At 52.0% G+C, this 57,671-nt stretch carries 48 protein-coding genes and 1 tRNA gene (2 of these 49 cut by a window edge); 30 read left to right on the top strand and 19 right to left on the bottom strand.

Annotated elements, in window-relative coordinates; translation table 11 throughout:
• The 3 genes from AC27K1_RS11965 to AC27K1_RS11955 form a co-directional block, all read left to right on the top strand.
• Nucleotides 1-812 carry the end of an RICIN domain-containing protein gene (locus tag AC27K1_RS11965; RefSeq protein WP_487150834.1) on the top strand. It extends 1,225 nt beyond the left edge of the window, so the window shows 812 of its 2,037 coding nt (coding positions 1,226-2,037); the start codon falls outside the window, past its left edge; its stop codon occupies nt 810-812.
• 279 nt (nt 813-1,091) lie between these two features.
• On the top strand, nt 1,092-3,341 hold the full coding sequence (locus AC27K1_RS11960; RefSeq protein ID WP_487150832.1) for a leukocidin family pore-forming toxin: 2,250 nt from the start codon (nt 1,092-1,094) through the stop codon (nt 3,339-3,341).
• 266 nt (nt 3,342-3,607) lie between these two features.
• On the top strand, nt 3,608-6,463 hold the full coding sequence (locus AC27K1_RS11955; RefSeq protein ID WP_487150830.1) for a valine--tRNA ligase: 2,856 nt from the start codon (nt 3,608-3,610) through the stop codon (nt 6,461-6,463).
• Nucleotides 6,464-6,688: 225 nt separating this feature from the next.
• On the opposite strand, the gene AC27K1_RS11950 is transcribed toward AC27K1_RS11955, so the two are convergent.
• Nucleotides 6,689-10,351 carry an ankyrin repeat domain-containing protein gene (locus tag AC27K1_RS11950; RefSeq protein ID WP_487150828.1) on the bottom strand — a complete coding sequence of 1,221 codons (3,663 nt, stop codon included), beginning with the start codon at nt 10,349-10,351 and terminating at the stop codon, nt 6,689-6,691.
• Nucleotides 10,352-11,199: 848 nt separating this feature from the next.
• Here AC27K1_RS11950 and AC27K1_RS11945 point away from each other — a divergent pair.
• Nucleotides 11,200-11,901: a GNAT family N-acetyltransferase gene (locus tag AC27K1_RS11945; protein ID WP_487150826.1), complete on the top strand. Its 702-nt coding sequence runs from the start codon at nt 11,200-11,202 to the stop codon at nt 11,899-11,901.
• Nucleotides 11,902-12,134: 233 nt separating this feature from the next.
• On the opposite strand, the gene AC27K1_RS11940 is transcribed toward AC27K1_RS11945, so the two are convergent.
• Nucleotides 12,135-13,655, bottom strand: coding sequence for a fumarate hydratase (locus AC27K1_RS11940; RefSeq protein WP_487150825.1), 1,521 nt, complete (start codon nt 13,653-13,655; stop codon nt 12,135-12,137).
• Between the two features lie 215 nt (nt 13,656-13,870).
• Here AC27K1_RS11940 and AC27K1_RS11935 point away from each other — a divergent pair, with 215 nt between their 5' ends.
• Entirely contained in the window at nt 13,871-14,809 is a 939-nt protein-coding gene (locus AC27K1_RS11935) for a 2Fe-2S iron-sulfur cluster-binding protein (RefSeq protein ID WP_487150824.1), read from the top strand.
• Here the strand turns inward: AC27K1_RS11935 and AC27K1_RS11930 are convergent.
• On the bottom strand, nt 14,779-16,200 hold the full coding sequence (locus AC27K1_RS11930; RefSeq protein WP_487150823.1) for a PhoPQ-activated protein PqaA family protein: 1,422 nt from the start codon (nt 16,198-16,200) through the stop codon (nt 14,779-14,781). The genes AC27K1_RS11935 and AC27K1_RS11930 overlap by 31 nt on opposite strands.
• 233 nt (nt 16,201-16,433) lie before the next feature.
• Here AC27K1_RS11930 and AC27K1_RS11925 point away from each other — a divergent pair, with 233 nt between their 5' ends.
• Entirely contained in the window at nt 16,434-17,201 is a 768-nt protein-coding gene (locus AC27K1_RS11925) for an enoyl-CoA hydratase (protein ID WP_487150821.1), read from the top strand.
• 53 nt (nt 17,202-17,254) lie between these two features.
• Here the strand turns inward: AC27K1_RS11925 and AC27K1_RS11920 are convergent, their stop codons facing one another.
• Nucleotides 17,255-17,887 carry a DUF2846 domain-containing protein gene (locus AC27K1_RS11920; protein ID WP_487150820.1) on the bottom strand — a complete coding sequence of 211 codons (633 nt, stop codon included), beginning with the start codon at nt 17,885-17,887 and terminating at the stop codon, nt 17,255-17,257.
• 63 nt (nt 17,888-17,950) lie between these two features.
• Nucleotides 17,951-18,559: a MarC family protein gene (locus AC27K1_RS11915; protein WP_487150818.1), complete on the bottom strand. Its 609-nt coding sequence runs from the start codon at nt 18,557-18,559 to the stop codon at nt 17,951-17,953.
• Nucleotides 18,560-18,789: 230 nt separating this feature from the next.
• Between AC27K1_RS11915 and AC27K1_RS11910 the strand changes: the two genes are divergently transcribed.
• Entirely contained in the window at nt 18,790-20,160 is a 1,371-nt protein-coding gene (locus AC27K1_RS11910; protein WP_487150816.1) for an MBL fold metallo-hydrolase RNA specificity domain-containing protein, read from the top strand.
• Here the strand turns inward: AC27K1_RS11910 and AC27K1_RS11905 are convergent, their stop codons facing one another.
• A complete protein-coding gene (locus AC27K1_RS11905; RefSeq protein ID WP_487150815.1) occupies nt 20,161-20,580 on the bottom strand; it encodes a desulfoferrodoxin family protein in 420 nt (139 codons plus the stop codon).
• Between the two features lie 133 nt (nt 20,581-20,713).
• Between AC27K1_RS11905 and AC27K1_RS11900 the strand changes: the two genes are divergently transcribed.
• Nucleotides 20,714-21,202 (top strand): hypothetical protein, encoded by a 489-nt coding sequence (locus AC27K1_RS11900; protein ID WP_487150813.1) that lies wholly within the window; start codon nt 20,714-20,716, stop codon nt 21,200-21,202.
• A gap of 96 nt (nt 21,203-21,298) precedes the next feature.
• Here AC27K1_RS11900 and AC27K1_RS11895 read toward each other — a convergent pair whose 3' ends face one another.
• The gene (locus AC27K1_RS11895) at nt 21,299-21,532 is read right to left on the bottom strand and encodes a hypothetical protein (protein ID WP_487150811.1); all 234 of its coding nucleotides are present in this window, start codon (nt 21,530-21,532) and stop codon (nt 21,299-21,301) included.
• A 210-nt stretch (nt 21,533-21,742) separates the two neighbouring features.
• Between AC27K1_RS11895 and AC27K1_RS11890 the strand changes: the two genes are divergently transcribed.
• The 3 genes from AC27K1_RS11890 (at nt 21,743) to AC27K1_RS11880 (ending at nt 24,067) form a co-directional block, all read left to right on the top strand.
• On the top strand, nt 21,743-22,315 hold the full coding sequence (locus AC27K1_RS11890) for a TetR/AcrR family transcriptional regulator (RefSeq protein ID WP_487150810.1): 573 nt from the start codon (nt 21,743-21,745) through the stop codon (nt 22,313-22,315).
• 70 nt (nt 22,316-22,385) lie between these two features.
• Nucleotides 22,386-23,384, top strand: coding sequence for a nucleoid-associated protein YejK (yejK, locus tag AC27K1_RS11885; RefSeq protein WP_487150808.1), 999 nt, complete (start codon nt 22,386-22,388; stop codon nt 23,382-23,384).
• 38 nt (nt 23,385-23,422) lie between these two features.
• Nucleotides 23,423-24,067, top strand: a complete 645-nt coding sequence (locus tag AC27K1_RS11880; RefSeq protein WP_487150806.1) for a cytochrome b/b6 domain-containing protein — start codon at nt 23,423-23,425, stop codon at nt 24,065-24,067.
• 79 nt (nt 24,068-24,146) lie between these two features.
• Here AC27K1_RS11880 and AC27K1_RS11875 read toward each other — a convergent pair whose 3' ends face one another.
• Together AC27K1_RS11875 and ychF are read right to left on the bottom strand one after the other, a co-directional pair.
• Nucleotides 24,147-24,596 carry a c-type cytochrome gene (locus tag AC27K1_RS11875; protein ID WP_487150805.1) on the bottom strand — a complete coding sequence of 150 codons (450 nt, stop codon included), beginning with the start codon at nt 24,594-24,596 and terminating at the stop codon, nt 24,147-24,149.
• A gap of 253 nt (nt 24,597-24,849) precedes the next feature.
• A complete protein-coding gene (gene ychF / locus AC27K1_RS11870) occupies nt 24,850-25,941 on the bottom strand; it encodes a redox-regulated ATPase YchF (protein ID WP_487150804.1) in 1,092 nt (363 codons plus the stop codon).
• A gap of 169 nt (nt 25,942-26,110) precedes the next feature.
• On the opposite strand from ychF, the gene AC27K1_RS11865 reads away from it, so the two are divergent.
• The gene (locus tag AC27K1_RS11865; protein ID WP_487150803.1) at nt 26,111-27,823 is read left to right on the top strand and encodes a DUF3500 domain-containing protein; all 1,713 of its coding nucleotides are present in this window, start codon (nt 26,111-26,113) and stop codon (nt 27,821-27,823) included.
• On the opposite strand, the gene pth is transcribed toward AC27K1_RS11865, so the two are convergent.
• Together pth and AC27K1_RS11855 are read right to left on the bottom strand one after the other, a co-directional pair.
• Nucleotides 27,803-28,405: an aminoacyl-tRNA hydrolase gene (pth, locus tag AC27K1_RS11860; protein ID WP_345198319.1), complete on the bottom strand. Its 603-nt coding sequence runs from the start codon at nt 28,403-28,405 to the stop codon at nt 27,803-27,805. The two genes, AC27K1_RS11865 and pth, sit on opposite strands and share 21 nt — an antisense overlap.
• Nucleotides 28,406-28,431: 26 nt before the next feature.
• Nucleotides 28,432-29,070: a 50S ribosomal protein L25/general stress protein Ctc gene (locus AC27K1_RS11855; protein WP_487150802.1), complete on the bottom strand. Its 639-nt coding sequence runs from the start codon at nt 29,068-29,070 to the stop codon at nt 28,432-28,434.
• 427 nt (nt 29,071-29,497) lie between these two features.
• On the opposite strand from AC27K1_RS11855, the gene AC27K1_RS11850 reads away from it, so the two are divergent.
• Entirely contained in the window at nt 29,498-30,964 is a 1,467-nt protein-coding gene (locus tag AC27K1_RS11850; protein ID WP_487150800.1) for a protein kinase domain-containing protein, read from the top strand.
• Between the two features lie 88 nt (nt 30,965-31,052).
• Here the strand turns inward: AC27K1_RS11850 and AC27K1_RS11845 are convergent, their stop codons facing one another.
• The 4 genes from AC27K1_RS11845 to AC27K1_RS11830 form a co-directional block, all read right to left on the bottom strand.
• Entirely contained in the window at nt 31,053-31,994 is a 942-nt protein-coding gene (locus AC27K1_RS11845) for a ribose-phosphate pyrophosphokinase (RefSeq protein WP_395184381.1), read from the bottom strand.
• 80 nt (nt 31,995-32,074) lie between these two features.
• Nucleotides 32,075-32,149 (bottom strand) — tRNA-Gln (locus AC27K1_RS11840).
• A gap of 192 nt (nt 32,150-32,341) precedes the next feature.
• On the bottom strand, nt 32,342-32,956 hold the full coding sequence (lolB, locus tag AC27K1_RS11835) for a lipoprotein insertase outer membrane protein LolB (RefSeq protein ID WP_487150798.1): 615 nt from the start codon (nt 32,954-32,956) through the stop codon (nt 32,342-32,344).
• An 84-nt stretch (nt 32,957-33,040) separates the two neighbouring features.
• The gene (locus tag AC27K1_RS11830) at nt 33,041-34,771 is read right to left on the bottom strand and encodes a tetratricopeptide repeat protein (RefSeq protein WP_487150797.1); all 1,731 of its coding nucleotides are present in this window, start codon (nt 34,769-34,771) and stop codon (nt 33,041-33,043) included.
• A gap of 368 nt (nt 34,772-35,139) precedes the next feature.
• On the opposite strand from AC27K1_RS11830, the gene hemA reads away from it, so the two are divergent.
• From hemA to hemH, 7 genes are all read left to right on the top strand, one after another.
• Complete coding sequence (gene hemA / locus AC27K1_RS11825; RefSeq protein WP_487150795.1) at nt 35,140-36,516, top strand: glutamyl-tRNA reductase; 1,377 nt, start codon at nt 35,140-35,142, stop codon at nt 36,514-36,516.
• Nucleotides 36,513-37,601: a peptide chain release factor 1 gene (prfA, locus tag AC27K1_RS11820; protein ID WP_487150794.1), complete on the top strand. Its 1,089-nt coding sequence runs from the start codon at nt 36,513-36,515 to the stop codon at nt 37,599-37,601. Before hemA ends, prfA begins: the two co-directional genes overlap by 4 nt.
• Nucleotides 37,601-38,434 (top strand): peptide chain release factor N(5)-glutamine methyltransferase, encoded by an 834-nt coding sequence (gene prmC / locus AC27K1_RS11815; RefSeq protein ID WP_487150792.1) that lies wholly within the window; start codon nt 37,601-37,603, stop codon nt 38,432-38,434. Before prfA ends, prmC begins: the two co-directional genes overlap by 1 nt.
• Nucleotides 38,400-39,182: a HesA/MoeB/ThiF family protein gene (locus tag AC27K1_RS11810; protein WP_487150791.1), complete on the top strand. Its 783-nt coding sequence runs from the start codon at nt 38,400-38,402 to the stop codon at nt 39,180-39,182. The genes prmC and AC27K1_RS11810 overlap by 35 nt, the downstream gene beginning before the upstream one ends.
• An 84-nt stretch (nt 39,183-39,266) precedes the next feature.
• A complete protein-coding gene (locus tag AC27K1_RS11805) occupies nt 39,267-40,241 on the top strand; it encodes a polysaccharide deacetylase family protein (RefSeq protein WP_487150790.1) in 975 nt (324 codons plus the stop codon).
• 255 nt (nt 40,242-40,496) lie between these two features.
• Nucleotides 40,497-41,675: a Na+/H+ antiporter NhaA gene (gene nhaA / locus AC27K1_RS11800; RefSeq protein ID WP_487150789.1), complete on the top strand. Its 1,179-nt coding sequence runs from the start codon at nt 40,497-40,499 to the stop codon at nt 41,673-41,675.
• Between the two features lie 113 nt (nt 41,676-41,788).
• A complete protein-coding gene (hemH, locus tag AC27K1_RS11795) occupies nt 41,789-42,796 on the top strand; it encodes a ferrochelatase (RefSeq protein WP_487150787.1) in 1,008 nt (335 codons plus the stop codon).
• Between the two features lie 27 nt (nt 42,797-42,823).
• Here hemH and AC27K1_RS11790 read toward each other — a convergent pair whose 3' ends face one another.
• Nucleotides 42,824-43,402, bottom strand: a complete 579-nt coding sequence (locus AC27K1_RS11790; protein ID WP_487150785.1) for a YajG family lipoprotein — start codon at nt 43,400-43,402, stop codon at nt 42,824-42,826.
• Nucleotides 43,403-43,604: 202 nt separating this feature from the next.
• Between AC27K1_RS11790 and AC27K1_RS11785 the strand changes: the two genes are divergently transcribed.
• The gene (locus AC27K1_RS11785) at nt 43,605-44,198 is read left to right on the top strand and encodes a hypothetical protein (RefSeq protein WP_487150784.1); all 594 of its coding nucleotides are present in this window, start codon (nt 43,605-43,607) and stop codon (nt 44,196-44,198) included.
• A 115-nt stretch (nt 44,199-44,313) separates the two neighbouring features.
• Here AC27K1_RS11785 and AC27K1_RS11780 read toward each other — a convergent pair whose 3' ends face one another.
• The 3 genes from AC27K1_RS11780 to pyp all read right to left on the bottom strand — a co-directional run bounded on the left by AC27K1_RS11780 (nt 44,314) and on the right by pyp (nt 47,538).
• The gene (locus AC27K1_RS11780; RefSeq protein ID WP_487150782.1) at nt 44,314-45,924 is read right to left on the bottom strand and encodes an HAL/PAL/TAL family ammonia-lyase; all 1,611 of its coding nucleotides are present in this window, start codon (nt 45,922-45,924) and stop codon (nt 44,314-44,316) included.
• The gene (locus AC27K1_RS11775; protein ID WP_487150780.1) at nt 45,912-47,087 is read right to left on the bottom strand and encodes a hypothetical protein; all 1,176 of its coding nucleotides are present in this window, start codon (nt 47,085-47,087) and stop codon (nt 45,912-45,914) included. Before AC27K1_RS11775 ends, AC27K1_RS11780 begins: the two co-directional genes overlap by 13 nt.
• A gap of 70 nt (nt 47,088-47,157) precedes the next feature.
• Nucleotides 47,158-47,538 carry a photoactive yellow protein gene (gene pyp / locus AC27K1_RS11770; protein WP_487150779.1) on the bottom strand — a complete coding sequence of 127 codons (381 nt, stop codon included), beginning with the start codon at nt 47,536-47,538 and terminating at the stop codon, nt 47,158-47,160.
• Nucleotides 47,539-48,024: 486 nt separating this feature from the next.
• Between pyp and AC27K1_RS11765 the strand changes: the two genes are divergently transcribed.
• The 9 genes from AC27K1_RS11765 to AC27K1_RS11725 all read left to right on the top strand — a co-directional run.
• A complete protein-coding gene (locus AC27K1_RS11765; protein WP_487150777.1) occupies nt 48,025-49,572 on the top strand; it encodes a 2-isopropylmalate synthase in 1,548 nt (515 codons plus the stop codon).
• Nucleotides 49,573-49,700: 128 nt separating this feature from the next.
• Nucleotides 49,701-50,495 (top strand): uracil-DNA glycosylase family protein, encoded by a 795-nt coding sequence (locus AC27K1_RS11760; RefSeq protein WP_487150775.1) that lies wholly within the window; start codon nt 49,701-49,703, stop codon nt 50,493-50,495.
• Nucleotides 50,492-50,980 carry a ribosomal protein S18-alanine N-acetyltransferase gene (gene rimI / locus AC27K1_RS11755; protein WP_487150774.1) on the top strand — a complete coding sequence of 163 codons (489 nt, stop codon included), beginning with the start codon at nt 50,492-50,494 and terminating at the stop codon, nt 50,978-50,980. Before AC27K1_RS11760 ends, rimI begins: the two co-directional genes overlap by 4 nt.
• An 89-nt stretch (nt 50,981-51,069) precedes the next feature.
• On the top strand, nt 51,070-52,995 hold the full coding sequence (locus AC27K1_RS11750; protein WP_487150773.1) for a bifunctional metallophosphatase/5'-nucleotidase: 1,926 nt from the start codon (nt 51,070-51,072) through the stop codon (nt 52,993-52,995).
• Nucleotides 52,996-53,147: 152 nt separating this feature from the next.
• Nucleotides 53,148-53,786 carry a carbonic anhydrase gene (locus AC27K1_RS11745; protein WP_487150771.1) on the top strand — a complete coding sequence of 213 codons (639 nt, stop codon included), beginning with the start codon at nt 53,148-53,150 and terminating at the stop codon, nt 53,784-53,786.
• Between the two features lie 130 nt (nt 53,787-53,916).
• Nucleotides 53,917-54,645, top strand: coding sequence for an outer membrane protein (locus AC27K1_RS11740; protein ID WP_487150769.1), 729 nt, complete (start codon nt 53,917-53,919; stop codon nt 54,643-54,645).
• A 191-nt stretch (nt 54,646-54,836) separates the two neighbouring features.
• A complete protein-coding gene (locus AC27K1_RS11735; RefSeq protein WP_487150767.1) occupies nt 54,837-55,379 on the top strand; it encodes a hypothetical protein in 543 nt (180 codons plus the stop codon).
• A 69-nt stretch (nt 55,380-55,448) separates the two neighbouring features.
• The gene (locus tag AC27K1_RS11730) at nt 55,449-56,480 is read left to right on the top strand and encodes an HlyD family secretion protein (RefSeq protein ID WP_487150766.1); all 1,032 of its coding nucleotides are present in this window, start codon (nt 55,449-55,451) and stop codon (nt 56,478-56,480) included.
• Between the two features lies 1 nt (nt 56,481).
• Nucleotides 56,482-57,671, top strand: partial view of a DHA2 family efflux MFS transporter permease subunit gene (locus AC27K1_RS11725; protein WP_487150765.1) — the 5' portion only. Its footprint extends 307 nt past the window's final position; the window shows 1,190 of its 1,497 coding nt (coding positions 1-1,190); the start codon lies at nt 56,482-56,484; its stop codon lies off the right edge, out of view.

Genomic DNA, 57,671 nt, shown 5'->3' with positions numbered 1-57,671 from the left:
CAACCGCGTCCTGGCTGTGGACCCGTGAGTTTGATAAATACAGTGATGGGTGGCGCACCAACAGAATATGCTCGCTCTGGTGCAGTGATCCGTTTTTTGACGATAACGCCTTTACCCCTGCGGCTTATGCCCACTTTTCTCCAGGCTTTTCTGCCACATTCCGGGCTCCGGCAGAAAAGATGGACCAATCCACGATCAAGTTCACCGGTAGCGCCAACGTCGTAGCCCTTGGGGGAAGGGTTCAGTACAAATTCCTGCTGCAACACTATGCGCCCTGGAGCCGAAAAGGGAGTACCTATACCTTTGTACAGAACCTGAGAGTGAACTGGGGATCCACGCTTTTCAATCCTGACATTCCTGTCTCTATCGAAGCCTATAGAGAAAACAGCGAAATGGGCCTTTGCCTGAATATCACTGAAAGTGACATTGATGAAGGTATAGGGCACGTAGATTTATACCACTGCCACTTCCAACCCAGCCAAATCTGGGGAATGGATAACGATAACCGCTATAAATCACGCCTTGCCCAGGATCTCTGTTTAACACGGGAAGACAATGATTCTCTTACTGTCCAACAGTGTACCCATGCAGCCAATCAAAAGTGGGAATGGCAAAACGACAAGTTAGTCAGCAAACTCGGAGGATACTTGACTGCAACGCCAGATGGTTCGGTGAGCATCAGCGATACTGACACCAACACCCTGCAATGGCGCAGCTTTCTGAGAAAGCCTACACCATCTGACGTTTTATCCATTCAATCAATACCGATTAGCCAAACAGAATTTTCGAATGCTCCCAGCAGCAATCAATAAAGACACCAACAGGTTTTTAAATGACATGACCTATTATCGAATCCTATTAGCCAAAACAATAGAAGCGTACAACTTATTAAAAATCGTTCATAAAAAATCAATCGCTACCTCGACTGGCGCATCCTCTAATCACACAACAGAATCAACACTATAAAAAACATAATTTTTTTCATGGCTCGTAGACACAGGACACAAGCAGGCAAAACAGAACAGCCTTAGGACTATGTTTGTGGATTCAGAGAACAAACGAACGTAACACGTCACAATGAGGGTATTTGCATGACCTTGCTTAATGGCCATTTAAAACAGTTGGGTTACCTTTCTGTTGCTGGATTACCATTATTTATCGCATTGACGGCTTTTTCAGAGACACCAATAATCAACCAGGCGTTTGAATCAAAGTACCTGGGAATGACACGCATCCATACGTATGGTGAACCCACCCAGTATGCTACTGAGCTACAAAATCAATTCAAAACAAAAAACGACAAACGAAATACTCACCGGCTCCCTCTGAACCTGCACACGGTCAATGCCCGCTCATCATTGACGGCATCGCAGATCAACGATCTACAGCAAGCATTATCCAATGGACACACGGTCATCATTGATAATTCAGAGCAGCCCCATCAATCGGATGCCCAGGCATTAAGCGCCCTTCTCGGCGGAATTGGTTTTGACAGCACTATTGTCATGCTCCGGAAAACCCCTGACGGTACCCCCGAATACAAGGAGCTGATGACTTACACAGAAACACCCGATCGCCTTACCAGCCATGAGATTGAACAACTGGCTACGGAAACCCATACGATGGTGACCACCTGGAAACAGGGCCGTACATCACGTGACAAGGGGAGAGACCAGTATTACCGGCCGGAGGTTTCGATTCCCGTAGAGCTTCGCTACACCGGTTTCCCCTGCATGGTGGGGGCGGATTTTCACGGCAATGGCACGACTGGCAGCTGGTATTGGGAGGACGAAATGATCGACCCCTGCAACAGGGGCGCCAGTGTTTCCATGTTCTACACCGTGGACTTGATTCGATCAGTGGCGACCGTCAGCGGCGGCGCAGACGATGCCAAATACATACGGATTACGGTTGACCCTTCATCCAATGGCGGGGCTGGCTGGCACCTGATTGATCAACCTTCCCATAAGCACGGATGGTTCCAGAGCTGGGCCAACAGGGAAACCTGGTTTGGCCCCGTTGCTGACAGTTACTACGTCACGATCCAGTCCAGGGATCCTGATGTCCACCTGTTTAATACGATTCCCAGCAACCATCCGAAAGAATCACAAATTATGCACACTGTGGGCCTCCAGGTCGGTGTCAGCGGTGGCCCTACCCTGTTTAACCCGGCCAACCTCTCTGGCACCAACCCTCTCGGGTTCTCTGGTATTACGCCAGGCCTCTCATTCACCTACACCAGTGAGCGAGCCATCAGCTATAACAACCATGAATATGAGCTGATTAACCTGTCACGTGCGGGCATCACGGATAAAGCGGCCTGGATCTGGAGCCGCGAATTCGACAAATACGCCAAGCACTGGCGTACACAGCGTACCTGTGAACTCTGGTGTCAGGACTGGTTTTATGATGATGTCGCGTTTTCCGCGGCCGCTTACTCGAGTTTTACACCAGGCTTCTCTGCCACCTTCCAGGTACCCGCAGACAAGACCGACATCTCTGTCATCGAGTTTGAAAGCGCCATCAAACCCGTCGCTCTCGGTGGCAGGGTTCAGTATGCCTTTTTGTTCCAGCACTACACGCCATGGGGTATGAAAGGTACCAAATACAGTTTCCGCCAACATCTCACGGTTAACTGGGGTGCGACATTTTTTAATGCCGAAATTCCCACCTCGCTGGAGGCCTATAAAGAATCCAGCGCCAATGGCCTTTGCCTGGAAGTCATCGACAGTAACCCGGTCGTGGGCAGCAAGGTTGGTATTGCTGAATGTACATTCGAGCAAAACCAGATCTGGGGAATGGACTCAGAATTACGTTACAAGTCGTTTCTCGCCCCCGACCGCTGCCTGACGCGGGAAGGACATGAAACCTTAACCATACACCCCTGCTCACATGCTGCGAACCAGAAGTGGGACTGGAACGATGACCGTCTCCACAACAACCTGGGAGGCGCCATGACCATCAGCGATGACGGTCGGGTCATTGCCTGCCCACACACGCAAACACCCACCGTATGGCGTAATTTTATTAGAAAACCCCAGGTGGACGGCACGTTGACAGTTTCTGCGTTATCCATGCAATCAACGGTTGAAGTGCATGAGCAGGATAGCAACAAAGGGTCAGATGCATCTGACAAGGACAGTACAGCCGTTAAGACTAAAGAAGCCGGCGAAGCACAACACCACGGACAAGCACTCACTGAACGCGATGACGCACAAGGCACGGATGGCCCATCTGAAGCCTATGCACACTCATTCATCTATGAAGAGACAGGCGACGGTTACACCGTACAACCACAGGAGTCTACAACGTCAATTAAGCTATCAGGGGAGGATGATTGACGATAACAGCATCACATCATTGACGTTAGAAGCATAAAGCGAGCACATCAGAAGCCGTATTGATTAAGGCCAGGCCGACGTGTTTCAACAGGCCACCTTGATCAATACAGCTTATGATGGCTCTCTAACGTAACACGTCACTGAATGCCCCAGATTTGCCCCGCCCGACTATATTCCTGCCCTGTCGACATAAAGGCATGATAAAGTATGATACGCCGCATATAATCTCATCCTTTTAACCTCCGACAGGCAGTTTTATCCCCGCTATGGAGAAGACCTACAACCCCCACGCCATTGAGCGTTCCTGGTATCAGACTTGGGAAGACAACGGTTACTTCGCCCCGACCGGCGAAGGTCAGTCCTACACCATCATGATCCCCCCGCCCAATGTCACCGGCAGCCTGCACATGGGCCATGCCTTCCAGGACTCCATCATGGATGCCCTGATCCGTTACCACCGCATGAAGGGCAACAACACCCTCTGGCAGGTGGGCACCGACCATGCCGGCATTGCTACCCAGATGCTGGTCGAGCGCAAGCTGGCCGTCGAAACCGGCCAGAGCCGTCACGACCTGGGCCGCGAACAGTTCCTGGATAAAGTCTGGGAATGGAAGAACGAATCCGGCGGCACCATCACCCGCCAGCTGCGTCGCCTTGGCGCCTCGGTCGACTGGGCAACCGAGCGTTTCACCATGGATGATGGCTTCTACAAAGCGGTACAGGAAGTCTTTATCCGGCTGCACGAAGACGGCCTGATCTACCGCGGCAAGCGACTGGTCAACTGGGATCCGAAACTGCATACCGCCATCTCTGACCTTGAAGTCGAAAACAAAGACGTCAAAGGCCATATGTGGCACCTGCGCTATCCGCTGGCCGATGGCGAAACCACCAGCGAAGGCAAAGACTACATTGTTGTCGCCACCACCCGTCCGGAAACCATGCTGGGTGATACCGGCGTTGCCGTAAACCCGGAAGACCCGCGCTACAAGATGCTGATCGGCAAGGAGATCATCCTGCCACTGGTCAACCGTCGTATTCCGATCGTCGGTGATGAACACGCCGATATGGAAAAAGGCACTGGCTGCGTAAAAATTACCCCTGCCCACGACTTCAACGACTACGAAGTCGGCAAGCGCTGCAACCTGCCCATGATCAACGTGATGACGCTCAACGGCGACATCAGCGATAAGGCCGATGCCTTCAACATGGACGGCACGCCAAACGACAGCATCGACACTTTCATCCCTGAAACGTACCGGGGCATGGAGCGCTTTGCAGCCCGCAAGCAGATTCTGGCTGATCTGGACGCTGCTGGTTTGCTGGACGACATCAAGGACCATGACCTGACCGTTCCCTATGGCGACCGTTCCGGCGTCATCATTGAACCGCTGCTGACTGACCAGTGGTTTGTCCGCGCCAAGCCGCTGGCAGAACCGGCAATCAAGGCCGTTGAAGACGGTGAGATCCAGTTCGTTCCCAAGCAGTACGAAAACATGTACTACGCCTGGATGCGTGACATCCAGGACTGGTGTATCTCCCGTCAGCTCTGGTGGGGCCACCGCATTCCTGCCTGGTATGACGAGCAGGGCAATGTCTATGTCGGCCACAATGAAGCCGAGATTCGCGACAAGCATAAACTGTCTGCTGACATCACCCTGCGCCAGGACGACGATGTGCTCGACACCTGGTTTTCTTCCGCGCTCTGGACCTTCGGCACCCTAGGCTGGCCCGAAGCAACAGAACGTCTGAAGACTTTCCATCCGACAGACGTCCTGGTCACTGGCTTTGACATCATCTTCTTCTGGGTTGCCCGGATGATCATGATGACCCTGCACTTCATGAAAGATGAAGACGGCAAGTCCCAGGTACCGTTCAAGTACGTTTACGTACACGGTCTGGTCCGTGACCAGGAAGGCCAGAAAATGTCCAAGTCCAAGGGTAACGTGCTCGACCCGCTGGACCTGATTGACGGCATTGAACTGGAAACCCTGGTTGAAAAGCGTACGGGCAACATGATGCAGCCCCAGCTGGCCGCCAAGATTGAAAAGCAGACCCGCAAGCATTTCCCGGACGGTATCGCCGCCTTCGGAACCGATGCCCTGCGCTACACCTTCTACTCCCTGGCCTCCACCGGACGTGACATCAAGTTCGACATGGGCCGGATCGAAGGTTACCGGAACTTCTGCAACAAGATCTGGAATGCTACCCGGTATGTCCTGATGAATACCGAAGGTGAAGACTGTGGCCAGAACGGTGGAGAGGTGGAATTGAGCCTGGCAGACCGCTGGATCATCTCCCGTTTGCAGCAAACGGAAAAAACCGTTGCCGAAGCGATCGAGTCTTTCCGCCTGGATCACGCTTCCCAGGCATTGTATGAATTTGTCTGGAACGAATACTGTGACTGGTACCTGGAACTGTCCAAACCGGTTCTGTGGGATGAAGGCGCGTCAGATGCACGTAAGCGCGGCACCCGTCGTACACTGGTTCGCGTACTGGAAACCATTCTCCGCATGGCGCACCCCTTCATGCCTTACATCACGGAAGAGATCTGGCAGAAAGTGAAGGCATTGGCGGGTCAGGATGGCGACACCATCATGTTGCAGGCATTCCCCGCGCCGGATGAAACCAGGATTGATCCCCAGGCTGACCAGGATATTGAATGGCTCAAGGGCGTGATTGACGGCATCCGCAATATCCGTGGTGAAATGAATATCGCACCGGGTAAAGCACTGGATGTTCTGCTGAGAAACTGTACCGAAGAAGACAAGGCACGGTTGGCAGAAAACCATTCCTACCTCAAGAAACTGGCCAAGCTGAGCGATATTCGCGCTCTCGACGCCTCGGAAACCGCCCCCATGTCCGCGACCCAGCTGGTCGGTACGATGGAAGTCCTGGTGCCGATGGCTGACCTGATTGACAAGGAAGCAGAGCTGGCGCGTCTGACCAAGGAAGTGGATCGCCTGCAGAAAGAAGCTGCTCGACTGGCCGGCAAGCTCGGCAATGAAAAATTTGTCAGCAAGGCGCCTGCTGATGTGGTTGAGAAAGAAAAGGCCAAGCTGGCAGAAGCGGAATCAGCCAGGGCGAAGCTGGTAGAACAAATGGAGACTATCCGGCAACTCTAAGCCACGCCAGCAGTTCTACATGCTTTAACGCCAAAGCGTGTCCCTGGCTATCAAGTCCGGCCATATGACAGCAGGTAATGCTGTCATATGGCCGGCAATCCCAATGATAACAAGTCAAACCGGCTTTATCCCAAGTAGCAATCATTATCCGGTTTCATGCCATTCGCAGAGACATCCTGTTCAACAGGCGATGCGCCTCCACACTACAGGAACATCAATGTCCTTTTACTTGTCACCCTGACTTGATGTTCCAGGCTGATGTCGGGGTTCCATTTCCAACTGTTCAGGATGTTGCTTCCCCTGGTCATCACCCTCTTTTTTGGATGAACGACTAAGTTTCGTCGACTTTTTCCTGACAGCCTTAACATCTTCCTTTCCAGACTTATCACCAGAAGCAGATGCTCCTTTGCTCTCCGGCGTGGCACTTGCCCCTGGCAAGGACGAAGCTTCTGCTGCAGCTGCCTTACTTGTCGTTTCAGGTTTTGATTTTAAGCGCATAGATCTTCTTATCCTGTCTCCTAGCGATTCTTTTTTAGCTGCAGATGATTTCTCACCACCAGACGCATGGACTTCAGCAGAAGCAGCCGGAACGCTCTCTACAGTGTGACCAAACTCTTCAAAGACTTTGATAACATCCGCTCGCTGAAGCTCTCCAGCCAGCTGAATGCATGTCATTCCTTCCTTGTTTGCCAACTCAAGACTCGCGTTTTTAAGCATCAATTGCCTGATAGCCACACACCGGGCTTTCTTAATTGCACAGTGAAGTGCTGTATTGCCGTCTTCATCCTGACTATTAACTTTGATATTTTCTATTTCCAACAGGGTTTTCAAGATCTCCTCAGCTGCAAATTCAGCGGCATAATGCAATGCCATACGCTTGCTTATTATGTTGGGGGTATTAGGTTCCGCGCCATATTTCAGAAGTTGTTCTACTGCATCAAGATTGTTTTTTATACAGGCAAGTTGTAATGGTGTATATTTGCCGGAAGCATCTTGCTCAATAAAATTCACAGGAGCCTTGGCTTTAAGTAATAACTGCAGAAGTTCTGGTCGATAAGATCTTCCTCTCAGCACCCAATGAATAAACGGTTGCGAGGCGCCCTTCCCAATCGTTGGATCGGCACCGCACCGGAGCAACGTAGTTGCAATTACATGGTTCATAAACCCTTTTTTAGCGAAGAATGCTTCAACCAATGGTGTCCGGCCATCAGGGTCTTGTTCATTGACACCATGCCCTCCCTCAGCCAGCCAGATAGCAACATCCGGCACACCATGCTTTGCAGCCAAAATCAACGGCGTTCTATCTTCTGCCTTAGCCATAGGGTTAGCCCCGTTTTTGAGAAGTAACAAGGCAACTTCAGACCACTCTCTCTTAATCGCTTCGTGCAATGGCAACCGGCCCTGTTTATCTGGCTCATTGATACAAAGTTTTTTCTTTGCCAACATGACGGCAACGTCCTCCAAGCCATTCTCTATAGCCAGAAATAACGGTGTTTTCTCATCTGCTGATTTAATCGTTACATCAACACGTCCGCCTGCCATTAATTCATTGACCAAATCTTTCGCCTTCAACTTCTTGATAGCAAAGTTCAGTGGAGTATCCCTGTCCGCTCCGAAACTAGGAGAATTCGCAGATTTATCACTGAGCCCAATCACTTTCCATATTACTTGATCTGCTCCTGCAGGCAGGCGTCTTATTGTTCTAATTCTTTCTACTACAGTGAGTCCTTCACTGTCGCACACGTCAGGATTCGCCTTATTGGCTAAAAGTATTTTAACTGCTTCAAAATCGCACTTCTCACTAGCTCTGTGTAATGCTGTTTTTCCTTCCGTATCGATTTCATCTACATTCGCTCCCTTTTGAGGCAGTATGTCAATGACTTTGTGCATCGCTTTCATTGTTGTCGCAATCTGAAGTGGTTTGCGGCCTTCACCATCCTCTTTATTCAAATCAGCGTTATTTTTAATTAGCGTGACAGCAATATCCTCAACGCCTGAATCCATAGCCAGCTGCAATGGGCTTCTGCCATCTGTCATTGCAGTATTCGGATCCACAGAGTAATCAAGCAGGCTTTTGACCACTTTCGGCTGATCTTTCATTATCGCTAACTGAAGTGGTTTGCGGCCTTCATCATCTTCTTTATTCAAATCAGCCCGTTTATTAATCAGAGCAACGGCAATATCCTCAACGCCTGAATCAATAGCCATCTGCAATGGGCTTCTGCCATCGGTCATTTCAGCATTCGGATTCGCATAGTAATCAAGTAGTGCTTTTGCAACTTCTAGTTGTTTTTTCATTATCGCCAGATGAAGTGGCTTTGGCCCTTCTCTATCTTCTTCCTTCACATCAGCCCGTTTCTTAATCAGAGCAACGGCAATATCCTCAACGCCTAAATCGATAGCCATCCGCAATGGGGTTCTGCCATCGTTCATTTCAGCATTCGGATCCACAGAGTAATCAAGTAGTGTTTTTACAACTTCTAGTTGTTTTTTCATTATCGCCAACTGAAGCGGCCTGCGCCTGTTACTATCTGCCTTATCCAATTCGGTGCCATAGTAAATCTTCTTAATCAGAGCAACGGCAATATCCTCGACATCTAAATCGATAGCCATCTGTAATGGGGTTCTGCCATCGGTCATTTCAGCTTTCGGATCTGCTTCGTAATAAAGTAGTTGTTTGACAACTTCTGTCTGTTTTTTCATTATCGCCAGCTGAAGTGGCCTGCGTTGTTTTTTATCTACCTTATTCACTTCGGCGCCATTCTGAATCAGTGCAACGGCAATATCCTCGACATCTAAATCGATAGCCATCTGCAATGGGGTTGTTCTGCCATCGGCCATTTCAGCTTTCGGATCTGCTTTGTAATAAAGTAGTTGTTTGACAACTTCTGTCTGTTTTTTCATTATCGCCAGCTGAAGTGGCCTGCGTCCTTCACTATCTACCTTATCCAATTCGGCGCCATTCTTAATCGTCTGAATCAGAGCAACGGCAATATCCTCGTTATCTAAATCGATAGCCATCTGCAATGGTGTTCTACCATTGGTCATTTCAGCTTTCGGATCTGCATAATAAGCCAATAGAGTTTGTACAACTTCAAGCTGTTGTTTCTCTATAGCCAAATGCAATGCAGCCTTTCCCTCAGGTGTTTTAATCGAGAAATCGGGACAGCGTTTGATCAGTGCAATGGCCACGTCAGAATACCCTTTTTTAATTGCCAAATGCAGCGGTGTATATCCGCTTTTATCAGTTGCATCTAGAGAAGACGTATATTGTATAATCAACAAAGCTATCTTGGTATAACCACCATTAATTGCCAAATGCAAAGCCACTTCACCATTTTTCATTCGGCGATCCAATACAGCAGAGTCTTTTAACAAAACTTCCGCTATTTGAGGACGTTGTTCAATAAGAGCCAAATGGAGAGGCGTTAAATCGACAGTACGCTCACCAGGATCAATATCTGCTCCCTTACTCACGAGATAGTTGACAATTTTTAACTGTTCACCTTCTTCTTTAGAACCTTTTCCTGCGTGAATAGCATTATACAACGGAGTCCAACCTTTCTTTGTGCCTTTCTTTGTGGCAGCGTTCACCTCCGCCCCATGCTCAACCAAAGCTTTAACAAGTTCAAAGTGACCAAGTTCACACGCTTTATGCAATGCACTTTCACCGTCACGTCCTGTTTGACCTAAATCCGCACCAACAATAAGGGCATTAACTTTTTCTAATTTAATATTGCGCTCATCCAGAGACTTAAGCAGCTTTTGACCAAGCTTTTCTCTTTTCATTTTCGAAATATCTTTTTCCTGCTGCGTTGATTTTTCTGTTGAGGAAGGCGAACCGGTGGGTGACGGGGATACTCCGGATGCTTTGGATGCTCTTTGCATAATGAACTCCTTTAGTAAAAATACATAAACACAACCTGACACTACAGTTAACTCATTGAAACAACTTCAACAAGACCAACACAATAAGCATCAGCACTATTAAAAATGACACTCAATCAACAATTAGATTCAAGCTTTGTTATTAACTAAAACAGCATTTGTCATCAGATTCAAAAACCCTGACAATTCACTAAACAGACCTATGCATTCTTTTTCATAAACGACAAAATAATTTTACTCAGCAGCTTTACTCAACAACAGGCAACACGTTTGCAAAGGACGCTCTATTACGCCCTGAAACCAGCCCTTTCGAAAAAACATTTATCAGAACAACCAAAAACGCAAACCATTCAGTTACATTAAATTACACTAACAGACCAACTCCCCCTTTCCAGTTAACATTAGTAAACATACCAATTAAAACCTTCATCAGATAAAGCTTGAAAAATTCAATCTTCAACACATTCGAAATAATGCATCTGGATTTGAACGTCCCCTCTTTTATAATTTTTTCGCCAAACCGAATGTCGGATACTCACTGACGCTTATAAATAAAATCCGGTAATTAATGGAGCGCCTTTCAAGCATATGTCTATCCTTGTGTGACACCAGCATTACTGATGGCTGTGCGGGTCTTTTTTTTGCATAACCATATAACGCCATGAGAGGAAGCAATGATTTTTACCCCCTCAAAACATGATGACGAATGGCTGCCAGTATCAGAGCGGCAGAGCAACCCGATGCTTTTTATTCATTATCTCTGAGCAGTCATGACAGACAGGTAAACCTCGATGCCAACAAATGCCAAAACAAGCAGAAGTAGAAACAGGTCACCCTTTGAAGCAAGAATGGCTATCAATCGTGACGACATTGAAGCCATTATGAGATTAAGGCACAGGGTTTTTACTCAGACCTATGGTTCACGATTTCCCAATTGCGAAAACGGGTTGGACTATGATGTCTTCGATCCGCTCTGTCGCCACATTATCGTGAAGGATCGCACTAATAATCAAACCGTTGCCACAACCCGTCTACTCACGGAGGAAAAAGCCAGGCTACTTGGCTCTTTTTACAGCGAAAGTGAGTTTATTCTTCCCGGCCTTAGCGATTTACCCGCACCCATCCTGGAACTGGGCAGAGTCTGCATACATGAAGATTACCGAAACAGGGGGGTCATACTCAGTCTCTGGGAGGCACTCTCTAAAGTACTCACGGCCGACACTGATGTTCGATTCCTGATAGGCATGGCCAGCATCAGCATGCTGGATGGGGGAATACAGGCTGAAGCAACCATGCGGACTATTCGCGCAAACCACCTTGATACCCGCCGTATTCAAGCCACACCGCTGGTACCATTGCCCCAAATTGACCTGCCAGAAAATGTGGTCACCTGCATACCGCCGTTCCTCAAGTTTTGCCTCCGTTTAGGCGCCAAGGTCTGCGGTGAACCCAGTTGGGATCCCGATTTTGGCTCAGCTGCAGTCTTTACCCTGCTTGATTTGAACGATCTCAACCGCGATACACACTGTGTTGTGAATCGTTTTCTTTAAGCAGGGGTTTGCTTTGTTACAGCCAGGTTTGAATGTTTCTTCCACGCCTCGCCATGCCCGCATCCTATGTCAAACATCCGTTTTTGAATGTCTTTCAGGTATTTCCTGCGAGCATGTCATTATTTCACATCAGAAGTAGCAGACTTTCTCAAGGAGATCAGTAAACACTGATAGACAACCAAGGCTTGCCCTAAAAAAGACAAGGGGGCTATAAAGCCCCCTCCCTTACACAATCAGCGTATTTTCACCGGCTCGAATTCCGCTATTTTGGCACGCCACTCTTCTGGTCCTGTCTGGTGTACAGACGTTCCCTTGCTATCAACGGCAACTGTCACAGGCATATCGGCTATATCAAACTCATAGATGGCTTCCATCCCAAGATCGTCAAACGCCACCACCTCGGCTTTTTTAACCGCCTGGGCCACGAGATAGGCGGCTCCGCCTACAGCCATCAGGTAAACGGCCTGATTATCCCTGATTGCCTCAATCGCCGCGGGTCCGCGCTCTGCTTTACCAATCATGCCGATCAACCCCGTCTGCTCCAGCATGGTTCGGGTGAACTTGTCCATCCGGGTAGACGTCGTCGGGCCCGCCGGTCCCACCACCTCATCACGCACAGGATCAACCGGACCCACGTAATAAATGAAACGGTTTTTCAGATCCACGGGCAACGTTTCACCTTTGGCAAGCATATCAACCATACGCTTGTGGGCAGCATCACGGCCAGTCAGCATCTTGCCTGAAAGCAACACCGTTTCCCCGGGTTGCCACTCCCTCACATCTTCTGCGGTTATCGTGTCCAGGTTGACCCGACGAACACTATCGCCAACCTCCCAGGTAATATCCGGGTAGTCGTCCATAGATGGCGGTGTCAATACCGCAGGACCGGTGCCATCGAGTGTAAAGTGCGCATGACGGGTAGCGGCGCAGTTTGGAATCATGGCCACAGGCTTGGAGGCCGCATGGGTCGGATAATCCAGAATCTTGATATCAAGAACCGTAGTCAGGCCACCCAATCCCTGCGCACCAATACCAAGATTATTGACGGCTTCAAAAATCTCCAGACGGAGTTCTTCCGTTTTGCTCTGGGGACCTCGCGCCCGCAACTCATGAATATCGATAGGATCCATCAGCGACTGCTTGGCCAATACCGCGGCTTTTTCAGCCGTACCCCCAATACCAATACCCAGCATACCGGGCGGACACCAGCCTGCTCCCATGGTTGGCACTGTCTTGACCACCCACTCAACAATATCATCCGACGGATTCAGCATGGCCAGTTTGGATTTGTTCTCGGAGCCGCCACCTTTGGCTGCAACCTGGACCTCTACCTTGTCTCCGGGCACCAGGCTGGTATGAATAACGGCAGGGGTATTGTCCCTGGTGTTCTGGCGCTTGCCAGCCGGGTCAGCAAGAATGGAAGCACGCAATACGTTATCCGGGTGCGTATAGGCCCGCCGCACACCTTCATTGACCAGGTCTTCCACACCCAGCTTTGTCTCAAAGCGTACATCCATGCCAATCTTGAGAAATACCGTGACAATCCCCGTATCCTGGCAGATCGGTCGCCGACCGGTTGCACACATACGGGAATTAATCAGGATCTGCGCCATGGCATCCCTGGCAGCCTGGGACTGCTCCTTTTCATACGCCTCATGCACAGCCTTGATAAAATCAACGGGATGATAGTAGGAAATGAACTGCAGGGCATCGGCAATACTCTGCACAAAGTCTTCTTCTCGTATGACGGTCATCGCTTTCCGGACTCCTTTGACTGGCACATCTGCTCACTCTCCAATGGGCAGACCTTCGCCATGGCTGGACACGGTAATACATTATTGTGAATTTGCCGGTGCAGTATATCACTATCCACACAGACAGTGATTCGGCGCCTTTTAGAGGTGCTTTATCCCCGGTATCTCGGTTACACTCAAACCAGTTTGGCAAATAAGTCTCGTTAAGAGCCACAATGGCAAAAATCCATTTCGGCAACCAAAGCTATGCCGCAGCCCCCGGAGAATCGCTCCTTGACACCCTGCTGGCAAACCATTGCCGGGTGCCATGGTCTTGTCGCGCTGGCCTGTGTCACTCCTGCCTTATGCAGGCAACGCAGGGGGAAGTTCCCGGCGAAGCCTCCCCCGGATTATCGCAGGATCAGATTAACAGTGGTTTTTTCCTGGCCTGTCAGTGCTTCCCGGCCAACGACATAACGGTTCGCCTGCCTGAACGCCACCTTCAGCCACAACCCGCCCTGGTCACGGAGAAACGTTTCCTTTCCGCCACATTACTCGCCATGCGGCTGGCTCCCAGGATGCCCCTGGACTATCGGCCGGGGCAACATATTCTCATTTGGCGCAATCCAACCAGTAGCCGACGCTTCTGCCTCTTGTCCCAACCTGGGCAGGATAGCGAGTTGCTGATTCATATTGAACGACGTGCCGGGAGCCATATGGGCAGCTGGCTGTTTGATGAAGCCGATATCGGCACCAAAGTCACATTAAGCGAATTGGCCGGTTCATGCTATTACCAGCCCGAACACCATAGTGGCCCCATGATTATCCTGGGTAGCGGCGTCGGTATTGGCTGCGCGATGGCCATTACACGGGATGTGCTCACCCTGTCCCCCCAGGCCACCATTGCCACATTACTCCACACTGAAACAGATACGCCCGAATCGTTTTACCTTCAGGATTACCCTTTCCCGACCTCGGAATTTATACAGACAACCAGCCAAAATACGACCAACACCATTGATGAACTGCTCGCGGATCGTCGCTTCCAACAGGCAAACATCCTGCTCATGGGCAATGCAGAAACCGTTCTTTCCGTACAACGACACCTCATTGGCAGGGGCATCGCCAGGTCACGGGTGAATGCTCAACCTTTTGTCATGCACTCTTCTGACTGATCCTTGCTCGTATAGCATGAATCAGGATACAGATCAGGGATGACCGAGACTTGTGAGGTCAGAACGATATCCGGGTACGGGGCATTATCAAAGGCAAGTTCAACAAACCATGCTGTCCAGCCGGTTGGGGGGGTATCAATATCAATGGCAAACTGGCAGGGTGTGCCATGATGAACAGGCACGTCAGCCGGGTAGTACTGCAGGCCATTGGGCGTGAGCGCCGTCATCCGGAAATCCCGGGCATCAGGGTTGGTGACCTGCCATAATGTGGCGCGTTTAGGACAATGATCCATCGTGGCAGACAAACGGCCTGGCGCTGACAGCTGCCAATTGACATTGGGTAAAACCCGGTTTTCGACCCTTGCCCCTAAAAACGCTTCAAAGGTCTCGGTTGCCCTTGCCATCCCGCCCGGATCCCTGAAAACGTAATGCCTGCTATTGGGAAACGTGCGCATCCAGGTCGGTCCCAATAATTCATTCAGGTAAAGCCGGGCGGAATCCGGTGGAAAAAAATCATCGCCCGATGCCGTCACAATGTATTTCGGCATGTTCAGACGTTCCCGGTAACGGAATGGATCCACCAGCATCAAGAGACGCCGCATCTCCGGTGTATGTGCATAGGCAATCACATCATGTTCCGGCGCGTAATAATCACTCAGTGCCGGTATCGGCCCCTGGTGCGCCTTGTAAACATGATCAATGAAAGCCTCCCCCTTGAGGATATCAATGACCACTGGTATGAGTGAATCTGTCCGGTTATCGACCGCAGCGGTCAGCCAGGCAGTCCAACCGCGCTTGGAAGCACCTGCCAGAACAAAATAATCCACGCTGACGCCTTTATAGGATAAAACGGCCTGTACCGTATCCATTGCCCGAACAGCCGATTTGACCATGGGAAACTGTAGCGGCAAGGCTTCATTGGCATCCGGATCCTGCAAATAGTGATACCAGGTCCAGGCGATGAGATCGTCTTCTTTTCGTGCTTTGCCATCGGAAAAACGCAGGTACTGGTTGGGAACATCCTTTAAATCAACCACTACAGCCCCCGTTTTGGCGGCAATGCTGGCAAAATCGACCTGGTTAAAAATATCGTAGGTTGCGTCGCCCACTTCCGGTTGACTCGGGTAACGGGTTCCCCCATCAATAAACAGAAAAGCCTTGTTTGAACGAACCACTTCCGGACGGTAAATGACAAGCCGATGACGCCATGCCGGGTCTGACACCCCATGTTTGATCGCTGCTTTCCAGGTCTGGGAAACCATGCTGACCTGGTAACGTTTCACCCGGGGGTTTGAGGCCTGTGCAACCGTTTGCCACACTTCACCTTCCAGCGTCCATTCCCAGCTGGGATCGGGTTGCTGGATATAATCATCTAACGCAGTCCTTTGCAAAGAATGATCCTCACTCCTATGCATACTACAGGCAGACAGTACCGGCATAACCACCAGCATTCCTGCAAGAATATGTACCACCAGCCTACCACTGTTAAACATGAAACTTACGCAAGCCATGCCATTATTCCCAATTAATACTAAAGCAGAGTAGTCATATCGTGCCTCTACAGGGTATGACATAATGCCCGGGCCCACTGACAAAATGACGATAACAGGGCAGGTGCCTGAACATGACAGATTCCATTCAAACGACCCTATCCGAACGCATCCTTCAGATCCGGATCGTTCGACCGGAACGTAAAAACGCGCTGACTCACACCATGTATGATGCGCTGACTGAAGCCCTGCAGCAGGCTGATGACCAAAGTGAAATACGCGCCATCTTTATCACGGGCACTGACGCCTGCTTTACCAGCGGAAACGATGTGCAGGATTTCCTGTCCCATCCCCCTTCAGGGCCTGACAGCCCGGTATTTCGTTTCATGCGAACACTGCAGCAGTGCCGCAAGCCGGTTATAGCAGCAGCCAACGGGCCAGCCGTCGGTATCGGCGCCACACTGCTACTGCATTGTGATCTCGTCTATGTAGGCCCTGATGCAAAACTGCAAATGCCGTTTGTCAAACTCGGGCTCTGCCCGGAATACGCATCCAGCCTGCTGGTGCCCGCCCTGGTCGGCCACCGCCGGGCGACAGAACTGCTGTTACTGGGTGACACCATGAGTGCTGAAGAAGCCGTCAGTGCAGGCATTGCCAACGCGGTATTCGGGGAGGATTACCAGGACAAGGCGCTGGCCAAGGCAAGGAAAATAGCCGCCTTACCCCCCGCCGCTATCCGGATGGCCAAGCAACTCATGAAAGAGCCGCTGGAAGAACAGGTCTCACGTCAAATCGCCCGTGAAGGGGCCGCTTTCGTGGAACGCCTTGCCTCCCCTGAAGCCAGGGAAGCCATGATGGCCTTTATGCAGAAACGCCCTGCCGACTTCAGCCAGTTTGAGTAAACGTCAGTGGACAATGGCCAGCCTCTCCTGGCTGGCCACCCAATGCCTCGCCACTAAAACCACCACCACGATGTCTTTTCAGCGACGTGTGTCACTGGCTCCTGAACCGGTGCAGACAAGGTTACAGCAGGATTCAACTGCCGGGTTTGTTCCAGTTCTGCCTGTGCGGAAGAAAGGGAGACAAACTGCATGGGGCCATCACCCAGGGGCATCTCGCCTGCAGCCGGATCCAGCCTGGGCGATGTTAACTCGGCATAACGCAGGTAATAGGTAGCGCCTCCGGCAACATCCAGAGAAAAACTGGCGATACGATTAAAATTGATTGGCTGCTCTGCCAGAAAAGAGTCTTCAAGGAAAAACAGATCCAGGCCAAAGAATGGCCGCTTGAGCAAGAACTGATATTGCCCCGGGGTCAGCTCAAGCAGCTGGTACCCGTTACTACTGATATTGACAACAGGCTCGCCGTTAACATAAACCGTTGGCGCTTCCAGTTCTTCCTCCGCCCATTCACTGTATGGGCGATAGATAATCACCCGGGCATTATCGAGGTCAGTATCGATCTTCGCCTCATACAATGGCCCCTCAACCGGTTTCAGGTAAGCCCCGAACGTCCGGTCCCAGGAACTGCAGGCGGTTAGAAAATACAGAACGCAAAATACAGCGCTGACTCGGCTGAATAGTTTCATTATTATTATTCTCCAGGCATTCGCGTGCTCATTCTGCCTGTTTTTTGCGGACTGTGCTATCCATCAGGCACTCATCCAGGGCGCAACACCAATCGCCGTCATAATCAGCTCTACGGAGAGTGCCGCCAGTATCATACCCATGATCCGGACAATGATCGCTGAACCGTTATGACCAATCACCTTGAAAATGCGGTCAGCCATGAGCATCAATCCACAAGTCACGAGTAACACCAGCATAAGGACCGCCGCGGTTGCCGTCTGCTCATAAAGCGTTTTTACATGGTTATCCGTTAACGTAATGACGGCCATGATCGCCCCGGGGCTCGCGATGGAAGGTACCGCCAACGGAAAGACAGCAAGATCATGCCCGGGTTCTGTTTCACCGGATTCCTGGATGTGCGTAGAAAAGATCATCTGCAGACCAAACAGAAACAGGATGACGCCACCGGCCAGTTGTAACGAAATCAGCTTGATATCCATGGCCGTCAATATCAGCTGGCCAAGAATGAGTGCCGCAATCAGCACCATGCTGGCATACAGCGTCGCTTTGATGGCCGTTTTTCGCCGCTGCTGTGCTGACAGCCGCGCGGTGAGTCCGGTAAACAGCGCCAGCGTCCCTACCGGATCAATCGTCGACCACAACATCATGAAATCTTTAACCAGCTTTTCCATGGGGCCACCACCTGAGATTATCCCGTTGCTGTCGGTTCGATGTTTATCAGAAATCACCGATTACCACCAATCCCTTTGTGTAGCGTATTGTTTGCAATACGAACATCAGGCCGCGGTCTTGTGAGGAAGACCACCGCTGACCGATACAGATCAATAATTGCCCGTGCCGAGAGACATAGTATAAGCAGGAAGAACACCCTGATCGTTTACAAACGGGGGAAGAAACACGCATGCAACTGTCATTTCTGGGCGCTGCCGGCACTGTTACCGGTTCCAAGTATTTACTGACATTCCACTGTTTCCGACTACTGGTCGACTGCGGACTTTACCAGGGACTTAAAGACTACCGTCGTCGAAACTGGCAGCCATTACCCATACCTGCCGATGAAATAGACGCCATCGTCCTGACCCACGCACATATTGATCACAGCGGCTATCTGCCAGCGCTGGTACGCCAGGGCTACGACGGTCCGGTCTACTGCAGCCAGGGAACCCGGGACCTGTGCCGTGTGCTGCTCCCCGATGCCGGTTACCTTCAGGAAGAAGATGCCCGCTTTGCCAACAAGCATGGTTTTTCCAAACATCGCCCCGCCCTCCCCCTGTATACGGAAGAAGACGCACGCCGTGCCTTAAAGCTGTTTCGTCCCCTGCCTCTGGATAGCATCAATGATATTGGTAACGGGTTAACCCTGCGGCTAAGGCGGGCAGGCCATATCCTGGGAGCCTGTACCCTGGAAGTCTTTAACGGGCGTCATCTCCTTTGCTTCAGCGGTGACCTTGGCCGTGCCGACGACCCGATCATGTATCCGCCGGATCCAATGCCCCGGGCCGACTACCTGGTGCTGGAATCGACTTACGGTAACCGCCTGCATGCAGAAACAGATACGCTGTCGACACTGGCCCAGATCATTAACAAAACCGCCAGGCGGGGCGGAATTGTTCTTATACCGGCCTTTGCCGTTGGCAGAGCGCAACTGGCATTACATATGATCAGCCAGTTGAAACTGCAAAGCCGTATTCCTCGAGAACTGCCTGTCTATCTCAACAGTCCCATGGCGATAAAAGCCACTGAACTGTTTTACCAGAATCCGGAAAAACACCGGCTGACACGGGAGGACTGTCAGCGAATCGATGCCGATACCCACTATGTGCGTACAATGGAAGAATCCATTCTGCTGAACCGACGAACCTTCCCGGCCATTATTATCTCCGCCAGCGGCATGGCCAGCGGCGGACGCGTCCTGCACCACCTGGGCACACTGGCCCCCAACCACCGGAACAGCATCGTATTCATGGGATTCCAGGCGCCCGGCACCCGCGGGGAAAAGATGGTCAATGGCGCCAAACAGGTTAAGATTCACGGTCGTGAGATTGCCATCAACGCGGATGTCCATAATCTGGAGGGCCTGTCCGCCCATGCGGATTATCAGGGTATTCTGGATTGGCTCTCATCGGTACATCAGCCGCCTAAAACGGTCTTTATCACCCACGGCGAACCGGCCGCCTCTGATGCGCTGGCCAACCATATTCAGACACACTTTGGCTGGCGAACGGAAGTACCCGGGCAGGGCACAACGGTTGAGATTCCTGACCCTGACTGATCAGACACTGAAACGTTTCATCCAGAGCCCATGCAAATTACAGTCACTCACTGCAACTAACTGGCTTCCGGGCGGCAGGCGAAGCACAAAAAGACCTTCCGCCACGGAAAGCGACGCATGATATTCCATGCTACACAGTTCCTGGCGCTGATGATCATAAAGACGGATGGCGGAAATATGATGCACCGCGGTCTGGACATGTGGAATCTCAAACCCAATCCGCACCCGTTCTCCTTCCCGGCAAACTGTCACGATGGGAATATGGGCATCGCCCCCCGCCCGACTCTGCCAACCCCCTTCCAGCGTGATTGGCTGGACGGAATCCGCCAGCCCTTGCCGACTCATCCCCAGCGCCATGGATGCCGTACCTGCCACTAATCCATAATGCAGAAACGTTCTCCTCATCAAACCTTCACTCATGACATCGCTCCTCCACAACCTGCGCAATGCAATGGCAAGCCTGGCATGAAAGTCTTTGAGAGAGTGGCCACCAGCAAACAGAGATGGCAAAATAGCCCGAGCACCAATAACAACAATAATGACAAAAAGAACCATGAAGTTGACCAGACAACTTTACCCTTTACTGCTAGTACTGGGCACAGCCTCACTCGTTCACGCCGCTGATAACGGGCGCCCTGATTCATCAGGCAAGATTTATGATATGGGCGATGGTTACCATAATTATCCGCCGGATCACACTGAACCGCCGGCAGACGCACCGTTACGCTACGGACGAACCACCTCCATCACCTTTCCATTACCCAGCATGGAGAGCGAGGATATGGCCGATGCCTCTGTCCCCGGAGCACTTCAGGCAACTGCCGCAGGCCAGACAGAAGACGATGATCTGGAAAAACATAACGTTAATGTAGGCATTAATATTGATGAACTGGAAGATACGATTGATGTGTCGTTACCCAATGGCAATCAGATCAATCAGGGGCAGCAGGGTCCAACCACCATCAGTATTGATGTCACCTATAGCAATGACAGTTCAACCGATGTGCACGTTACGGCAACGACCACATCCTACAATGAGTAACCTTTAAAAAACGACGTGATGAATAATCATGAGGAAAATAATAAGAAGACCGAACGGTTAAACAGCCTTTTTAAACAATGCATTTAATAAGGCTGTTTAATAAATCACTTTTTTACCTGGTTCAACCCGCGCGCGAAACCAGGCTTTTAATTGATCCCTGACGTTTTTTGATTCAACCAGAAACTCCGGATGCAGAGAGTGTCTGACTGATTTCACCTTACCATCCAGTTCTTCCAGCCGTGTTATTTCTATGTCTATATTATTTTCTTTAATAAAACGAACCATGTCAGAGGTTGGTCCACAAACCGCCTGCCGATATTCCTTGTCCATAATCACTCCCCATGCCATCGGCACAATACTCAAGATCCGCTCTAATTAACCTTATTTGTGTATTTTTTAATTTGAATTAAGCATTTTTACTAACTGTGTATATACTGGAGAACTCACAGTCAGGAAGAGGACGTTCCCTGACTATATCGCCTACGGGCGAAAAAGGTTTAACCGCCAGGGTTGGCATAAATAGAACGGCAGAAACCGGTAATGGGCAGGCACACAAGCTTTGAACTGACTGAGGTACTGAGTCAGGCGATGGATTTATTCTGGCGCCTTGGCTATGCCAGTACGTCTATGCGTCATGTTGAGGAAGTCACCGGCTTGAATCCCGGCAGCCTATACCACCATTTCAGCAGCAAGGAAGGCCTCTATAAAGCGGTTATTGAGCATTATTACACCGCCATACTCCAGCCCCGGCTGTACCATTACCGTCATACTGCCACTCCCAGAGAATGCCTTCGGCGCTTTTTCACGACCAGCTATCGCCATTTCCCAGCCAAAGAATACCGTGGACATTGCCTGTTATTGCTGGCAGTCATGGAAACCAAAGACCACGACGACCTGAATCCACAGTTTCAGCAATACATTTCTGAATTAAAACAGGACTTTATCGCAATTCTCAAGCTGGATACGGCGCTTCAAGTCCCTGAAACCAGTGCGGACTATCTCTTTGAATGCTATATCTCGCTTCAGTTCTATGCCTGCCTCAATCCCAGTCGTAAATTTCTGGATAACAAAGTGCGCGTGTTCTTTGAAAGATTGACCCAACTGGATCGCTAGCTCACTGTAATTCCCGATCCCCTGTGCAATAATCCTGCTTCTGAACCGACATGTCTGAAGTGCAGTACTTATGGCCATTAGCAATATTATTGTTCACCATCTTGAGCGCAATCCGGATGCTGACAGCTCCACCGTTCATCCCCGCTCAACGCCGCTGCCGGTGACACCGGCGACAGAAGGCCTGCTGCAGGATCTGCTGCAAAGCTACAACCAGAAATCCGACAAAGCCCATGGCTGTTTCCCGGAACCCGAAAGTGAATCGGGGCTGCAACAATGGCTCAAAGCCTACCTGGATGAACAGCTGCCCTTTGTCGATTTCAGCCTGAAGGCTACAGAAAGTCTGAAAGAAAAGCTTGATGCCGCCGGCATGTTCCCGGGCGGTTTCGTACTGATTGCCCATTACCGCAGTGGCCTGACCCAATATCTGCTGATAACCCTTGTCAGTCCGGCCAGCAGCGTCACGGTCACCGACCAGCTGGATATTATTGATACTGCCTACCTGGATATGGGACGCCTTAACCTGGCTGCCCGCATTAACATGACTGAATGGCAGAACAACCCAAAGGCTCAACGCTATATTTCCTGGATCAAACCCCGTGGTGGGCGTCGCCTCAGCGACTGCTTCAAAGAGTTCCTGGGGGGCACGGAAACAGCCAATACCAAGAAAGATACGGATACCCTGATGAACGCCGTCGAAGCCTACTGTGACACCAGTGAAACTCCGGCTGAACAGGAAGGCGTCAAGAAACGGGTCTATGAGTACTGCAATGAACACCTCCAATCCAGTGAAGCCATCTCCCTGAATGAGCTATCCGCCTTCCTGAACGAGGCCGAGCCCGATAACTTTGCCCGGTTCGTCAACACCCGTGATTATGATGTTGCCCCGGAAATCACGCCCAGCAAAAGCCAGCTGAAGCGACTGGTTCGCTATTCCGGACGCGCCAAGGGGTTCAATATCGCCTTTGAGGCAGAACTGCTGGGCAGTCGCATCATCTATAACCGGGAAACCGACACCCTGACCATCCAGGGCATACCCGATAACCTCAAGTCCCAACTGGAAAAAGCCTGAATCTCGCTGACCACTGCTAGCGCATGAGGACGTGACCAATGAAAACGATCAGAATCTGGGATGTACCGACTCGCCTGTTTCACTGGTTCCTGGTGCTGGCGATAGCGGGTCTCTGGTATACCGGCACCGAAGGGGATATGGACAGACATCTGCCACTGGCCTATTTCACGCTGGCACTGCTGCTGTTTCGGTTGATCTGGGGATTTGTCGGTGGTTTCTATTCACGGTTCTCTGCGTTTCAGCTGTCGCCAATGAATGCGATCCGTTATATCCGCAGCGGTCTCAAGAGCGATTACCCCGGCCACAACCCACTGGGTAGCTGGAGTGTTGTGGCGTTACTTTTCTGCGTCGCTGTGCAGTTGACTACCGGGCTGTTTGCCAATGACTCCATTCTCACTGAAGGGCCCCTGGCACACTATGTATCCAGTGATCTCAGCGACCAGATGACCAGCTGGCATGCCCTGAACGTCAATATTCTGTTGGGACTCATCGCCCTGCATATCGCAGCAGTCGTGTTTTATACCGTCGTCAAACGGGATGACATTCTGCCAGCCATGATTACCGGTAAACGCTCAGTGCCAGAAAACATGAACGAACCTGCGCGCAAAAACCCGGGCTACAGCATTGCGGCTATTGCTGTTGCCGCCGGGATCGTATGGGTAATCACTCAGTTAGGTTATTAAGTATTCGACTGAATATCAGGGCAAAAAAAGCAGCAATTGGTCATTCCATTGCTGCTTTTTATTTTATTCGCACAAGGTCTTACTTGTACTTGTAAGGTTTATGGCAGCTGCCACAGGTGCCTGCTGTTGCTTTAAATTCGGCACGGATATCGCCCATATCCCCTTTGGCTGCGACCTGTTGCAGCTTCAGCGCCTGATCATGGAACGCTTTCATTTTCTGATCAAAGTCAGCCTTTTTCTCCCAGATAGCCGGCTTTGACTTTGAATCATCTGTCAAACGTTTTTCGGCAAACCCCTCATAGGACCAGCTACTTATGGCTGCCAACCGGTCAGCATCGGCTGAAAAACGCGCTGCATCATAAGGCAGCTTGCCTTTGATCATGTCACCCATTTCACCAAAATAGGTACCAATCAAATGCATATGTGCTTTACGCAATGCAACCGCATCTTCATCTTTATCGAAGGTAACGTCGTGTGCAGACACATTGAACGCAACTGCCGCCAAACTTATCAAGGCTATCTTTTTCATCAGCTTATCGACTCTCTCGTTCTGTTGTTGTTCAGAGTAATCTCACGGTGACGCGGTGGCTCGTCATAAGCCTGAAAAGGGACCGTTATCATTGGATTCCGCGCGAGAGTCTAGCATAGCCCCCTCGCCAGAACAGCGAGAAAGAGCCACGAAGAACGTAAAGAACCGAAAATTATTGACGTTTACAAAGGGAGAGATAAAAAGCAGAACACCTGCCACCACCGATTCACGCGATGGTGGCAGGTGTCATTAATCAGACGTTGAAGCGGAAGTGCAGAACGTCACCGTCCTGAACAATATACTCTTTACCTTCAACGCGCAGGCGACCGGCTTCCTTGGCGCCCTGTTCACCGTTGTACTTGATGAAATCCTCATAGCTGGTCACTTCAGCACGAATGAAGCCTCGCTGAAAATCAGTGTGGATAACACCAGCCGCTTCAGGAGCAGTTGCGCCGATTTTCACGGTCCAGGCACGCACTTCTTTCACACCCGCCGTGAAGTAAGTCTGCAGACCCAGCAGCTGATAACCCGCACGGATAACACGATCCAGGCCCGGTTCTTCCATGCCCAGGTCTGCCAGGAATTCACCTTTCTCTTCATCATCCAGCTCGGCAATTTCGGCTTCGAGCTTGTTACAGATCGGCACCACAATGGAACCTTCCGCTTCTGCCAGAGCATTCACTTTATCGAGATGAGGATTATTCTCGAAACCATCCTCATCCACATTGGCGATGTACATGGTGGGCTTGCTGGTCAGAAGGTGGAACATCTTAACCAGCTTCCACTCTTCCGGCGTGAAGCTCAGGCTACGTACCGGACGCCCTTCTTCCAGCGCCGGAATCAATTTTTCCAGCAATGCCTTCTGAGCCAGCGCCTCCTTGTCACCACCCTTGGCCGCACGGGAGATACGCTTTTCCTGCTTCTCCAGGCTATCCAGGTCAGCCAGGGCCAGCTCGGTATTGATAATTTCGATATCAGAGATCGGATCAATCCGGTTGGCGACGTGAATGACATTGTCATTTTCAAAGCAACGCACGACGTGGGCGATGGCATCGGTTTCCCGAATATTGGCGAGGAACTGGTTACCCAGGCCTTCACCCTTGGAAGCGCCTTCCACCAGGCCGGCGATATCCACGAATTCCATCGTGGTTGGCAATACCCGCTGGGGCTTCACAATCGCAGCCAGCCTGTCCAGACGGGGATCCGGCATAGGCACCACGCCTGCATTCGGCTCGATAGTGCAGAAAGGAAAGTTTTCCGCATCAATACCCGCCTTGGTCAGGGCGTTGAAGAGTGTGGACTTGCCGACATTGGGCAGTCCGACTATGCCGCATTTAAAACCCATGCTTGTCTACCTTACTCAGCAGAATAATCGTCAATAAAACCGGCGGATTATACGGGCTGAAAAGACGCTGCGCAAAAATGCTGCAAATCCATTGGTTAACAAGATGAGCAGTATCCATTTACACGCTAGATTTTTAACAGGGACTGCCGGAAAAGAGAGCCAAAACACCATGGATTACCGGGATTTGCGTCAGGGAATCATCACTGCGATGTTGCTGGCATCGTTGCTCGGTGTGGCAGGCGTCAGCCCGGTGACGGCCAACCAGGAAGCCGAGGCAAAACAGGATATTCTGGATTTTGTCCAATCCCGAAACCAGCAGCATTACATGCAAACGCTGAATTCGCATGTCAAAGAACTGGTCACACTATTTTCCAGCAAATCATTACAGCAGCTTCAAAAAAACAATGACCGCACCATCGCGGGCAAACCGCTGACGGGGCTGGAATCAGACATCGGCATAGCACTCGACAAGCTCACCGATGATCAACGTACCTCACTCCACCAACTGCTCGCCACTGCACTGGACACCGGCGGCTACCATCGCCTGACCGCCATACTGAACCAGAAATTCCTGCACCAGGAAATGGCCGGCCATGACAGCGACCTGCTGACCGATCGCCTGCCCGGAGAACGACTCCTGCTGACAGGTAATCCAGGCAGTCATGAATGGGGCATCCGTCTTGGTGGCCCATGGCTCAATATTGATTTCTTTTTCGATATGGCCGAAGGACGAAGCCGTGTCAGCACCGGCCCACTGTTCATGGCCAGCTATCCTACCCAGGTGCCACCGGCACCTGCCATTGACCTCAGCCAGAATTCAACTGAAATCCACTATCCCTATCTGCGCTGGCATGAGCAGGCCGGCCAGACCGTGCTCTGGCAAGCGGGCCATTTTGCCCGCACCACGATCAAGGAACTTCGCTCCGTTGTACGCTACAAGACTTGCCTGAATCGCCAGACGCTCACTGACGAATGCCAGATGATTCCCAAACTACCAGACTCTGCAACATTCCTGGCGCCAGCCATGCCCACCGTCAGGATTGATCAATTGACGGTGTCAGAGCGCTATTATTTCAAACGTTTTGTGAAAACCGTCCTGGAAAACTGGCAGCCGGAGACCCGTGATCCGTCCGATACCATGGAACAATTGAATCTGGCCAGACTGGCCTGGGCGGGCAACCCTGATGAACAGGACCAGGGATTTTATCTCCGCATCCAGTCAGAATCCCTGCTGATTGAGCTTCTGCAGACCCCGATGACGCTCACTACCGACACCATGGGCCTGCCCAATAATGCAACCTTCATGGTCTTCCGGGATCTCAGTTCACCCCATGACTTTGACCCACTCAGTAATACGCTCAAACTGCTGAATCAGGCTCGAAAGGAAGCGGCAGCCGAGAAATCCTCAGCGATGTCGCAAAGTATGGAAGCAGTCAGCCCTGCACTGATGATGGATGAACCGGCTCAAAACCACATGCGATCCAGTAACGCCATTACCTGGCTCAGGGATTCTGCCTACCTGGAAGGAATAGAAATAAAAATTGGCTACGAAGGCAGCCAGGTCGCTACGGGTACACCGTTTTACCCTGTCGTACGTACACGCTTGAACGGCAGTTTGCACAAGAACATGCGCGTCAGCGTGACACTGCAGGATCAGCATGGCCAGGCCCTGATCGTTGGTCACCCGCTCAAATATGATAATGAAAGAGGGATCTATTCCAGCGTCTTGAACCTGCCGGAAACCCTGAGTGGAACCCCTGTTATTATCACCTATTCGGTACATCAACCGGGTAGTCATTATGAAGGGATATACGACGCGACATTAAGGCCGGATATGCCGCAGAACAACGCGCCAGACAGCTCAGGCCGAAAAGGTATGTAACGTCTGTACAGCCTTGGCCCATGAACCATCCAGAACCTCAGGCATCAGGCGAACCGATTCATCGATGACCGCACGAATTTTGTCATCATCCTGCCTTGAAGGCTTGTTCAGCACATAACCCACAACCTTGCTGCTATCACCGGGATGTCCGACCCCGATTCGCAAGCGCAGAAAGTCCCGGTTATTGCCCAGACGACTGATAATATCCCGCAACCCGTTATGGCCACCATGGCCACCACCCTGCTTGAGTCTCGCGGTTCCGACCGGAATATCGAGTTCATCATGGGCAACAAGAATGGACTGGGGAGGAATTCGGTAGAAATTCGCGATAGCCGCAACAGCCTGGCCACTGCGATTCATGAACGTGGTGGGATAAAGCAACCGGATATCACGTCCGCCCAAATAGATTTTGGCCGTCAGACCGTGGAATTTCTTTTCCGGCTGAAGGCTGGCGCCGCAGCTGCGGGCCAGCGCTTCAAGGAACCAGACGCCGGCATTGTGACGGGTATCTTCATATTCTGCACCGGGATTACCCAGGCCAACAATCAGTTCGACAGCCTCATTCGGGGTTGTCTGCGCCACAATGTCGTCTCCGTCCGTGTCAGGGCTTACTCAGCGCTGCTTTCGCCTTCGCCTTCAGCGGCTTCGTCAGCTGCGTCTTCCTTGGTTGCACGTACAGCCTGAACACCGGCTACCGGCAGGTCGTGCTCTTCACCGTGCATCAGGTGAACCAGCTTGACGTTTTCAGCAACAGTCAGCTGAGACAGGTGCACACTGCCACCCAGTTCAATGTCAGCCATGTCAACTTCGATGAACTCAGGCAGATCATTCGGCAGGCAGCGAACTTCTACTTCTACCATGTTGTGAGTGATCGCACCACCCGCCTTGGCACCGGCGCATACGTCTTCGTTGATGAAGTGCAGCGGTACGTTGGTGGTGATTTCAGTGGCAGCATCAACACGCAGGAAGTCCAGATGCATAGCGAATTCCTTGGCAGGATGACGCTGGATATCCTTCAGGATAGCCTGCTCGGCCTTGCCTTCAACGTTCAGGGTAACGATCTGAGCGTAGAACGCTTCGCTTTCCAGCGCCTTGCGAACGTCCTTGGCCATCAGGGTGATCTGAGTGGCTTCGGCGTTGGCGCCGTAGATGATGGCGGGCAGTTTTTCTGCGTGACGCAGGCGGCGGCTCGCACCTTTCCCTACATCCTTACGCAGTTCAGCATTCAAAGCGATTGCTTCAGACATGGTCTTCTCCAAAAAAATAAAACCGTGACAGACGGCGACCAGCCTGCCACAGCGGATAACGAAGCGGCGTATCATACCTGCAATCCAGACATTGTCAAAGCCGTATCATTCCCCACGCCTTGCTTCTCCCCGGGCTACTGGCACACCCCTTCCCGGATCGCCCCCGTTAACCAGCCGCCAGTAAATGCCCGCTCCTGCGGAGGCCCGCGACAAGCTTCCGTATCGCGAGCGCCGACTCAGACCTCGTGATGGACAACAGCCCACCGCCAACCTATCCGCACCCAGGATGCCGGGGGAACTACTACAACATCAAACGGTCAGATGTAACGTGAGAAAGATGACGCCTACAGCCCCATAAATCAGTGAGTAAGAAACGGCATCCTTAATGCTACAGACAGATACAAGACAGTCAGGATACGAGGAAAACATGCTAAGTCAGAATGAAACAACGGTCACTCCCCCCCCACCGCCCTCCAAATCCATCCAGGGTGAAGCGCATACCACAGATTCATGGTCAGGGCGAAAAGCCGCCGCCTTCACGGCCACACGGCCACACCCCCTTATCATCAGGAATTCACCCTCTGTCAGTCTTTCTGAATATGACATTATCTCTCTGGATGATTATCAGGATATTCCAGGTACGCCCGATACGGACAAAATGTCTGTCCAGAAAGGAGAGGCCTCCATACCGCCATCAGAAGCCAGTGATTATGCTGACTGGGACATCATCTCTGAAGCAGAACCACTGCAACTGCTCTTCGTAGACCAACACTCCCGCATTGAATTCAAAGACAAAAACAATAATCGAGCTGACAAGAACCAACTCGCATTGCCTTTCACCGTCATTCAGTGCATATCACCCAATAACGAAATCTGTGTTGCCGAACTGTTGAATACCGTCCCGGACAGGATTCTTGAAATCAATGGCTGGTCCCCAAAGGATATCAACAGCCTGGAAGTACGCGCTAAATCACACCCCCTATCTGAGCAGGCAAAAACAAAGCTGGGCTGTAATGAAGCGCTCGAAGTAACAGGGCGTTATTTCGGCGAAGGGAAACATGGCATTGTCAAGCATGCCAAGCTCTACTCCCACTCAGGAAAAGCAAAATGGTGTGTCGCAAAAAAAATAACTGACTTTGTTACAGCTAAAGTCTCCCAGGAGATCGCCCTTCAGAACCAATCCAACGTAGCGCCGAAAGTATTAGCGTCTTCACAAACGAGAAATAAAAGTGGAAAACCTCAATTTATAATATTCATGGAAAAATGCATCGGACCGGATGGCTCTAAATATCTAGCACAAAATAAACGTTCAATGACAACGGAGCAAAAGATAACATTAGCAACAAACCTGATTGAAAAAATTAAATGCATGCATGGCAATAACGTCTATCACCGCGACCTAAAATGGGAAAATACAGCAATTGACCCTAAGAATCTAAACGTACAGATTCTTGACTTTGGATTTGCCACCACAAAAAACCCATCTTCTACGCATTGCCTTCCTAAAGGTCCGGCATATTTACCGCCTAAATTCATTTTGGGTGAAAATCAAAAAAAAACTACTGCCGACTCTGAAAAGGTGGATACCTATTCACTGGGAATCATGCTTGCTCAGCTGTTCAGCGGCGAAAGAATCGACATCAAATACCCCACCGACTGGAAGAAGGCAGATCATGAAAATACAAAGGATAGAATGAGTCACATTAAGGATTTTATGGATTCATGTGAAATTCAGTGTCCTTCCGACCTTTGCGAATTAATTAGAAAAATGCTGGATATTGATGAAACTAACACACCGACCACCGAATATATTCTGAACAATCTTGACGAGATTCAAGAAGATTACAACCAGCTACTACTCCATTGCTATCAACCGTATCCATCTAACGCCTAAGACACAAACAAAATTAGACTTTCGCTCCAATATAGCCATAAAAAAAGCAGCCTTTTATGGCTGCTTTTTTTCAGAGTAATGACGTTAATTAGCGAAACATGGCACTGATAGATTCAGCATTGCTGATACGACGCACCGATTCGGCAACCAGCGGAGACATATCCAGCTGACGGATACGATCCACCGCACGGGCAGCCGGGGTCAGCGGGATGGTGTTGGTCACAACCAGCTCATCGAGCTCGGAGTTGGCAACGTTTTCCAGTGCACGGCCAGACAGCACCGGGTGAGTCGCATAGGCGAACACCTTGTTGGCACCCTTTTCTTTCAGGGCAATGGTAGCCTGGCACAGGGTTCCGGCAGTATCGACCATATCGTCAACCAGAATACAGGTACGGCCATTCACATCACCGATGATGTTCATGACTTCTGCCTTGTTGGCTTCCGGACGACGTTTGTCGATGATCGCCAGCTCGGCGTTCAGACGCTTGGCCACCGCACGAGCACGGACAACACCGCCATGATCAGGAGAGACAATAACCATGTTATCGAGATTTCTACGCTCGATATCATCCAGCAGGACCGGAGAACCGTAGATGTTATCAACCGGAATATCGAAGAATCCCTGGATCTGGTCGGCATGCAGATCTACCGTCAGCACACGGTCAACACCCACGCTGGCGATCATATCGGCAACAACTTTGGCGCTGATAGCTACACGGGTTGAACGGGGACGACGATCCTGGCGGGCATAACCGAAATAGGGAATAACAGCAGTAACACGGGCAGCAGAGGAACGGCGCATGGCGTCGGCCATGACCAGAAGTTCCATCAGGTTATCATTGGTCGGTGCACAGGTGGACTGGATGATGAAGACATCCTTGCCGCGCACATTTTCCTGGATTTCAACAGAGACTTCTCCGTCACTGAAACGTCCGACACTGGCCTTGCCCAGTGGGATATGCAGGTGATCGACGACCTTCTGAACGAGTTCCGGGTTAGAATTACCGGCGAACACCATCATCTTCGACACAGTAGCACCTTGAGTCTCTTTGCAGTTTGGAAAGCGTTATCAAGTACGCGGGTACAGTTGATGCCTATTTCTTGAAAGTCTGGCTGGGGTGGCAGGATTCGAACCTACGCATGACGGGATCAAAACCCGTTGCCTTACCGCTTGGCGACACCCCAGTTACGGTCATCATTTTATAATCTACCCGGCTCCCTGCCAGCGTTGCGATTATCCCCGATGGCCGGATCTTTCGCAATATCATCAGCCTTCAGGGCTCGCTCACTGAGTCACCGTTTGAAGGCGGCGCTACTCTACAAAGTGACACAAAAACTGTCAAACACGGAATATGCATACTTTACGTGGGATTTACGCTAAGTCGGCAGCTGCCAGCGTCGAATCAGGAGCGTGACTTTAATATCACCTTTCTGCAATTTAAGTCGTCCCGGCAGCGCATAACCGGACGTGATTCCAAACCGGTCAAACGCAATGGTCCATCCAGCTTGATTCAGCGACTGAAGCCGATTCATAGCATTGAGCTGCAAATCTGCATATTCACCCGGCGCCGGCACGCCTTTGACCCAATATTGCAGCAAACGAAACGGTATCACCCAGCCTGTCTGCCGATAGACCAGCTCCTCCAGCGAGGAACCCATAAGAACGCCTTCGTCAGGCACGTTCATGACCACCTGACCAGGCTTGCCCTGAATACTGGCGAGACTTTGTCCAAAGGGCCCCGTTAAATAAACAGTGTAATTCCCTCCATGCTCTGCCCATTCCAGCGTCGCGCTGCCCGCTTCTGACGCGGTTCTGACCCCCAGTTTTCCTGACAACTGCCATTGGTTCAGTGTTTCCATCACATCAACATGCTGCTGCCAGGATCGCTGCTCCGCCATCGGAGATAATGGTGCACGCCCTGCACATCCCGCTAAAACCAGCAGCACCATAACACCGGCTAAATGCCGAACCGCACCCGACAGACCACTCATTGATAGAACACCTTTAAAGAAACAGGCCCGAACCGGATGGAACGGGCCCGATAGACATCGGACTATTACGCAGGCCAGGGAAGTTTATTGCCGCCCCTGCAATCGTTCCATGGTCTCCTTGAGAATCTCACTGTCTGGCTGCCGTTCCAGCGCCTGCTCCCAGACACTCGCCGCCTCCTTACGACTGCCCTTGACCCACAACACTTCACCCAGATGCGCAGCCACCTCCGCATCCGGCATTTTTTCATAGGCCGCGCGCAGGTAACGGATCGCTTTTTCAAAATCCTGCTGTCGATAAGCCACCCAACCCATACTGTCGATGATGGCCGGATCATCAGGCTTCAATTCATAGGCCTTGGAGACCAGCTCTTCCGCCTCATCAAACCGTTCGGTGCGATCCGCCAGGGTATAACCCAGTGCATTCAATGCCGCAGCATTCTCTGCATCAATCGCCAGAATGCCGCGCAAGTCTTTCTCCAGCAGTGCCAGGTCGCTCATTTTTTCCGCCAGCATTGCACGGGCATACAGAAGGTTAATATTCTCGGGATAGGTTTTGATCGCCTTATTCAACACCTCAGCGGCTTGCTCATAAGCCCGCTGCTCAATCAGAACATCACCTTCCATCAGGTAAAACTGCGGCACAAACGCCGGATAGAGCTCACGGGCAGCCCGCAAGTCTTTCACCGCCTGGGGCCACTTTTCCTGATCCGCCAGCATTTGCGCCAGTGCGGCATAGGCCGGAATCAGCTGTTTTCCTACGCCAACGTTCAGATAGTGCTGACGCGCCAGTTGCCAGTCATCCTGCTGTTGCGCCAACCGCCCCAGGTAGAATTCAGCGATATTTTTGTGGCTATTAAATACAGACAGACGCTCAAAATAACCCACCGCCTCTTCCGGCATAGTATTTTCAAACGTGATTAATCCCAGTGACAGCAGGATATCCGGATCATCAGGGGACTGAATCAGAAGGATCTCAAACTGCTCCTGGGCTTGATCCAGCCGCTGCGCATGCACCAATACCCGCCCATATAGAAGACGAAGGCGCGTGTTATCCGGTGCGTCTTCCACATAGTCCGCCAGGAAACGGCGAGCTTTATCCGGCCGATCCATAGCCATCAACACCCGCCCCTTGAGCATGACGGCCTTGAGGTTATCCTCGCGCTTCAAAATACGCTCACACAACTTGATGGCTTCGGGATTGCGACCGTTGTATTGCAGCAAAATGGCCTTACCCAACAACACCTGACTGTTGTCCGGATAACGCTTGAGGGCCTGATCAAAGGTCGCGATCAGCATGTCGCGCTCTTCCTGTCCCTGGTCGGCGGCACTGACGGCAACAAATTCGAAACTGGCATCACCCGCCATTTCCAGCACCCGCAGCATTTCGTCGGCAGCGGCCTGGTATTCACCGGCACGAGCCAGTTCGATGGCACGCGCCTGTATCGCGGCAGGGTTTTCTGCATCAACACTCGCCCACAACTCGGCCGCATCTCTGGAAGCCTGACGTGCACCAATATAGGCAGCAATCTGATAAGCGCGAGCTGCCAGACCAGGATCACCGGTCTTATGCGCCTGCTGCAGGTAATTCCCCAGCGCCAGGTCAAACCGCTGATTATGCCCGGCCACTTCGGCCACCAGCAGATCGTAAAGGGTATCCGGTTCAAATGAGGCGACAGGCTCGCTGCTTTCCTCAACAGCTGCCGGTTCTGCTTCCGCACCAGTGGATGACATTGAGGACAACTGGGCACAACCGGCAAAGGCTACCGTCGCCAGAAGTAGCGGAAGATAACGCAGGCGGGATCTGATCTTTAACAACGTGATATTCTTCTTTCCGGGAAACCGAGCCTGGTGCAATAATGACACAAGCGCCGTGACAAACCCATCCCGACCCAAACACAAGATTTGCAGTTGACGTATATCCATAGGAAAATTCTGCTTTTCTCCATGCCTCCCTGTGAGGCTGTCACTCCCGGTGTGAATCGGTTATACGACGATTGGAAAGGTGACAATCAGGGCTCAGTAACTTTAATACTAGCCTGAGTTACCGGAGAAGAGGGTGGCAATACCCGAAGTTTGCAGCAAAGCGAAAAATGCCATCCTGCAGACTAGGATGAAACGCTACCACCGTGAAGCTTTAGGCAGCTTGATGAGTAGAGACAAGAACAAGGTACCTGACGATTTATATGGGATTCCTGGCAGTCGGCATCAATCATCAGACAGCACCCGTCAGCCTGAGGGAACAGATTGCGTTCTCGCCAGAGCAGCTGATTCCGGCCCTGCAGAATGTCATGCAGCTGGCGTCGGTCAGTGAGGTCGCGATTCTGTCGACCTGCAACCGCACAGAGCTGTACTGCTTCGGGGATGTCTGTCCTGAACAGTTATACCAGTGGCTGTCTGACTTTCACCAGGTCAACAGCCATGCACTGGCACAGTACGCCTATGCCCACGCTGACGAGGCGGCCATCCGGCACATCATGCGCGTGGCCTGCGGACTGGATTCTTTGGTACTGGGTGAACCTCAGATACTGGGGCAGATGAAATCTGCCTACGCCGTCGCCCGGGAAGCCGGCGCGACAGGCGCCCACCTGAGCCGACTGTTCCAGAGCACCTTCACCACAGCCAAACAGGTACGCACACACACCGCGATCGGCGAAAACCCGGTATCCGTGGCTTATGCCGCCGTCAACCTGTCGCGCCAGATTTTTGCCGACCTGTCCGAGAATACCGCCCTGCTGATCGGCGCCGGGGAAACCATTGAACTGGTGGCCCGTCACCTGAAAGAACAGGGCATTGGCAATATCATTGTCGCCAACCGCACACTGGAGCGCGCCCTTCGACTGGCGGAAAGCATCAACGGTCATGCTATTTTGCTGTCTGATATTCCGGAAGAGTTACACAAGGCGGACATCGTCATTGCCTCCACCGCCAGCCAGCTGCCCATTCTGGGCAAAGGCGCGGTCGAACGAGCACTGAAAAAACGCCGTCATGCACCGATCTTCATGGTGGATATCGCCGTGCCCCGGGACATTGAGCCAGAAGTCGGCGACCTGGCTGATGTCTACCTTTACACGGTGGACGACCTGCGCGACGTAGTGGAAGACAACCTGCGCAGTCGCCAGGAAGCGGCACAGGCCGCAGAAGAGATCATTGCCACCGGATGCGACGCCTTCCTGAAACGCACCCGCGCCATGGATGTGGTGGATATTCTCAAGTCCTACCGGGAAAAGGCAGAACGCATCCGCGACCATGAGATCAACAAGGCGCTCCGCCTGATCCAAAGCGGTCGCCCTGCCGACCAGGTTCTGGCCCTGCTGGCCCGAGGCCTGACCAACAAACTGATTCACACGCCCTGCGTCCAGCTGCGCAAGGCCGGCAGCGAAGGGGATACCGCCTCCATCGCCTTAGCCAGGGAGTTTTTCGATCTGCAGATTGCCGACACCCTGGAACCTACCCCTATCAAGCCTGCGCCACTACACTCACGCCAGGCGACTGTACGGGCCGTCGACCCAACACCGTTGAGTGACGTTCGCCCTTCCAAGGTAAAGAAAACACTGAAATGAAAGCTTCTATCAGTACCAAGCTTGACAACCTGCAAGACCGCTTTGAAGAACTGGGTGCGCTGCTCAGCGACCCGGAGACGATTGCCGACCAGAATCGTTTCCGCAATTTCTCCAAGGAGTATGCCGAACTGGAACCGGTCGTAAAATGCTACCGTGAATACCGCCAGGTTCAGGACGACCTGGAAGAAGCCCGCAGCATGCTGTCCGACGCGGACCCGGACCTGCGCGCCATGGCGGAAGAAGAGATTGAATCCGCCCAGAGTCGCATTGATATTCTGGGCCAGGAACTGCAGATCCTGTTGCTTCCCAAGGATCCGGATGACGCCAACAACGTTTTCCTGGAAATCCGCGCAGGCACAGGTGGCGATGAAGCCGCTATTTTTGCCGGCGACCTGTTCCGGATGTATTCCCGCTATGCCGAGCGCCAGCGCTGGAAAATCGAGATTCTCAGCGAAAATCCCGGCGAACATGGCGGCTATAAAGAAATTATCACCCGGGTTGTTGGTCAGGATGTCTATGCCCAACTCAAATTCGAGTCCGGCGCCCATCGGGTTCAGCGGGTACCTGCAACCGAATCCCAGGGCCGGATTCATACCTCTGCCTGCACCGTCGCCATCATGCCGGAGCCTGATGAGCAGGAAGAAATTAATATCCGCAAGGAAGACCTGCGGATCGATACCTATCGTTCTTCTGGCGCGGGTGGCCAGCACGTCAACACTACCGATTCCGCTATCCGGATCACCCACCTGCCCACCGGCATCGTGGTGGAGTGCCAGGACGAACGTTCCCAGCATAAAAACAAGGCTCGTGCCCTTTCACTGCTGAACGCCCGACTGAAAAACGCCCAGCAGGAAGCCCATGCCAAAGAGATGGCTGACCAGCGGAAAAGCCTGGTTGGCAGCGGCGACCGCTCAGAACGCATTCGCACCTACAACTATCCACAGGGACGGGTGACTGATCACCGCATCAACCTGACACTCTATAAACTGCCGGAAATCATTGAAGGTGACCTGGCCCCGGTGATCGAACCACTGCGCCAGGAGCACCAGGCCGAACTGCTGGCTTCCCTGGCAGGCGAGAATTAATGCAGGTCAGGGATATTCTACAGCGCGCCAGCGAATTAACGTCACTGAGCAGTACACCGCCCTTGGATGTTGAGTTACTGCTCTGTCATGTTCTCGAAAAACCACGCAGCTGGCTGTTTACATGGCCGGAATATGAGTTAACGGAAGATCAACTGACTGCCGTGACACAATTAATTGATCAACGTCTGACTGGTCACCCTGTCGCACATCTGATCGGCACCCGCGATTTCTGGAACCTGACACTGAAAGTCAGTCCCGATACGCTCATCCCCCGTCCCGATACAGAGCTTTTGGTCGAGCAGGCACTTGCTTGTCTCGACCCGTCGCCTCACAAAGTGGCTGACCTCGGCACAGGTACCGGCGCCATTGCCCTGGCACTGGCCGCAGAACGCCCCAACTGGCAGGTTTCGGGCACCGACCGGATTGAAGCGGCTGTCGAACTCGCCCGGCACAATGCTGCGATGAATGCACTGAGTCATGTACATTTCTACACCGGTTCATGGTGCGACGCATTACCTGATAACGATTACGATCTCATCGTCAGCAACCCACCCTATATCCGTTCAGATGATCCTCATTTGAGCCAGGGTGACGTACGCTTTGAACCCGGCTCAGCGCTGGTTTCAGGCATCGACGGATTAGACGACATTCGAATCATTGCAACACAGGCATTGCAACACCTGAAGCCCGGTGGCTGGCTACTGCTGGAACATGGCTATGACCAGGGTGCTGATGTCAGAAACATCCTGAACCAGCAGCACTATACCGAGATAGAAACCCTTCGTGATCTTGCCGGACATGAACGCATTACCCGGGGACGACGCTTTGACTGAAACACTCAGTGACCAGCAACTGTTGCGCTACAGCCGCCAGATCATGCTGCCGGAACTCGATATCGCCGGTCAGGAAAAACTGCTGAACAGCCGGGTATTGGTGATAGGCGCCGGTGGTCTCGGCTGTCCGGTGGCTATGTACCTCTCTGCCGCTGGTGTCGGCACACTCGTGATTGTGGATCACGATGACGTGGATGAGAGCAATCTCCAGCGCCAGATTGCCCACACGACACGTGACCTTGGTAAACCCAAGGTCTTTTCAGTCACTGAATCGCTGCATGCGCTGAATCCTGATACGCGCGTGATGGCTATTGCCCGAAAACTCAATGAACCCGAATTACTGGAAGAAGCCGGCGCCGCCGATGTCGTGGTGGATTGCACTGACAACTTTCAGACACGCCACGCCATCAACGAGGCCTGTATCAGAACGGGGACACCCCTGGTTTCTGGCGCGGCCATTGGCTTCAGCGGACAGGTTGCTGTTTTTGGCCTTAGTGATGGTCCCTGCTATCACTGCCTGTATCCTGACACGGATGACCATCAACAGACTTGCAGTGAATCCGGTATTTTGTCCCCCGTAACCGGTGTGATTGGCTCCATTCAGGCGACAGAAACCCTCAAACTCCTGACGAATACCGGACAGTCGCTATCTGGACGACTCATGTTATTTGATGCCCTGAGCATGACCTGGCAGACACTGAGCCTGTCACGCAATGCCAGCTGCACAGTCTGTGGTACTGCCAGATAGTCACTTAATTCAAAGACACTTTTGCCAGAACAAGGACGTTAGGCTATATCTGAATGGCATTTCAGACCGTCGCGGTGCCGTTCGATGCAGGAAGATTACCCCCGCAATTTTACCGGCTATGGCGGACAACCGCCGAAGGTCCAATGGCCCAATAACAGCCGTATCGCCATCAGTTTTGTACTCAATTACGAAGAAGGCGCAGAAGCCTGTCGCCTGGACGGGGATCCCTCTTCCGAATATTTTTTAACGGACATTCCCGGTACTCGCCCCCTGTCATCTGCCAGACACTTCAATGGTGAGTCTATTTTTGCCTATGGTGCCACCAGTGGAGCCTGGCGATTACTCAACCTGTTTGATGACTTCTCTCTGCCAGTTACCGTATTCGCCTGCGGCATGGCTCTTGAACGCAATCTGCCCCTGGCACAGAAACTGGCCGAATCCGACCATGAGATTGCAGGACACGGTTATCGCTGGATTGATTACCGGGTGATCCCGATAGCCATTGAAAAAAGCCATATCCGTAAGACATTGGAAATCATTGAAAACCTGACCCATAAGCAGGTCGTAGGCTGGTACACCGGTCGGCAGAGTGAAAACACCCGTCGACTGGTGCAGGAGATGGGATTGCTATACGACTCCGACGCTTATAACGATGATCTGCCTTACTATATTGATGTCGCCGGCCAGGCCCACCTTGTAGTGCCCTACAGTTTGGTGACCAATGATTTTCGCTATTCAACAACGCCCGGCTGGAACAGTCCGGATGACTGCCTGCTAAACCTGCGAGCGGCCTTTGACTGCCTCTACCGTGAGGGCGAAGAAACCCCGAAAATGCTTTCTATAGGACTGCATGGACGCCTGTCCGGCCAACCTGGTCGGACAGAAGCACTCCGTCGTTTTCTGGATTATGCCCTGAGCCATGAGGATGTCTGGGTTTGTCGCCGTATGGATATTGCACGGCACTGGCTTGCACACCATCCCAGCCATCATGACCAGGATTCAGGTGTCAGTGCACAAATGGCACAGACCAACGAACCTGATCTCTCCATCACCGAATAAGCGAACAGAACCCACTTTACCGGTTTCCAAAGACAGGACACCCTCCTGATGCCTATAATGCCCATCGGTTATCAGAAGCCTCCAAACGGCAAACCGACAGAAGAACACGCTATCCGCCATCTTTGGCCCGGATCCTGCGTATAAGTACTATTCAGGAATTACAAAAGTTGAAAGATTCCAATATAGTTCACTTTTTTTATCAACTTTAGGGGCGTTCGTGTCATTATACATGGCACGGCTATTACTGGAGGCTGCATGGTCGAAGCCATTCGCCGATTTTTAAAGCACGAAACATCCGTTGGCATTCTGTTAATCGTGGCCGCCACGCTGGCGATGATTGCGGCGAATACACCGCTGAATGTCTATTACGACCTGCTGCTGTCCGTCCCGATTACCGTGGCAGTTGGCTCACTCGCCATTGCCAAACCCATCCTGCTGTGGATCAACGATGGTCTGATGGCATTGTTTTTCCTGCTGATCGGCCTTGAGGTCAAACGTGAATTTCTGGTCGGCGAGCTCTCCAGTCGCTCACAGGTCATACTCCCTGCCATGGCCGCTCTGGGTGGCATGGTGGTACCTGCGCTCTGCTATGCAGCACTGAATTATGATGACCCCATCGGCATCAAGGGCTGGGCGATTCCTGCCGCCACAGACATTGCTTTCTCCCTGGGCGTTCTGGCCCTGCTGGGTAAGCGCGTACCACCATCACTGAAAATTTTCCTGTTGGCACTGGCCATCATTGATGACCTTGGCGCCATCATTATCATCGCATTGTTCTACACCACGGACCTGGCCATCGAGTCCATTGTCCTGGCGTCTATCTGTTTAACGCTGTTGATTGCCTTCAACCGCTTCGGGGTATCCAAACTTGGGCCCTATATCGTTGTCGGTGTCATCATGTGGGCCTGTGTACTGAAGTCCGGTGTCCACGCCACTCTGGCGGGTGTTGCCCTGGCATTCACTATTCCAATCCAGACCCGTAACGAATACGGTCGTTCCCTGCTGATTGACCTTGAGCACAAACTTCATGGCAGTGTGAATTACTGGATACTGCCTATCTTTGCCTTTGCCAACGCCGGTGTCGGGCTGAGTATTTCCCAGTTCCAAAGCCTGCTAAACCCCAGCCCCCTGGGCGTTATCATTGGCCTGTTTATCGGTAAGCAGCTGGGAGTATTTGGATTTACCTGGTTGACCATCAAGGCCGGCATTGCCAAATTGCCGACAGGGACCTCCTGGTCGCATATCTATGGCATGTCGATCCTGTGTGGTATCGGTTTCACCATGAGTCTGTTTATTGGTACGCTGGCCTTTGAAGAAACCGGTCCTGAATATTTGATCGCCGACCGTGTGGGCATCCTGGTGGGTTCGTTCCTTTCTGCCATAGTGGGCTATATCGTCCTGCGTTACTTCACGCCCAAGCCCGCCAACTATTAATGCCAATCCCTGCCTGAAACTGGCTCTGCCAGTTTCAGGCAACACAATGGCTGTCTCAATCCAGCCGACGCCTTATAATCCCCACCAACAATAAACTGTCTTCGGAGAGAAGCATGCAAGGCCGCGCGGTATTACTGGTCAACCTGGGGTCACCCGACTCCCCTGAAGTCAGCGATGTCAGGCGTTATCTCAACGAATTCCTGATGGACAAATATGTTATCGATCTGCCCTGGCCCCTGCGTCGTCTGATTGTCAGCGCCTTTGTATTACCGAGCCGCCCCAAACAGTCTGCCGAGGCCTACCAGTCAGTCTGGTTACCAGAAGGCTCTCCCCTGAAAGTCATCAGTGAAAACGTCAGGGAAAAACTGCAGGCGCAAACCGATATTCCGGTCCGGCTGGCGATGCGTTATGGCTCTCCCTCTATTGAGCAAGAGTTGTTAGCGTTGGCTAGTCAGGAAGACGTTAAAGAAATCCTTCTTTTGCCCATGTATCCGCACTATGCCATGTCCACCGTAAAGACATGCATCGAAGAAGTGCAGCGGATCATGCAAAAACATGGCATTCGCAAGACATTAAACATCCACCCGGTTTTCTATAATCACCCGGATTATATTCATGCCCTGGTGGAAAGCGCTCGTCCCTGGCTGGAACAGGATTATGACCATCTACTGTTCAGCTATCACGGCGTACCGGAACGGCATATCCGCAAGGATGACACCACCGGCAATCACTGCCTGACCCCAGACTGCTGCCAGAAACCTTCAGAAGCCCACGCAACCTGTTACCGCCATCAGCTGTATCAGACAACCGCCGAGTTTGTGCGAGCTGCCGGTATTCCTGACAACCGCTACTCCGTTGCCTTTCAATCACGGCTGGGCAAAGCCAAATGGCTGCAACCCTATACCGACAAGACCATTGAGCAACTGGCCCGTCAGGGCGTGAAACGCCTGCTGGTGATGTGTCCGGCCTTTACGGCAGATTGCCTGGAAACGCTGGAGGAGATCGCCATGCAGGGACAGGAAATCTTCGAGGCTGCCGGTGGCGAGACATTGACGCTGATTCCCTGCCTGAACGACCATCCGGTCTGGATCAGTACGCTCAAGCAGTGGATTGACGAGTAAGCACAAAAGAATGATGAAACCGGCTCATCAGGAGCCGGTTGCGCCACTCAGGAAGTTCAGCAGCGCCTGATCATCCATCGCACGCGCCAAGACCTTATTAATCACAGCGTTCACCATTTCCTCATTCTGGCTGTCTGATGGCGCCTTGATGGTGCGGTAATGGTCCTCTGAGACATAGCGCCCGGCATAACGACGCCCGTCCTTCAAAATTTCAACCCGTATGGCGGCTTTCAGGTCAACCCCGGAGACATAATCCCCGTACGGCACCGTGTATGACAGCTCATCGATGTAAGCCTGAACCTGGGGAACCTCTGTGCTGCTGACTGGCTCCATCCCCATGGATCGCAAGGCATTATCAACGGCAAGCTTGATTGACTGGGCAAACTGCTCATCCAGGTAAATGTAATTGGTTGTTTTGTAGATCCCACCACGAGTGCCGAGCTGTGGTGTCGTTCGCTCATCGTAGACAGTGACAGCCACAGGCCCGCTCAGCTGAGCGGTACGCTCCGCCACTTTGATATCTGGCATAACCTCAACCGTCTGCGGTCCGAGGATACAGCCACCCAGGAGTACGGTCATACTCAGGGGCAATAACCATTTTTTCATAGACTTTCCTTCTGTAACGCCATCTTCAGCCTGATTGGAACATGAAATAATGCGACGAGCGCTTTGTGCAAAAAGGTTGTCACAGGCCAATATGGATCAATATCGTAAAGCAATAAACCTTCCGCTATCTATAACCTCTTTCCAATTAACCTGCTATCAACTGATTTATACTTCATTAAGGAGCTTTATACAGGGAAAGAGCATGGGTTCACGGATATCTAATTCACCCGCCCAAATCAGTTCACCACTGAGCAGAGGAATCAACAAATTCTCTAAAGCAGTGAAAACCAAATTTGGCAGAATGCTACAAACGGCACCTGTTGCTGCAATGATACCTAAACAGGTTGAGAACCGTGCTGCTTCAAAACCATTAAACGAGAGGCAAATCAGTTCAACCTACGAACTCAATGCATTGGTGCGTCAAAATCGGCAAAAATCAACGCCCTCTGTATTCGATAAACTGACCTCTCTAGGGCGCGCTATTGATCCCAAAAGTGAAAATGCTTTGAAACATATCAAGGCGCTGGATACCGCCATCCGGAACCAATACTCAAAAAAAAGCATCACACTTGAACAAACATTTCGAATACGCAGTATCATGACCGGAAAACTCCTCCTTATTGCCAAAAACCCAGACAAAGTCAGTGAACTGAGCAAACCGCTTGTCACGAAACTGATTGGCCCTGAGCGAGCTAAAGACGTGATCAAGGCCATGGACAAAACCATTGATGGAAATCTTGAAGCCCGCCTCATAAATCTGAAAATGCCAGATGTTCCCAACCACAAACCCGAATAACAATTTTCACTAAAAATCATAAGGTTCGGAAATAGAAAAAAGATAAAGCATAGGCTGTGAATAACTAAAGTGTCATTCACGGTTAAAAACGGGTTAGAAGAACCATCAATCTTAATCAGTTAGAAAGCTCTACGCTTCCATCCTCCAATGTTTTTTCCTCAAATAACTGCTTCAACATTCTGATGTCATATGACAAGGGGCGATCATCCCCCAGGAAGGCTGAATGCCTACGCACCCACTGATAAATCATCCGGGAACTCTCACTAAACTGCTCCAGAGAAACGCCCTCCTTCATCCGCAAATCCATTGCCTGCACCAGGGCCAGAGCATCAATGGCCAGCAGCTCCCACAATAAGCCAATCAAACTGCGTGCTTTTCTCGCACCAATTGTTCCCATTGGGACAATATCCTGATTATCGGCATTGGTTGAGATACTCTGGATTGACGCAGGAATCGCCAGTGTGCGCATTTCAGCAAGAATAGCGGACGCAGTCACCTGAGCCCCCATGAAACCACTTTGCAAACCAGGACGTTGCGGCTGCAGCATCGGTGGCAATCCTGATGACTTACTCACATCCACCAGCCTCGCTATTTTCCGCTCACAGTGGTTGGCCAGTGTTATCACGACCTGTGTGAGACTGTCGGAAACAAACGCCACATGCTGTCCAAAAAAGTTCCCCGCCTGAATCACCAGCGCTTCGTCAGGAAATAGCAGTGGGTTATCCGTTACAGCATTCAGTTCGCGCTCAACGACCGTATTGTGATGAATCAACACATCATGAACCGCGCCATATAGCTGCGGAATGCAACGGATAGAATAAGGATTCTGCAACAGAGGTTGTCCCTGAAAGACACCATCTTCAGGTTCACAATCATCGGGAAGGCGGCTGGCGGAAGTATATTCACGCGTCAATAAACAGGAACTGTCGAGCCATTCATTGAGTCGCTCATGGACGTATAACTGCCCCGGATGCTGGCGCACACGGGCAACCCGATGATCAAACGCCTCGGCTTTGCCGAAAAAAACCTCGCTGTATAACAACCCCAGACGCAGTCCCAAATGAAGCTGCCGGCCAACATCCCAGCCGTTCAGCGCGGCAATCCCGGTCATGGCGGATGTCCCGTTGACCAGCGCCAGCCCCTCCTTCGCACCCAGGATCACTGGCTCAAGCCCCTGCTCTGCCAGAAGCGGCATCGCGGGTCGCTCTTGCCCATCCACCAAGAAAGCCCCCTGCCCGGTATAAGCGCCGGTGAGATGCGCCAGCGGGGTAAGATCACCACTGGCGCCGACCGTCCCCCGGGACGGCACAGCCGGAATCAATCCTTTGGAGAACAAGTGAATCAATCGATCCAACGTTATCGCAGAAATACCGGAATGCCCCTGACATAAGGAATGGAGTCTTGCCAGGAAAATAGCCCTCACCTCAGTCTCCGCCAACAGCGGGCCGGTACCCGTCATCAGGTGGGCGATCAGGTTGGCTTGCAGTTCGCGGGTACAGGCTGGATCGATATAGCAGTTGGCCAAAGGGCCAAACCCGGTAGTAATGCCATAGACCAGGCGTCGGCTGGCGCTGATGTCGTGAACAAACTGGTCAGCCCGTTCGACACGTTCACGCGCCTGAATGCCCAGATGCGGCGTTGATTTCCCAATTGCCATCCTGGCCAGACAGTCAAGGGTCAGAGCTTCGTTTCCCAGCTCATAACTTTGTGTCTCTATGCCTTCCAATCCTTCGGCTTCCCCATCGCATTGCGTGGCAATTGTTCACCGATCCGAATCCGTGCCGGTGTTTCACATTCAGTCAACGTATCAGCCATCCAGCCTCTGAAACCATGGAGAAAACGCTGTTCATCAAATGTATCTTCGCCAGCCGTTTCAGGCTCAAGCACCAGAAATGCCTTGAGGCGGTGCCCTTCCCCGGGCGTCATGGCACGAATGGCGCAATCCCTGACACCGGGATACCTTCGCATCATCTCCCGGATTCTGGCCAGATTCACATTCACCCCGCCCACCTGAACCACAGCATCCTTTCTGCCCAGCACATGGAATTGTTGATCATCTATCCATTGCAACTGATCCTGAAGAGCGAATACGCCAGGATCACTACTGCATGACAGGGTTTCATCAAGCGATTTTTTCTGCAGCATACCGACCTTGTTAACACCAGCCTTCCAGTGTGCCATCAACTGAAAAGGTGCCTGCCCCGAAAAACGAAAACCGATCCCACCCGTTTCGGTAGATCCATAAACTTCAACACAGTTTTTCACTGATGCTAAATCCATCTGCTCCCACAAGGACTGCGGCATAGGCGCCGAAGAGCTGATTATGGTTCCAGCACGCATGGTATTCGATGGGTTATCCAGCATGAGCGACACATGATCAGGAAAGCTGATGACAGCATCATCAGGTGCCAGAGGCTTGATAACAGGTTGCAGATGATGATCACTGAATGCCACTTTTCGATAAACAGGCAGCAGAAATCCAAACAGAAATCCGTATATATGATGCAGTGGCACATACCCGTGAAAACGGGCTACCGGTGGAAGAAATTGATCAATAGACTCAACTTCCTGTAGTAACGATGGGAGACTATGAGAAGAAGAGGTACGAATATGGGTGGAGCCTGAGCTGTAAAACTCTATCTTACTCACGCCCTGCGCCCAGGCATCCTGAATAATCGCCGCCCAGTCCGCAAAATGCCGACGGGCCAGCAGGTAATCTTCCGTGCCCGCTTCGTGCAAATGGAACATCTGGTTAACACGGCTGGCGATGGCGACAAGATCCAGAGAATCGATGCCAATACCTTCCCGGTCAATCGTTGTATCCAGCGACCACGAGCCAGCCTGAGCCTTGATCTCCCAGCTGTCACGGTGTTCCGACAGATGTGCCACAATCAGGCTTCTGAGAACGAAAAAAAGGTGCTCTTGCGAAACACCTTTTATCCAGCATTGGTAATCCATCTTACAGACGTTTCACAAAGATCCAGAACGTACCGTCATTCACCACACTGCTTTTCATATGGACCTGCACACGGGTTGGCGTCATGTTGTAGTCGAACGTATATTCGAACAGGGCGTTCAGATCCCCAGCGCTAACCCCCTCATCAAACTTACCTTTGAAAGCGGTCGAATTCGTACAAGGCGCCACCTCCGTAAAGAAGTTCTTGCCCAATACCTCATCAGGGCTTCTGCCAGTAATCTCACCTTCAGCAGCGTTATACATCAATACCTTACCCTCTGCGCTGAGCTGTACCGCGCCGAATGCAAGGTCATCAATTTCATGCTCTGACATTCTTGACAGCATGTTGTTGAGATCCTTGTCATTGAACGAGATTTTTTCCATAACGCTGCTCTCCTGCCCTAACGGGTAATGATTTAAGTCCCTGATCTACCCGGGAATAAATGATCAACACTTAATTAACTATTTATTCGCGTCCAAACTCCAAACCTTTAATCGACACATTGCCCCATTGAACGTTCTTACAGGCAGCCTCGTAGATATGCTCTTCATCAATACACGGATACAACGTTTTAAAGACAGGAGCGCATCCTGCTTGGAAATAAGCACAAGGGACGTTATATTACGCCAAACAGCCATCAACATACGTAGAAAACACAAATGGCATTACCAAGACATAACAATCCGCCCAAGGGGATCAGCAAAAAAACCTTCTTCGCTCCCGCACGCCTGCTTCTGCTACTGCCTTAGGGCAGCATAATTTTCTTCACCCCGGCCCCGCTGAGGCGCATCCAGAAGCATCGGACGCCACTAACAGCACACAACACAGACCTGTATTCCAAATTCCAATAATTGTCTGGAGTGTTTGCGATGAGTGAGAATCGCGTTGTAATTTTCGACACCACCCTCAGGGATGGCGAGCAGAGCCCTGGCGCGTCAATGACCCGTGATGAAAAGCTGCGCATTGCCCGTTCCCTGGAAAAAATGCGCGTGGATGTCATTGAAGCCGGATTCGCCATGGCCAGCCCGGGAGACTTTGAATCCGTAAAGGCCATTGCTGAAACTATCCGGGAAAGCACCATCTGCAGTCTTTCCCGGGCGCTGGACAAAGATATCGACCGCGCTGCCGAAGCCCTGAAATCGGCGTCCCGCGGACGAATTCATACCTTTATCGCCACTTCGCCCATTCACATGAAATACAAGCTTCAGATGGAACCGGAGCAGGTGATTGAACAGGCTGTCCATGCGGTCAAACGCGCCAGAAACCTGGTGGAGGATGTCGAGTTTTCCTGCGAAGACGCAGGTCGTTCGGAACTGGATTTTCTCTGCCAGATTATCGAGAAAGCCATTGATGCCGGTGCGCGAACCATCAACATTCCTGATACCGTCGGCTATGCCCTGCCTCACCAGTTCGGGGAGACTATCCGGCAGCTGATCGAGCGTATCCCTAATTCCGACAAAGCCATTTTCTCCGTGCACTGCCACAATGACCTCGGCCTTGCCGTTGCCAATTCTCTGGCAGCCGTCGTTAACGGCGCCCGCCAGGTAGAGTGCACCATCAACGGTTTGGGTGAGCGAGCCGGTAATGCTTCGCTGGAAGAGATCGTCATGGCGATTCGGACCCGCAGTGATTGCCTGCAGGTAGATACCGCTATCGATACTCGCCAGATCGTGCCTGCCTCTCGTCTGGTTTCCGGCATCACCGGTTTCCCGGTGCAGCCCAACAAGGCCATCGTCGGCATTAACGCCTTTGCCCATGAAGCCGGCATTCATCAGGACGGCGTACTCAAGCACCGGGAAACCTATGAAATCATGAGAGCCGAGGATGTTGGCTGGAATGCCAACCGGATGGTACTGGGCAAGCACTCTGGCCGGAATGCATTCAAGAGCCGCCTGCAGGAACTCAACATCACCATCGCGGATGACGAAGCCCTCAACAAGGCCTTCATGCAGTTCAAGGCGCTGGCGGACAAGAAACACGAAATCTACGATGAAGACCTTCAGGCTCTGGTTACCGATGCCAGAAACCAGGAAATTGCCGAGAAATACAGCCTGCTGCAGATGGAAGCCAGCTCGCGGATGGGTATCACCCCTGAAGCCCGCCTGACCATGACGGTGGATGGCAAGGAAGAACAGATCACCAGTGAGGGCGATGGCCCGGTGGATGCAATCTTCAAGGCCATCGAAACCGTGGCGGATTCCGGCGCCAAGCTGGAGCTTTACTCCGTCAACGCGATCACGGAAGGTACCGACTCACAGGGTGAAGTCACGGTCCGCCTCGCCAAGGACGGGCAGATTGTCAACGGTAACGGCGCTGACACCGATATCCTGGTGGCATCCGCCAAAGCCTATATCAATGCGTTGAACCTGCTGACATCCGGCATTCGCAAGGCGAATCCGCAGACAGACAGCGTCTGAGCAACGCCCGTCAATCCAAAACGGGCAGTAACCATTCTGTTACTGCCCGTTTTGCTTATCCGCGGTTTTGCATACAATAGGAAGGTGCCAGTCAACAGCCCCTCCGGGGCGGGAGCCTCCGGAGCCGCATGAACGAACAGCAACGCCAGCAATACCTTGACGCCATGGGCATCCAGCCCTGGTTTCCCCGTTATATCCTGCCGGAAGCGAAACCCTCGACCACCTGCGAATGGGACTGGGAAGCCTGGGAGGCGGAACATCCACCAGCCGTTGCGGTAGAGCAACCCCAAAATAACGTCGGGCAAGCAGTCACACCTGCGCCCTTTAAGCCTGTCGGCAAACCGGTTATGCGACCTGCGGATATTCTGGGTGGAACACCTGAAAAGGCCGTAGAAGCGAATACTGAAACGCCAGCAGAAAACGTTACCGTCCAGAGTAAACCCGTCAAACCTGCTGAGCGATTTCGTCTGGTCACGCTCTCAGTTAACGACGACTGCCTTGTGGTTTCTGAGTTGCCCAGCACCGGCATGAACCAGTTCACCCGTTTCCATGAAAGGCTGTTGAGGAATCTTCTCTTTTCCGTCGGTATTCCTGTCGTTTCAACATTGCAGCCTGCTCTGTTTGACTGGCCTATCGCCGGCAACCGGGCTGACCAGGATGAACAGGCTGCCCATGACGCCGTGCACGGTTACCTGACCAACCAGTTTGGCCTGCGTCGTCGTAAAATGGTCTTTCTGCTGGGCCGCAATTGTGTACGCTATGTCATGGGTCCGGATACCGACTTTGATGAAGTCCGGGGTATTCAGGACAAGGACCAGCAAATGACAGTGATTACCCACAGCCTGGATGCACTGATGAAACTGCCCGCCATCAAGGCTGACACCTGGCGCGATATTTCTCCTCTGTTAACCCGTAACTCATGATCACGTCTGAAACATTTTCCGAGCTTGCCCCACTGGTGCAACGCGCCATGACCCTGGCGGACCTTGAGTCCGTCTTTGCGGTTGAATGTCTTGCGCATTCCCATCCCTGGTCAATAGGCAACCTCAGGGACTGCATTACCTCTGGTTATCACTGCCAGATACTGGAACAGGACGGCGAGATTGTTGCCTTTGGCATCATCTCCGCCGCCGTCGGTGAATCTCATCTGCTGAACCTGGTGGTATCGCCCAACCATCAGCGTCGGGGTTTGGGTAAGCAATTGCTCAGCCAGCTCCTTAAAGCAGCTGTTCAGCTCGACGCGGAGGTTATGTTCCTGGAAGTTCGCGCTTCTAACAAAGGTGCCATCAACCTGTATCTTGAAACCGGCTTTTCAGAGATCGGTCGACGCAAGGATTACTACCCGGCCAAGCATGGGCGGGAAGAAGCCATCGTTATGGCCCTGGACCTTACCTTTCTTGATGATTGATATCGCCTCCGCCGATCATCCCCTTCACATGCGTGGCTCAGGTCGATAGACTGCGGCCACGCCAACAACAACGATGACAGGCTTTGCCCATGGCCACACTGCTCCGAGCATGCTTCGCATTACTGCTATTTTTACCCACACTGACCGCACAGGCGGATGATAAAAACTTCACCCTGCTGCACACCAATGACTGGCAGTCCCGCCTGCTGGGTTTCGGCCCCAACCTTGAGTACACCCCCAAAACGATCAACGATGACAAAACCACCGGTGGCATAGCTCGTCTTGCAACCAAGATCAAAACGATCCGAGCGCAACAATCTGCTGGAGAGCCGCTGATGCTACTTGATGGCGGCGACTTCAGCATGGGCACCCTGTTTCACACGATTACCCGGGAAACGGGCTCAGAACTGCAGCTGATGCAGAAACTGGGCTATGACGCGATTACCCTGGGCAACCATGAATTTGATTTCCGTCCGGATGGGCTGGCACAGATGATCCGTTCTGCCCATCAGGCACAAGGCGCCATTCCCCCCATCGTGATCTCCAACCTGTTTTTCTCCGAATCTGGCAAGGGCGATGCATCGCTGAAAGCGGTCTACGACGACCAGTTGATCCGTCGCAAGCTGGTGCTGGAAAAAGACGGCATCCGGTTTGGTTTCTTTGGCCTGATCGGTGTCGATGCCCGCAATTCAGCTCCGAATGCCAAGCCTGTGCGCATTGACCGTCAGATCGAAGTGGCAAAATCCATGGTGACTGAACTGAAGCAGCAGGATAAAGTGGATGTCGTTATTCTGCTCTCCCACAGCGGTGTGGTGCAAAACAGTGATGGTCTGTGGACGGGAGAAGAAGTCGAATATGCCCGCCAGGTGCCGGGTATCGATATCATCATCGGCGGCCACAGCCATACACCGATTTTTGAACCCATCATGATCAACGGTACACCGATTGTTCAGGCAGGCTCTGATGGTCAGTACCTCGGAGAAATGGCGGTCAAGCTGACCGACAATGGCATTCAAATGACCGGCTATAAACTCCACCCGATCAATGACAAGATTCCCGGGGATCCGGAAATCATCAAAATGATTGCCGGTTTCAAGGCGCAGGTCAGTGAAAAGATGCTCACGCCCAGGGGGTATCACTTCGATCAACCACTGGTGAAAACACCAGCTAATCTGGGCCGGGAGTACGATGACCCCCGACTTGGCAACCTGGTCACCGACGCCATCCGTAAAGCGACAGACGCCGATATCGGCCTCACCGGTAACGGGACATTGCGTGACGATATCCTGCAGGGCGAAACCGGCATACAGGCTGTCTCTGACATCTTCCGGATTCAACCTCTCGGTATTGGCGAATACGATGACGAACCTGGTTACCCGCTGATGAAAGCCTGGTTGACCGGCCCAGAGGTCAAGAGCCTGCTGGAAGTGCTGCTGCTCGGTTACCAGACCCGCAGCGACGCCTATTATCCGCGCCTGTCCGGTATTCGTTTTACCTATAACAACTTCCGTCCCCCTTTTGACCGGGTGACCAAGATTGAACTGGGCGATCCGGTCAATGGTTACACTACTATGGACCTCAGCGGTAAAAGCGATCGTCTCTACAGCATTGGTGGCACAAGCTATGTCGGTAGCTTTACCTGGATCATTCCGGATATCAGCCATGGTCTGCTGAGCGTCACCCCGAAATATGCCAACGGTCAGCCGATTGCCAATATTCGTGATGCTATTCTCGACATCAGCCCGGAAACACCCGGAATCCAGGAAATGAAAATCTGGCAGGCGATGCTGGATTACCTGGGTTCATTGCCGGATCTGGATAACGATGGTTTGTCCGACATCCCGCTGGACAGCACCACCACCGGGCAACGCATGATCGCGGATCATAGCCTCAATCCGGCCAAACTCTTCAGTAATACCACCTGGATTCTATGGACGGCACTCGGTCTGACAATCATCCTGATCGGCTTGCTGGGATGGTTACTGGTAGCTGTGACACGGCGAATACTGCGCTAAGGCTCGTCATCAAACGGTATGCCTTGTAACACAGGCATACCGTTCCTTTCTCGATTTCCAGACACACTACACTTAACTCAACAGGTTACGTATTCCTGCTAATAACAGGCAGCAATGCGTCACAAACGATTATCCGAAACCCTGAATATTCAATGGATTCCTTAAAACCACTACTGACCAACAATCGCACCTGGGCACAGGAAAACAAGGCACAGGATCCTGACTTCTTCAGTCGCCTGAGCACCGGCCAGTCGCCCCAATATCTCTGGATCGGTTGCTGTGACAGCCGGGTACCTGCTGAAATGCTCACTGGCGCCCAACCGGGTGACCTGCTGGTACACCGGAATGTCGCCAACATGGTCTTGCATGACGACACTAACTGCCTCTCTGTACTGCAGTTTGCCGTGGAAGCACTGAAAATCGAGCACATTGTAGTTGCCGGTCATTACGATTGTGGCGGCGTGAAAGCGGCCATCAATGGCGGGGCCTGCGGAAAGCTGGGCAGCTGGCTGCATCACCTTGAAGACATTTACCAACAACATAAAGCGCAGTTTGATTTACTGACCGATGAGGAAGAACGCATCAATCTGCTCTGTGAACTCAATGTGGCTCACCAGGTCGTTAATGTCGCCAACACGATTACCGTTCGAAAAGCGTGGCAAAATCACTTTCCCCTGACCATTCACGGCTGCATTTACGATATCGGCGATGGCTTGCTGAAAGAGATCGGCGTCTCGGTTAACGGGCCGGATGTCATACCTGCGCAATTTCAGAGTTCTGATCATGACTAAACGCTAACAGCCCCGTCAACTTATCGACTCAATTTAACGGTAAGAATCTTGTCTATCCTTGCTTATTAAGTAAGCGTGCTGTTTCTGTTGTCGCTTTTTAATCAAACCTCAAACCATGGAATGGTACGTGATGAATAAAGTCCGCAATGCATTGCTGGCAGGCATGGTCTTTTGTCTGCCGGCAACCAGTCAGGCTGTTGATATGTATGCCTTTGCCCGCGGGGGAATGGCCTCTACTCAGATAAACGATACAGCACCCACAAACCCAAGAAATCTTGGTATCGTCAAAGAAGACAACAACCATGATAGTTCTGTCGCTTCTATTGGACTGGGATTTGTTATTAACCGCCATCTAAGACTGGAGCTGGAAGGTTCTATTTTGAATAAGTCCAGTTTTCAGACAGACCTACAAATCGCAGGGGAAACAGTTACACTCCCCTTTCCACCATTTACTGAAATAACTCCAGTGGCAGGAACCGGCTTCAACAAAATTGATATAGAATCCGAGGTTTACCTGCTCAAAGCCTATTACGACATTCCCATCAATGAGACTGTAGCCCCCTATTTCATGGCCGGCATCGGCTATGCCCGCAACAAGGCATCCGGTGTGCAGACGTTCTCCGCCAATGCCAACTGGAATGAAAAATGGGATGACACCACCAGCAGCGACACCGCCTGGACCATCGGCATAGGCCTGTCCTACCAGTTCGACCAGAACCTGACGTTTGACCTTGGCCTCGAACACCGGAACCTGGGCAACTGGGAGCTGGACAATCTACCCGCCACCGGCGATGAATCCTTCAAGGGCGACCTGGAATCCACCACTTTGCTGTTTGGCGTACGCTACCTCTTCCATTGATGTGTCTGTAACCCCGCTGCACTCGTGACACCCTGTCCCAGTGCAGCGTCTCAGTAGTACCCTGCCAGCCGCGAAAATCTTGCGAACAGACAACCCTGTGCTAACTTCCATAGGCGGATCGTTACTATCCCATCCTCATAATCACCAGTACGCCTGCCTTGATGACACTCCCGGCCACTGAGTCTTTTCGCATGAACCCCTGCCGTGCCCTGCTGTTTCTGACCACACTCTGGTGCTCACTGGCGCTGTCTGCCTCACTGCCAGCACCCAAACTCAATAATAATCCCCAGTGGGATATGATTCTCACCAATCCTCGACCGGTACTGACCTTCTCACTGGCCAGTGCCGATCCCTCCTGGACCTACGAACTGCAGATTGCCAAAGATGCCAGGTTCCGGCAGACCGTGGCCACCTACAGTGAGATCCGACCGTTCAACCCGTACTACGCCCAGATGCGGATTCCTGCACGGGACGCCCTGTCCAACGGACGCTATTACTGGCGGGTTCGTGCACTCAACCCAAAAGATCTCAGCAGTGACTGGGCCGTGAGCCAGGCATTCACCCGGGAGCATCAGGACTTTGCCGTCATGGCCCGGTCATCCTATATCCAGGTCATGCGCAATATGAACCGTCCCGTCTATTCGACCCAGCTCCATCCCGCCGCAGTGGCACCCTACAACGAGTCCGAACCCGTCATGGCCCATTTCCTTGAATTGGCCTCTCGCTGGCACTGATCCGTCCGGCGGGTAAAGACTTCTATCACTCCCCAGAGGAGAGTGTTTCATTCACTCCAGGTCATTGCTATGCAGGAAAATGGAACTCAGGCACACAAACAGCGCAACGGGCTAATTGCCCTGCTGATTGTCGTACTACTGATCGCTGCCGGGTATTTTTATCTGCAACACGAGAAAAAATATCCAGACACCGATGATGCCTACATTCATGCCAGTATTATCTATATTGCCTCCCAGGTTGCGGGCAAGGTAAACCGTGTCAATGTCGTGGATTATGAGGCCGTCGACAAAGGCGACCTGCTGGTTCAGATTGACCCGGCACCTTATGAAGCGGCACTGGACAAAGCCCGGGCCATCTATGAAAACGCCACCCAGCAGAATCGTGCTGCCGGGGCAGCGATCCTCGCCGCCAGTGCCGATGTTCGCAGCAGCAATGCCAAACTGACCGACGTACAAACCCACTATGCCCGCACCATGTCTCTCGTGGCGGAAGGCGCATTACCCAAACAGTCAGCTGATGACGCCAGGGCTGATCTTTCTGCCGCGCAGAATGCCCTGGATGCCGCCCGGGCAACCCTCTCACAACTGATCGCTGAACAAGGTGCTGATGGCAGCCGGGCGCCGGCGGTGAAAGAGGCCGCCGCAGCCCTGACCCAGGCCAGCCTGAATCTGTCACATACCAACATCACCGCGCCTTCCTCCGGCAAGCTGGGCAAAGTCAGCATCCATCCCGGGAGTATCGTTTCCGTGGGTCAGGCCATGACGCCACTGGTGGTTGATGGCAGCTTCTGGATGCAGGCCAATTTCAAGGAAGACGATCTTGGCCGTATTCGTCCCGGTATGCCGGTGGATATTGATCTGGACATGTATCCGGACACCACGTTCTCCGGTCGGGTGGAAGCCATTTCACCAGCCAGCGGTTCGGCTTTTTCGCTACTGCCCCCGGAAAATGCAACAGGTAACTGGGTAAAAATCCCCCAGCGTTTCCCCGTCAAGGTCAGCATTGAGCAACAGGCCGGACAGCCTCCCCTGCGTGTGGGCGCCAGCGGCACTGTCACCGTGGATACCGTTGCCCAACACAGCACCAACGGCGATGCATGACATGAACCGCACGACGGTCACCCTGGCGATCATGCTCTCGGCCATCATGGTGTTGCTGGACATGACCATCGCCAATGTGTCCCTGCCCCACATGATGGGTTCCCTGGGCGTAACCTCCGAGCAGGTCACCTGGGTGTTAACCGCCTATACCATGGCGGAAGCGATCTTTATTCCCCTGGCCAGTTACCTGACATTGCGCTTTGGGGAACGCAACCTGCTGCTGATTTCCATTACCGGGTTTGTCACGACCTCAGCCCTCTGCGGTCAGGCTGATTCACTCGCGGAAATGATTACCTTCCGAATTCTGCAGGGTGCTTTCGGCGCCTCTGTCATTCCCCTGGCCCAGTCTATTCTAGTGCAGATCTATCCCAGGGAGGAAAGGGGCAAGGCCATGGCGCTGTTCAGCGTCGGCATTCTGCTGGGACCGATTCTCGGGCCAACCGTGGGCGGCATCATTACGGAGCATCTCGACTGGCGCTGGATTTTCTATGTCAATCTGCCGGTGGGAATCCTCTGCCTGGGCCTGCTGTGGCGGTATGTGCATATCAGCAACCGCGGACGAACATCGGTTGACTGGGTACTGGTCATCAATATGGCCATTGGCATCGGGTTGTTGCAGATGGTGCTTTCACGAGGCAACGAGGAAAACTGGTTCAGTTCCAATCTTATTCTGTTCTCCAGTGTGATCTGCGCTATCACCTCGCTGTTTTTTATTTTCCGTTCCTTTGTAACCCGGGGGGATATTGCGCCGGTATGGCTATTGAAAGACCGGAACCTGGCCGCATCCTGCCTGATCATGGGCTGCTTCGCCCTGGGTATGTTTGGCATTACCCAGCTTCAACCGATGATGCTGGAACAGCTACTGAACTACCCTGTCGAAACCACGGGGTTTGTGATGGCTCCAAGAGGCCTCGCCTCTGCGGCGGTATTGTTGTCCATTGCCCGCATCATGGACCGGCTGGATGGCCGGGTGCTTGTCGTGATTGGTCTGTTACTCAACGTGCTGGGCACCTGGCTGATGACCCATTACTCCCTGAATATCGACCTTTTCTGGATCATCTTTCCCAGCCTGATCCAGGGAGCCGGTATGGGACTGGTGTTTGCTCCCCTGTCACAAATGGCGTTTATGACACTCAGTCCCGAACAGGCTACAGGTGGGGCAGTCGTTTTCAATCTCTGCCGCACCATCGG

Source organism: Kistimonas ophiarachnellae (assembly GCF_057552235.1).
Note: the sequence above shows the minus strand (reverse complement) of the source record. Positions and strands in the feature narration are given on the sequence as shown.

Coding starts and splice junctions, on each gene's coding strand:
- hemA (WP_487150795.1), top strand. CDS start 35,140: ATGGGATTCCTGGCAGTCGGCATCAATCATCAGACAGCACCCGTCAGC.
- AC27K1_RS11960 (WP_487150832.1), top strand. CDS start 1,092: ATGACCTTGCTTAATGGCCATTTAAAACAGTTGGGTTACCTTTCTGTT.
- yejK (WP_487150808.1), top strand. CDS start 22,386: ATGGCCATTAGCAATATTATTGTTCACCATCTTGAGCGCAATCCGGAT.
- hemH (WP_487150787.1), top strand. CDS start 41,789: ATGCAAGGCCGCGCGGTATTACTGGTCAACCTGGGGTCACCCGACTCC.
- nhaA (WP_487150789.1), top strand. CDS start 40,497: ATGGTCGAAGCCATTCGCCGATTTTTAAAGCACGAAACATCCGTTGGC.
- AC27K1_RS11895 (WP_487150811.1), bottom strand. CDS start 21,532: ATGGACAAGGAATATCGGCAGGCGGTTTGTGGACCAACCTCTGACATG.
- AC27K1_RS11850 (WP_487150800.1), top strand. CDS start 29,498: ATGCTAAGTCAGAATGAAACAACGGTCACTCCCCCCCCACCGCCCTCC.
- AC27K1_RS11765 (WP_487150777.1), top strand. CDS start 48,025: ATGAGTGAGAATCGCGTTGTAATTTTCGACACCACCCTCAGGGATGGC.
- AC27K1_RS11740 (WP_487150769.1), top strand. CDS start 53,917: ATGAATAAAGTCCGCAATGCATTGCTGGCAGGCATGGTCTTTTGTCTG.
- AC27K1_RS11790 (WP_487150785.1), bottom strand. CDS start 43,402: ATGAAAAAATGGTTATTGCCCCTGAGTATGACCGTACTCCTGGGTGGC.
- AC27K1_RS11875 (WP_487150805.1), bottom strand. CDS start 24,596: ATGAAAAAGATAGCCTTGATAAGTTTGGCGGCAGTTGCGTTCAATGTG.
- AC27K1_RS11865 (WP_487150803.1), top strand. CDS start 26,111: ATGGATTACCGGGATTTGCGTCAGGGAATCATCACTGCGATGTTGCTG.
- AC27K1_RS11880 (WP_487150806.1), top strand. CDS start 23,423: ATGAAAACGATCAGAATCTGGGATGTACCGACTCGCCTGTTTCACTGG.
- AC27K1_RS11915 (WP_487150818.1), bottom strand. CDS start 18,559: ATGGAAAAGCTGGTTAAAGATTTCATGATGTTGTGGTCGACGATTGAT.
- AC27K1_RS11805 (WP_487150790.1), top strand. CDS start 39,267: ATGCAGGAAGATTACCCCCGCAATTTTACCGGCTATGGCGGACAACCG.
- AC27K1_RS11950 (WP_487150828.1), bottom strand. CDS start 10,351: ATGCAAAGAGCATCCAAAGCATCCGGAGTATCCCCGTCACCCACCGGT.
- rimI (WP_487150774.1), top strand. CDS start 50,492: ATGATCACGTCTGAAACATTTTCCGAGCTTGCCCCACTGGTGCAACGC.
- prfA (WP_487150794.1), top strand. CDS start 36,513: ATGAAAGCTTCTATCAGTACCAAGCTTGACAACCTGCAAGACCGCTTT.
- lolB (WP_487150798.1), bottom strand. CDS start 32,956: ATGAGTGGTCTGTCGGGTGCGGTTCGGCATTTAGCCGGTGTTATGGTG.
- AC27K1_RS11750 (WP_487150773.1), top strand. CDS start 51,070: ATGGCCACACTGCTCCGAGCATGCTTCGCATTACTGCTATTTTTACCC.
- AC27K1_RS11735 (WP_487150767.1), top strand. CDS start 54,837: ATGAACCCCTGCCGTGCCCTGCTGTTTCTGACCACACTCTGGTGCTCA.
- AC27K1_RS11810 (WP_487150791.1), top strand. CDS start 38,400: ATGAACGCATTACCCGGGGACGACGCTTTGACTGAAACACTCAGTGAC.
- ychF (WP_487150804.1), bottom strand. CDS start 25,941: ATGGGTTTTAAATGCGGCATAGTCGGACTGCCCAATGTCGGCAAGTCC.
- pyp (WP_487150779.1), bottom strand. CDS start 47,538: ATGGAAAAAATCTCGTTCAATGACAAGGATCTCAACAACATGCTGTCA.
- AC27K1_RS11920 (WP_487150820.1), bottom strand. CDS start 17,887: ATGAAACTATTCAGCCGAGTCAGCGCTGTATTTTGCGTTCTGTATTTT.
- AC27K1_RS11925 (WP_487150821.1), top strand. CDS start 16,434: ATGACAGATTCCATTCAAACGACCCTATCCGAACGCATCCTTCAGATC.
- AC27K1_RS11900 (WP_487150813.1), top strand. CDS start 20,714: ATGAAGTTGACCAGACAACTTTACCCTTTACTGCTAGTACTGGGCACA.
- AC27K1_RS11905 (WP_487150815.1), bottom strand. CDS start 20,580: ATGAGTGAAGGTTTGATGAGGAGAACGTTTCTGCATTATGGATTAGTG.
- AC27K1_RS11855 (WP_487150802.1), bottom strand. CDS start 29,070: ATGTCTGAAGCAATCGCTTTGAATGCTGAACTGCGTAAGGATGTAGGG.
- AC27K1_RS11955 (WP_487150830.1), top strand. CDS start 3,608: ATGGAGAAGACCTACAACCCCCACGCCATTGAGCGTTCCTGGTATCAG.
- AC27K1_RS11890 (WP_487150810.1), top strand. CDS start 21,743: ATGGGCAGGCACACAAGCTTTGAACTGACTGAGGTACTGAGTCAGGCG.
- AC27K1_RS11745 (WP_487150771.1), top strand. CDS start 53,148: ATGGATTCCTTAAAACCACTACTGACCAACAATCGCACCTGGGCACAG.
- AC27K1_RS11910 (WP_487150816.1), top strand. CDS start 18,790: ATGCAACTGTCATTTCTGGGCGCTGCCGGCACTGTTACCGGTTCCAAG.
- AC27K1_RS11760 (WP_487150775.1), top strand. CDS start 49,701: ATGAACGAACAGCAACGCCAGCAATACCTTGACGCCATGGGCATCCAG.
- AC27K1_RS11935 (WP_487150824.1), top strand. CDS start 13,871: ATGGCAAAAATCCATTTCGGCAACCAAAGCTATGCCGCAGCCCCCGGA.
- AC27K1_RS11730 (WP_487150766.1), top strand. CDS start 55,449: ATGCAGGAAAATGGAACTCAGGCACACAAACAGCGCAACGGGCTAATT.
- AC27K1_RS11785 (WP_487150784.1), top strand. CDS start 43,605: ATGGGTTCACGGATATCTAATTCACCCGCCCAAATCAGTTCACCACTG.
- AC27K1_RS11940 (WP_487150825.1), bottom strand. CDS start 13,655: ATGACCGTCATACGAGAAGAAGACTTTGTGCAGAGTATTGCCGATGCC.
- prmC (WP_487150792.1), top strand. CDS start 37,601: ATGCAGGTCAGGGATATTCTACAGCGCGCCAGCGAATTAACGTCACTG.
- AC27K1_RS11945 (WP_487150826.1), top strand. CDS start 11,200: ATGGCTATCAATCGTGACGACATTGAAGCCATTATGAGATTAAGGCAC.